We start from the raw sequence: 57,671 nt of genomic DNA, 5'->3' as shown, positions 1-57,671 counted from the left end.
GTCCACAACCCGCAGGGCGAGGTGACCATCGGCATCGTCGGCAAGTACATCGACCTGCCGGATGCGTACCTCTCCGTCGCGGAAGCCATCCGCGCTGGCGGTTTCGGCGCCAACGTGCGTGCCAACGTTAAGTGGATCGCTTCCGACGAGTGCGAAACCGAGAAGGGCGCGGCCGAGGCTCTGAAGGATGTCGACGGTGTGGTCATCCCCGGTGGCTTCGGCAACCGCGGCATCGAGGGCAAGATCGGCGCCATCACCTACGCACGTAAGAACAAGCTGCCGCTGTTGGGCATTTGCTTGGGCCTGCAGTGCATCGTGATCGAGGCCGCGCGCACCGCGGGGCTCACCGATGCTTCCTCTACCGAGTTTGACGCCAACGCCTCCACCCCTGTGATCTCCACCATGGAGGAGCAGAAGGCAGCTGTCTCGGGCGAGGCAGACTTGGGCGGAACCATGCGTCTGGGCGCCTACCCGGCGCGTCTGGCCGAAGGCTCCCTAGTCGCTGAGATGTACGGCGCCACCGACGTCTCGGAGCGTCACCGTCACCGCTATGAGGTGAACAACGCATACCGTGAGCAGATCACCGAAGGTTCCGGCCTGCAGTTCTCCGGCACCTCCCCGGACGGCACCCTGGTGGAGTTCGTGGAGTACCCGAAGGACGTGCACCCGTACTTCGTGGCTACCCAGGCTCACCCGGAGTACAAGTCCCGCCCGACCCGCTCCCACCCGCTGTTCCAGGGGCTGGTGGATGCTGCGCTGCAGCGCCAGGCTGAGCGCTCCTAATCCAGCGCTCCTACACTAGGGAGTCATGAGCAAAGACAGCACCCCGTACCGCGTTGTAGATAGCGAATTGCTGCTGGATGCGCCGATCATCGGCGTGCGGCGCGATACCATCACCACCGCCACCGGCGAGGCGAAGCGCGAGATCGTGGAGCACTTCTCCGCCGTTGCAGTCGCCGCCGTGCGCGATAACCACGTGATGATGATCCGTCAGTACCGCCATGGTGTGGGTCGCCACCTGTGGGAGATCCCCGCCGGCCTACTGGATCTGGTGGGGGAGGATCCCTTGGAAGCCGCCCGCCGTGAGCTGGCCGAGGAAGCTGGTCTGCGCGCCCACAACTGGCACCTGCTGGGGGATGTCGTGACCTCCCCGGGCTTCAGCGAAGAAATGTGCCGCATCTACCTGGCCGAAGACTTGGACGATGACCTCAGCGGCTTCGACCTGCCGGAGGCCGAGTTCGAGGAGGCGGAGATTGAAACCCGCTGGGTGCCTATCCCCGAAGCCATTGAGTGGGTGCAGACGGGCAAGGTGGAAAACTCCATCGCCACTATCGCCCTGCTGCACCTGGCCGCCGGTACCCGCCGGGACGTTTCAGAGCCTTTCAACTATCACTCCGGCCTCGCCGATCGCCGCTCCGCCAGCGCGGAAGCCAAGCCCGGCACGGACATGAAGTTCATCCGTTGAGTGCAGAAGCCAACCGCAAGCTCGTCACCGCCTATATCCGGCACCTAAAGACCGAGCGCGATGTCTCCGTCCACACCCTGTCGAACTACCAGCGCGACCTCGACCGCTACCTGGAGTGGCTAGGCTCCAAGGCGCTGCAGGAAGTCACCGCCACAGACATCGAGGATCACCTGGTCTACCTCCGCAAGGATCTGAACCTCGCGGCGTCCTCCGCCGCCCGCGGGCTGGCGGCCATCCGCGGCTTGCACTCCTTCGCCCACGCCGACGGCCGCCTGCCCTTCGACGTTGCGGCGGATGTACCCACGCCCTCGCTGGGCGGTTCCATCCCGAAGGCCCTAAGCCTGGCACAGGTCGAGGCTTTGCTGAACGCGGTGCCGGCGGGCGACGGGGCGTCACTAATAAACATCCGCGACCGTGCGCTGCTCGAGATGCTCTACTCGACCGGCGCGCGCATCACCGAGCTACTAGACCTCGACGTCGACGACCTCGACCGGGAGCAGCGCGTGCTGCTGGTGCGTGGCAAGGGTGGCAAGGAGCGCATCGTGCCCCTCGGGCGCCCTGCGCTGGAGGCGGTGGAGCGCTACCTGGTGCGGGCGCGGCCGAGCCTGAACAAGAAGGGAAGCCCGGCGCTGTTCCTCAACAACCGCGGGGCGCGCCTGGGCCGCCAATCGGGCTTCAAGATCGTCTCGCAGGCCGCGGAGGCAGCGGGGCTGGAGCATGTCTCGCCGCACAGCCTGCGCCACAGTTTCGCCACGCACCTGTTGGAGGGCGGCGCGGATATTCGTGTGGTGCAAGAACTTCTCGGGCACGCTAGCGTGGCTACCACGCAGATTTACACCAAGGTCAGCCCTGAGCACTTGAGGGAAATTTGGGCCTCATCTCACCCCCGTACCTAGTGCGCCTGATAATCTCTAGGGTGTAATTAAAGGCTATTTGTCACAATCAAGGGAAAGGGCTTGACGGGATCGCCGATGTCACGTTCACAGTCACACGCGGATGCGTTGTTTGATAAGCCCGATCAGCGCATCGGCCTGACCGGACGACCGATCAAGGAGCTGCCGGACCCCGAGCCGTTGGACCGCCACGGCCCGGCCTCCATCATCGCGATGTGCAACCAGAAGGGCGGGGTGGGCAAGACCACCTCGACTATCAACATCGGTGCCTCGCTGGCCGCGTTCGGCCGCAAGGTGCTCCTGGTGGACTTGGACCCGCAGGGTGCTCTGTCCGCCGGTCTGGGCATTAGCCACGACGAGTTGGACGTTACGGTCTACAACCTGTTGGTCGATTCTTCGGCCTCTATTCTTGACGCCATCCACTCCAGTCCCGTCGACGGTCTGGACGTCGTTCCGGCGAATATCGACCTGTCGGCTGCGGAGATCCAGTTGGTCAACGAGGTCGGCCGCGAGCAAGCCCTTGCCCGTGCGCTGCGGCCTGTGATGCGCGACTACGACTTCATCATCGTCGACTGCCAGCCGTCCTTGGGCCTGCTGACGGTCAACGCGCTGAGCTGTGCGGATTCGGTGATCATTCCGGTGGAGTCCGAGTACTTCTCCCTGCGCGGCCTGGCACTGCTGATGGACACGGTGGACAAGGTTCGCGACCGCCTGAACTTCAAGCTCGAAGTGCTGGGCATCCTGGTGACGATGTTCGACCGCCGCACCCTGCACGCCCGCGAGGTGATGGAGCGGCTGGTGGAGGCGTTCGGGGACAAGGTCTTCGACTCCGTCATCACGCGCACCGTGCGCTTCCCGGAGACCTCCGTGGCCGGCGAGCCGATCAACACCTGGGCGCCGAGCTCGTCCGGCGCGGTGCAGTATTCGAACCTGGCGAAGGAAGTCATTGAGCGCGTCGCTCAGCAAATCTAGCCAGCCCGTGCAGGAGGCAGCGCAGCCGGAGCAGGCCGAGCAGCCGGAGATCACCGGCTTCCGGGTGGCGCTGGCTAACTTCGACGGCCCCTTCGACCTGCTGCTGCAGCTGATTCATTCCCACAAGCTGGACATCACCGAGGTCGCCCTGGCACAGGTCACCGACGAGTTCATCGCCTACACCAAGAACTTAAGCTCCAGCGCCGAGGACCTGGACGAGGTAACCGAGTTCCTGGTGGTCGCCTCCACGCTGCTGGACCTCAAAGCAGCCCGCCTGGTGCCGCGCGGCGAAGTGGATAGCGAGGAGGACCTCGCGCTACTGGAAACCCGCGACCTGCTGTTCGCCCGCCTGTTGCAGTACCGCGCCTACAAGCAGGTGGCCGACCTGTTCGCCGACTGGCAGCGCGACGCCGCCCGCGCCTACCCGGCGACCCTGTCCCTGGAGGAGCACCACGCAAACCTGCTGCCAGAGGTGAAGATCGGCAAGACCGCCGACGAGTTCGCCGAGCTGGCCGCCGCCGTGTTCCGCCCGAAGCCCGACCACGTGGAGACCGGACACATCCACCAGGTCGCGGTCTCCGTTCCAGAACAGGCCGGGCGGATCCTCAACACCCTCAAGGTCGCCGGCGAGAACACCTGGGTGACCTTCGGCGCGCTCATCGCCGACGCGGAGCTGAACATGATCGTCGTCGGGCGCTTCCTGGCACTGTTGGAGCTGTACAAGGCCCGCGCCATCGGCATCGAACAGCCCGAGCCGCTGCAGGACATGTCGGTGGCCTGGACCGGGCTGGATGTCGACCCGGCGGTGGTGGCGGCCAGCAACTGGGAGTAGGCGTCACAAAGAAAGAACAGAAAGGCACACACCATGAGCGATCCAAACCCCAACCCCGCGCCGCTGCCGCAGGTGTCGGTGCTGCGCAGCCGCGTGGAATCGCTGCTGCTGGTAAGCGACGAGGCAGTGACGCCCACAGAGCTCGCCCGCGTGCTTTCCAACGAGGAGAACGCGGTGCCAGAGGCCGAGGTGGCGCGCACCCTCCACGAGATCGCGGCGGAGTACGAAGCTCGCGGAAACGGCTTTGAGCTGCGTGAACATGAGGGGGCCTTCCGGCTGTACACACGGCGCGCGAACTCGGACGTAGTGGAGGCGAAGCTGCTGGACGGCACGCAACAGCGCCTGAGCCGCGCGGCCCTGGAGACCCTGGCTGTGGTGGCCTATCGGCAGCCCGTCACCCGCAGCCAGGTGGCGGCGGTGCGCGGCGTGAACTGCGACGGCGTGATGCGTACGCTTTCCCTGCGCGGGCTGATCGCCGAGACGGGGGAGCAGGGTGGCGCGCACCTGTACTCCACTACCGAGCTTTTCCTGGAGCAGATCGGCATTGAATCGCTGGAGCAACTGCCGGATCTGGCGCCGCTGCTGCCGGAAGTAGACAGCATCGACAGCCTGGACAATATCGACAATTAAGCAGGTTGAGGGGTATAGTTCGGGCTGATAATTCAAGATTTTAGTTCGAAGGGCTAGAAACACCGTGGACACACCCGCTCGCCGAGACGGCACACCGGAGACCGCTCCGAAAGACATCTACCTATCCCAGGCCAAGCCCGCCAAGCGCCAGCACGTGACGGCGCAGGAGGCAGAGGCCGCCCTCAACAAACCAGATTCGGAGAAGGCCCAGGTGCGCCTGCAGAAGGTGCTGGCCTCTGCGGGTGTGGCAAGCCGCCGCATGAGCGAGAAGCTCATCGCCGCCGGTCGCGTGGAAGTAAACGGCGAAGTCGTGGTGAAGATGGGCACCCGCATCGACCCGAGCGTGGACATCGTGCGCGTGGACGGCGAGCGCGTGCAGGTCAACGAAGAGATGGTCTACTTTGCATTGAACAAGCCCCGCGGTGTGCACTCCACGATGAGCGACGACCTGGGCCGTCCGTGCGTTGGCGACCTGGTGGGTACGCGCCTGAAGGAAGGCCAGGGGCTGTTCCACGTCGGCCGCCTGGATGCCCAGACCGAGGGACTGCTGCTGCTCACCAACGACGGCGAGCTGGCCAACCGCCTGATGCACCCCAAGTACGAGGTGAAGAAGACCTACATGGCCACCGTGCTGGGCGAGGCGAGCCGCAAGCTGATCCGCGAGCTGAAGGACGGCGTGGAGCTGGACGATGGCATTGCACGCGCCGACAGCGTGCAGATCGTGGACGTGTGGCAGGGCAAGTCGCTGATCAAGGTGGAGCTGCATGAGGGACGCAAGCACATCGTGCGCCGCATGCTGAAGGAGGCCGGCTTCCCGGTCCAGGCGCTGGTGCGCACCAAGATCCACACCGTGCAGCTGGGCGAGCAGAAGCCGGGAACGATCCGCGCGCTGAACCAGGCGGAATTGCAGAGCATGTACAAGAAGGTCGGGCTGTAGTTAGCCAGCAGCTAGAACAGCCGACAGAAACACACAATTAATTAGGGGAACGACCTTTCTATGACGAACGCACCTTTCTACGAGCCCGGCTCCGCGCTGGATCAGCTCGCCAGCGCAAAGAACATTGAGGACGGCGGCCTGATCGTCGCCGTCGACGGCCCGAGCGGCACCGGCAAGTCCACCGTCTGCCGCCGCCTGGCTACCGCCGCGGACGCGAAATACCTGGATACCGGCGCTATGTACCGGGTGGCCACGCTGCATGTTCTGCGCCAGGGAATCGACCCTTCCGAGGAGTCCGCGCGCGAAGCGATCATCGCCGCCACCGCCGACTTGCCGCTGGAGATCAACGAGGATCCCACCTCCACCGAGGTGCTGCTGGACGGCACCGACGTTTCCGGCGAGATCCGCGGCCCCGAGGTTACCGCGCATGTCTCCGCCGTCGCCGCCATCCCGGAGGTGCGCGAGAACCTGGTGGCCCTGCAGCGCTCTTTGGCTTTCGCCGCCGGTCGCTGCGTGGTCGAGGGCCGCGACATCGGAACTGTGGTTCTTTCGGACGCCCCAGTGAAGATCTTCATGACGGCCTCCGCCGAGGTGCGGGCTCAGCGCCGATACGATCAGGACCTGGAAGCTGGCCGAGACGCGGACTACGAGGCTGTACTCGCGGATGTGCAGCGCCGTGATGAGGCCGACTCCTCCCGCAAGACCTCTCCGCTCCGCCCGGCAGAGGATGCCGTGATTGTAGACACCGGCGAGATGGACATCGACGAGGTGCTGGAGAAGTTGGCGCAGCTGACCCTGGCAAGCGCTAAGCCGGACAGCCTGGATTCCCCGGCGGAGCTGATCTTCCGCACCGCCGATGGCGAGGTGCTGGGGGAGTCCGACTTCTCCGCCGCCGAGTTCTCCGAGTATGACGATGACGAGTTTGACGAGGGCAACGAGTCTGGCCCCGAGGAGTTCTTCATCACCGGCCCGGACGACTTCACCCTCGAGGGCGGCGGCGACATGCCGGAATCCGACGAGGACTGGGAAGCCCTGGAGGAGGCCTTCGGCGTGCTCGGCGACGAGGAGGCCGAGCAGGAGGCCCTGTGCACCGTTGCCATCGTCGGCCGCCCGAACGTGGGCAAGTCCACCCTGGTGAACCGCTTCATCGGCCGCCGCGAGGCTGTGGTGGAGGACTTCCCGGGCGTCACCCGCGACCGTATCTCCTATCTGGGCGAGTGGTCCGGCCGCCGCTTCTGGGTGCAGGATACGGGCGGCTGGGACCCGGATGCGAAGGGCATCCACGCCGCCATCGCCCGCCAGGCGGAGACTGCCATGGAGACTGCCGATGTGATCGTCTTCGTGGTCGACTCGAAGGTCGGCATTACCTCCACCGACGAGGTCATCGCCCGCAAGCTGCAGCGCAGTAAGGTGCCCGTGATCGTGGTGGCCAACAAGTGCGATGCGGATGCGCAGCTGGGCGACGTCGCCGAGTTCTGGGCGCTGGGCCTGGATAACCCGTACCCGGTGTCCGCGCAGCATGGCAAGGGCGCGGCGGACGTCATGGACGAGGTCCTGCGGGTCTTCCCGGAGCACCCGCGCGAGCTCTCCGTCGTTTCTGGCCCGCGCCGCGTGGCCCTGGTCGGTCGCCCGAACGTGGGCAAGTCCTCTCTGCTGAACAAGATCACGGGCGAGGAGCGCTCCGTGGTCAACAACGTTGCAGGCACCACTGTCGACCCGGTCGACTCCATCGTGGAGCTGGAGGAAAAGACCTGGAAGTTCGTCGATACCGCCGGCATCCGCAAGAAGACGAAGCACGCGCGCGGCCACGAGTTCTACGCCTCGCTGCGCACCCGCTCCGCGATCGACGCGGCGGAGGTCGTTGTTTTTCTTGTTGACGCCAGCGAGCCCATCGCCGAGCAGGATCAGCGAGTGCTTCGCATGATCCTCGACTCGGGGCGTGCCCTGGTGGTGGCCTACAACAAGTGGGACCTGGTGGACGAGGACCGCCGCGAGCTGCTGGAGCGGGAGATCGAGCTGCAGCTTTCCCACGTCCCGTGGGCTCGCCGCGTGAACATCTCCGCCAAGACCGGCCGCGCGTTGCAGAAGCTGGAGCCCGCGATGATCGAGGCTTTGGAGAGCTGGGATCAGCGAATCTCCACCGGCCAGCTGAACACCTGGCTGCGCGCGGTGATTGCGGAGACCCCGCCGCCGATGCGTGGCGGCCGCCTGCCGCGCGTGCTGTTTGCCACCCAGGCATCCACCAAGCCGCCGGTGATTGTGCTGTTCACCACCGGCTTCCTGGAGCACGGCTACCGCCGCTTCCTGGAGCGCAAGCTGCGCGAGGCCTTCGGCTTCGAGGGCTCGCCGGTGCGCATCGCGGTGCGTGTGCGCGAGAAGAAGCGTAAGAAGTAGGCGCAAAAAAGGCTCTAGCGCAGCACCAGGATCCAAATGGCGATGTGGTGCAGCAGCGCCGCCAGGATCGTGGCGGCGTGGAAAACCTCGTGGAATCCGAACCACCGCGGGGAGGGGTCCGGCCACTGCTTGGCGTAGATCACTGCGCCGAGGGAGTAGATGATCCCGCCCAGCAGCATCAGCAGGCTCACGGCCAGACCCAGCTGCTGGTAGTAGCCCACGGCGCCGATGGCGGCCAGCCATCCGAGGGTGAGGTACGTGGTGGCATCCAGCCACCGCGGGTGACCAATCCACACCAAATTCAGTACCACTGCCGCGGTGGCGGCCAGCCAGCACACGGCCAAGATCCACAGCCCGCCGGTGTTAAACCAACCCCAGCCGGTGAACCATCGCGCGCCGAAAGCGCCGACCGTCACCGGCCCGTAGGTTCCGGCGATGAAGACCGCGATCATGGCGTGGTCAGCACGCCGCCAGCTATTCACCGCGCCCTCGGAGCGCCACGGCACGCGGTGGTACAGCGCGCTGACGGTGAGCATCCCGGCCAGGCACAGTGCGTACAGCGCCGTGGCCATGGTCATCCAAGACAGGTGAAACTTGGAGGCCGCAACGATGGTCAGTGCCGTGCCCATGCCGCCGAAATACCATGCGGCGGCGGTGTGCAACCGCCCCCGCATATATGGGCGTGGCCCGCGGTCGAATACGGGTCGAGGGGGCTTCTTCGTCAGCACTTGAGTTTTATGCACGAAAGAAAGTCTACGCGCATACGCGTTTAGAACAGCCCCGAAATAACCCCCTGCGCGTCAACATCGATGCGCTCGGCCGCGGGCTTCTTCGGCAGACCCGGCAGGGTCATCACGTCGCCAGTGAGTGCCACGACGAAACCGGCGCCGATGCGCGGCACCAACTCGCGGACGTGCAGGGTGTGGCCGCTCGGTGCGCCCAGCGCGGTGGGGTCATCGCTGAAGGAGTACTGCGTCTTCGATACGCACACCGGCAGCTTGTCCCAGCCGTTGTCCTTCAGAAACGCCAGGTCCTTTACGGCCTGCGGGCCGAACTGCACGTCCGCCGCGCCGTAGATCTCCGTGGCAAGTGTGCGCAGGGTGGCTTCCACGCCATCGACCGGCTGATAGATCTGGTGGCTGGAGCTGGGGGCGTCCTCACCAGAAACACCATCGACGACCTCCAGCACGGCAGTGGCCAGATCGGCCGCGCCAGCACCGCCCTCGGCCCACACGTTGCACTCCACCACGCGCACACCGAACTGCTCGCCCCAATCGGCGACCTGAGCGCGCTCCGTGGCGGTATCAGAGCTAAACAGGTTCAGCGCCACCACGGGTTCCACGCCGAACTTGCGGATGTTGCTGACGTGGCGCTCCAGGTTGGCCAGACCGGCCTTCAGCACGGAATCGCCGTTGTGCTTCAGCGAGCGGATAGTGGCAACCACGACCGTTGCGGCGACGTCGAGGCCACCGGCACGGGACTTGATGTTGAAGAACTTCTCCGCACCCAGGTCGCTGCCGAATCCGGCCTCGGTCAGTACAACCTCCGACAGGTCCAGCGCCGTGGTGGTTGCGATCAGCGAGTTGCAGCCGTGCGCGATGTTGGCGAAAGGCCCGCCGTGCACCAGTGCGGGAGTGCCACCCAGGGTCTGCACCAGGTTCGGGTTGATCGCGTCGCGCAGCAGGGCGGTGATAGCGTCCGCACACTTCAGATCTCCCGCGGTGACGGGCTGGCGGTTGTAAGTCTGGCCCACCACGATGCGCCCGATGCGCTTCTTCAGGTCCTCCAGGTCGGTGGCCAGGCACAGGATCGCCATGATCTCGCTGGCCGCCGTGATGTCGAACCCGCCCTCGCGCGGAGTGCCCTGGCCCGGCCCGCCGAGGCCGGTGACCACGTGGCGCAGCGAGCGGTCGTTGACGTCCAGGCAGCGCCGCCACGTCACGCGCCGCGGGTCGATGCCCAGGGCATTGCCGTGCTGTACATGGTTGTCGACAATGGCCGCCAGGGTATTGGTTGCGGCGGTAATAGCGTGCATGTCGCCGGTGAAGTGCAGGTTGATGTCCTCCATCGGCACGATCTGCGCATAACCGCCGCCGGCCGCACCTCCCTTGATGCCCATGACTGGCCCCTGGGAGGGTTCGCGGATCGCCACCATCGTCTGGCGCCCGGCCGCCCGCACCGCATCCGCAAGGCCGATCAGCACGGTGGACTTGCCTTCACCCGCGGGGGTCGGGCTCATTGCGGTCACGAGCACGAGCTTGCCCTTCTTATTGACGCCCTCACGCTCCGCCCGCAGAGCGGGAACGTCGATCTTGGCCTTTGTCCGGCCGTAGGGGATCAGGGCGGCCTCCGGGATGCCGGCGCGTTCCGCGATCGTGGTGATGGGCTCCAGGGTGTGGGCCTGAGCAATTTCGACGTCGCTGGGTTGGGGATTGCTGGTTGCAGAAGAGTTAGTCATATTCCCAGAATAAACGCCTACCCCTAATCGCCCCCGTAATAGCGGGTGTAAGGCTGGGGGCAACTAGACTTCAGGGGGTAAGAGGGTAACCCCCCGAATATTCGCAAAACGATTACTTCCAGTGAGGTAGTGAGGTATAGATGACCGACAACGCACACACCAAGAGCGCTCTGCACAGCGATTGGAACGAGCGGCTGGCCGTGGCGCAGGAGATGCTGCCGCTGATCAGCCGCCTGCACCGCGATAAGAACGTGGTGACTTCCATCTTCGGCCGGTTGCTTGTCAACGTCACCGATATTGACATCATCAAGTCCCACCGCTACGCCCGCCGTGTGGTGGAAAAGGAATTGCCGCTGGAGCAGACCCTGCCGGTTCTGCGCGAGCTGGTGGAGATGAACCTGGGCACTGCCTCCATCGACATTGGATCCCTGGCCAGCCGCTACAACAAGGACTCTGAGGGGCTGACCCTGCGCGAATACCTGGAGCGCGAGCTGGCGGAGGTCATCGGCGGCCCGGAGCAGGTCGAGCCCCGCGACATCGTCCTCTATGGCTTCGGCCGCATCGGCCGCCTGCTGGCCCGCATCCTGGTTGCCCGCGAGGCCACCTATGGCGGTGCGCGCCTGCGTGCCGTCGTCGTCCGCTCCAAGGGTGAGGGCGACCTGATCAAGCGTGCTTCTCTGCTGCGCCGCGATTCCGTTCACGGAGCCTTCGACGGCACTATCACCACGGATGAGGAAAACAACACGATCTGGGCCAACGGCACCCCGATCCGCATTATCTACGCCAACAACCCGGCGGAGATCGACTACACCGAGTACGGCATCAACGACGCAATCGTGGTGGACAACACTGGCGTGTGGCGCGACCGTGATGGCCTGTCTCAGCACCTGGAGGCCAAGGGTGTCTCCAAGGTTCTGCTGACTGCCCCGGGCAAGGGCGACATCAAGAACATCGTCTACGGCATCAACCACGGCGACATCACTGAGGATGATCGCATTCTGTCTGCGGCGTCCTGTACTACCAACGGCATCACCCCGGTGCTGAAGGTCATCAACGACCGCTACGGCGTGGAACACGGCCACGTGGAGACCGTGCACTCCTTCACCAACGACCAGAACCTGATCGACAACTTCCACAAGGGTGACCGCCGTGGCCGCGCCGCGGGCCTGAACATGGTGCTCACCGCCACGGGCGCGGCAAAGGCCGTGGCCAAGGCCCTGCCGGAGTTCGCTGGCAAGCTGACGGGCAATGCCATCCGCGTGCCCACCCCGGACGTCTCCATGGCGGTGCTGAACCTGACCCTGAACCAGGAAGTCGAGGCCGACGAGGTGAACAACTTCCTGCGCCGCGTGTCTCTGCACTCCACGCTGCGCCAGCAGATCGACTTCATTAAGTCCCCGGAGGTCGTCTCCACCGACTTCGTCGGCACCACCCACGCGGGCATCGTCGACGGCCTGGCAACCATTGCGAACGGCAACCACCTGGTGCTGTACGTCTGGTACGACAACGAGTTCGGCTACTCGAACCAGGTGATCCGCATTGTCGAGGAGATCGCCGGCGTGCGCCCGCGCGTGCTGCCGCAGCGTGCCGCAGCGCTGGACCTGTAGAAGACACCAGCACTAGCACCAGTGCTGGTGCTGGGTTAAAGCAGCATCAGCAGTAGCATCTGGCAGCCGATGATCTTGCCGATCATCGCTGCCGGATAGACGGTGGCGTAGCCGCGCATGGGCAGCTCCGTATCCGCCTGATCGTTGAGGTAACTAATCACCGCGGGGTTGGTGGATAAGCCCGCGGCCATGCCCATCGCCTCGTCCCACTTCAGGCGGAGGAGCCACATCCCGCCCAGGCCACAGACGATGGCCGAGGTCACGGTGATGATGAAGCCCAGAGCGATGTAGTTCAGTGAAGTGATGTCCGTCAGTGCGTCGCGGAAGCCCGTGCCCGCGATGGTGCCCACGCCCGCCAAGAAGATGGCCAGACCCAGACTGCTGAGGGCCTTGTTGGCGTGGTAGGGGATTTGCCAGCCTATGGGGCCGGTGCGGGCGAGCGCTCCGAAGATGAGGCCCATGACGATGGGGCCACCACCGAAGCCCAGGTTGAGCGTGGTGCCACCGGGCAGGGGGATGGGGATCGCACCGATGAGCAGACCGATGGCCAGGCCTAGGGTAAAGGGCAGCAGGTTCACGTCCGCCAGGGAGCGTTCGGAATCGCCCAGGAATTGGGAGACCTCGTCGATGCGGTGCTTCGGGGTGACTACTCGCACGCGGTCGGAATAGTGCAGCACGTCGTCTGGGCCGGGAACTAGGTCTTCGTCGCCGCGGCGGATGCGGGCGATGATGAAGCCGTGGCTGATCGGGTCGATGTCCTTGATGCTGCGCCCGGCGATGCTGGGGTTAGAGACGGTGATGCGGCGGTAGCCGATGTAGGAGCTATCCACGTCGATGTCGATCTGCTCGCCCAGCGCGGCCGTGGCCTTGTCCAGGGAGTCCGGTGTGCCGGTGATCACCACGATCATGCCAGGGTAGACTTCCGCGTCCGGGTAGGCCAGCTTATGATCCTTTTCCTGGACGTCTTCGGTGGCGTGGTGTGGGCGGACCAGGCGGGTGACGATGATTTTTGAATCCGCGATGGTGCGCAGGTCTCGTACGCAGCCTTCGATGCCCTCGCGCAGGCGCACGCCGCGGTGCTCCAGTGGCGCGTGCAGCACGCCCTCGTCGATCGCGTCCTGGCGATGGTTCACCTTCAAGAGCTTGGTTCCAATGGCGGCCACGGCGATGGCGCCGAGCACGCCGCCGGGATAGGCCAGGGAGTAGCCGACGACGGGATCGGCGGCCAGCTCTGGGTGGGTGCCTTCCAGCATGTCCACGACGGCCGCCATACCTGGCGTGGAAGTCAGTGCGGCCGCGAAGGAGCCGGTGGCCGTGGCGGCCTCCACGCCGAAGATCGGCACCAGCAGCCACGTCATGCCCATCAGGCCGACGAGCAGCACCACGACGAAGAGGATCATGCGCCAGCCGCGCTCGCGGAAGTCGGCGAAGAAGGCGTGTCCAGCCGTCAGGCCGATGGCGTAGACGAAGATGGCCAGGCCGAATTGGAAGATGATCGGGGGCAGCTGGATGTTGGGATCCGCCGTGGAAAAGGCAATGGCGACGAAGAGAATCGCCGCGGTGCCGAGCGACATGCCGCCGAGGCGTATCTTGCCGATGGCGAAACCGAGGGCGAGGATAATGACTAGGGCGATCAGCGGATTTTCAGCAAGGAATGCCAGCATGATCTTGATCCTATAAAGAAATCCCCGCCCACACGAGGTGAGCGGGGACCCAAGAGAAACCTCAGATTAGGACTTTCTGAGTGGCCGGACCTTACTTGCCGGAGATCAGGCCAGCCAGGCCAGCGAGTGCGCCGCCGATCAGGCTAACGAGACCCTGGAAGAAGTTTGCAATCAGTTCAATCATGGGAGTGATCCTTTCAGTGTGTAGTGGCGGGCGCTAGGGATTTTGTGAGTTTGTTAGCGCCTTCACACTAACAATCGTTTGTCATCTCTAAGCGTTACGCCCTAGATACAATTTTCTCGGAAAAATTGTGAAAGGCGTTCTTTTCGCAGGTGAGAGTCAGAGAAAAATTTTCCCTACGCTGGGGTACATGGCACGAAACACTCTCTCGGATCTTTTCTCCCGTACCAAGAATCTCGACGGCGCGGGCTACGGCGCCTACAAGAAGCTGAAGGGCGCCTATAGCGAACCGGGGCTAACGGTTTCCATCGACCGCGTGCAGGCCGATCCTTACGCCAGCCCCTCCAAGGTGCGGCTCATCCTGCCCATGCAGGCCGCGGGCATCCCGCAGTATCTCGTTGACGATGCCACCGGCAGGGTAGCGGTATCCGACTTCCTGGCCCGGCGGATCCAGGCCGATCCCAACCGCCCGCGCAACGTCCACATCGGCGACATCGGGCAGCAGGTCCTTGAACGTACTCACGTGCTGGTCACCCCTGATCGCGTGGAGGCCCGACTACTCGTCGGCCTCCCCGCCAAAGGCCGCCGGATTCTGGGCCGCCAGGCCGCACACCTGCTGGCCGATGACCTGCCGCACATCGCCGACGACTGCCTGCGGCACGATCGCTTCGAGCCTGCAGACGTTCAAGCTCTCGAGGATCACGTGGCACTTCTGCGCGACCAGGAAGCCCTTCGCGCCCAGCTGACACCCCGCAAACTCGTCGCCTTCGTCGGCAACGGCGCGATCCTCCCGCGCGCTGCGGGGGATAGCGACCGCCCACTTGCCGCCAACCAGGCCACGGCCTTCGAATCCCCGGAGTCGCTTTCCCAAACCTTCGAGCTCCCCAGCGGCCGCACGGTCACGGGGATGGGCATACCGGAGGGCCTCACCGTCATCGTCGGCGGCGGCTACCACGGCAAGTCAACGCTGCTGCGCGCCCTGGAGCGCGGCGTCTACCCGCACGTCGCCGGCGATGGCCGCGAGTGGGTGATCTCCCGCGCCGACGTCGCCAGCGTTCGCGCCGAGGATGGCCGCCCCATTACCGGCGACGACATTTCGCCGTTCATCACCAACCTGCCCACTGGCGCCGACACACGCCACTTCACCACCACGAACGCCTCGGGCTCCACCTCCCAGGCCGCCAATGTCGTCGAAGCGCATGCTGCCGGCGCCTCCACGCTGCTCATCGATGAGGACACCTCTGCCACCAACTTCATGATCCGCGACCGCCTCATGCAGCGCCTCGTACCGAACAACAAGGAGCCCATCACCCCGTTTGTGCAGCGCGTTCGTTCTTTATATGACGCCACCTCGGTCTCGACTGTCCTGATCGCTGGTGGCTCGGGTGCCTATCTGCGGCTGGCCGATACGGTCATTGCGATGGATGCCTACCGTCCCAGCGAGGTGACCGCACGCGCTCACGACATTGCACGAGAGGGGGAGGCTCCGGAAAAGACGGAAGAAGCGGAAGACACAGGGGAGTTCCGCCACGCCACTGCTCGACGCATCCTCGCGTGCGGAACCCTATCTTCCCGCAAGCCGCCGAAACCGCGCGGACTGTCCACTATCAGCGTGGATCGTTCGGACATTGACCTGAGCGCCGTCGGGCAGCTTGTTGCGCCATCTCAGACGGCAGCGATCGCGGCGGCTCTGGCGTGGCTGTCTAAGAACGCCGATGGCCAGACCCCGCTGGTGGACCTGGTTGCTCGTCTGGAGCAGCAGATTACCGAGAAGGGCCTGGCCGTGCTGGCGCCGGGGCGTGATCATCCCGGACACCTGAGTCGCCCGCGCGGGGCGGAAATCCTGGCTGCGGCAAACCGCTACCGGGAGCTCAAGCTCGCCTAGAGGACTTGGAGCTTGTTCTCCTTGAGAACCTCCATGCCGCGGGTCGGATAGTCGGTGATCAGACCGTCGACCTTCGCGTCGATCACGGCCTGCATGTCGGGCTTCTCATTGACCGTCCACGGCAGAACCTGCAGGCCGGCCTCGTGGGCGGAGGCCACGTTCTCCGGTGTGGCCAGCTTGTATTCCGGGGAGAGGATCTCCGCGCCCAGCTGGGTCGCGGCCTTGTTTACGTCGCCGCCAACCTGGTCGTAGTCCACATCACCGGTCCACTTGGAGCCGGAGGCCCACGTCTTGGCGCTGTAGAGAAGTGCCAGAGAGATATCCGGCTGCGCCTCGCGTACTAGCGGCAGCGAGCGCCAGTCGAAGGACTGGATGGTGGTGCGGGAGGTGGCCTTGTTAGCGCGCACGACCGGCAGGATCGCGTCGACGAATTCCTGTGGCTCGGCGGACTTCTCGGGTTCTTCTGCCTCGATCTTGGTTTCGATGTTGAAACGCATCTGCGGGTCCGCAGCGGCGATGTCGAACACATCTTGCAGTTGCAGCAGCTTGTTTTCTTCCTCGGCCTTCGCATCCGGGAAGTCCTTCAGCACCTTGTTGCAGTTCAGGGTCTGCAGCTGCTTCCAGTTCAGCTCATGGATGAGCTTGCCTACGTAGGGGAACTCTGGGTCGTTTTCGGTGGCGGGCTTGGTGTCGGTGCACTTCTCGGCCTGGATTACCGGGTCGTGCCAAACAACTGGGGTGCCGTCCTCGGCCATCACGATGTCCAGTTCCAGGGTGGATACGCCCATCTTCACGGACTCTTCGAATGCCTTGCGGGATTGCTCGGTGTGCTCGCCGCGGCCACCACGGTGGGACTGCAAGTCGAAGCCCTCTGGCTCTTTTGGCTGGGGCTGGGAGGAGCCTGCGATGGAGGAGCCGAAGTTAAAGGACGATCCGGCGATGGAGCCCTGCGCAGCAGCGGCGGCGCCGGCGGAGCCGAGGGAAACGATGGCGGCCACTGCTGCGGCAGCGGTCTTGCGCCAGGTGAGGGATGTCTTCATGTATTCCTAACTGCGAGTCGTGAGTGCTGCGGTGGAGTCGTGAAGTAGCGCACACAAACTTAACAGTGCTTTGGTTACTCGGCAGCGCGAGCTAAATCCACCCATTCGTCTTCGCCACGTGCGCCGCCTCGTAGCGATTCCCCGCGCCCGTCTTTGTCATGATGCTCGAGATGTGGTTACGCACAGTCCCAGGAGATAGATGCAACGCCTTGGCGATGGAAGGGGAGCTCTTGCCCTCGAAAAGCTGCTGGCACACCTCGGTTTCCCTCTCGCTAAGGGGATTATCGGGCGTCAATAGGCTTTCCTGAGCGAGCGTCGGGTCGATAACGCGCAGCCCGGCATGGACCCGCCGGATCGCATCGGCGAGCTCCTCGGGAGGCGTGTCCTTAACGATGAACCCGTCTACGCCCACTTCCATCGCACGTTTGACGTACCCGGCCTTGCCGAATGTCGTCACGATCAGGCAGCGGCACCGATTATTGGCTAGCTCCTTCGCGGCATCGATGCCGTTCAACCCCGGCATCTCGATGTCCAGCAGAGCCACGTCGATGGGCTGCTGCTGCGCGAGAGCCACGGCCTCGGTCCCGGTCGCGCATTCGGCAACGACTTCGATGTCCGGCTCCGCGTTGAGCAGCGCGATCAGTGCCCCGCGCACCAGCGATTGATCCTCGGCGAGTAGTACTCGAATGGTCATCGGGTGGCCTCCTTCGCCACTGCGCCGTCGTCGATCAGTTCGCCGTCGCCTTCCATGGCGATCAACACGGTACTCAGGCCCCGTTCGCGGCGGACGATCAGCTGACCGCCGGCGTCCTCGACCCTCTCGCGCAGGCCTGCCAGACCACCGCTGCCCTGGGTGGCCTCGCCGTTAAATCCGCAGCCGTCATCGGTGACCTGCAGCTTGTCGGCGGTGACGCTCACCCAGCACGCGCTCGCCCCGGAGTGTCGCACCACGTTCGTCGTCAGCTCACGTAGGCCCCAGGAAAAGACTGTGTCGTGCGCGCCCGGTGCCTTCAGGAGGTCGGGTAGATGCGCAGTGACGCCCTTAGTTTCCAAAGCCCGGCGCACCGCCTGCAGCTCACCGGCGAAGGTGGGTGTGCGCATTCGGGTAACCGTCGAGCGCACCTCCGCCAAGGCTAGGCGGGAGAGGTCGCTGATCTCCTTGAGCTCCTGTTTGGCCTGCTCGGGGTTGTTGTCCATTGCCCGCCTGGCGACCTCGGACTTCAGGTTGATCACCGTCAGCGAGTGGCCCAGCAGATCGTGCACATCCGTGGCAATGTCTTCCCGCTGCTGCGCCAGGTCCAGCTCGTGCCGCAGCTTGTGGCGGGATTCTTCATGCTGTGCATGGGCTCCCAGAAGTACCAATACAAGGGGGATTCCCAGCAAGATGAAGATCGTCCAGCTGAGGTCGTTCGGCGCCCAGATCCAGACCATGACTACCCCAACCGCCCCCGTGGCTAACACGATGGGGAGCGACTGCCTGAATGCGAGCGTAAACCCAAGTGTTGTTGCCAGGTAAGGGGCGAAGGCGACCGCACCGACTTGATACGCAGGCACACTGGCTAGTGCAATAGCTAATAAGGCACACCACCGAAGCAGCGCCCAATGTAGAGGGTTCCACCCGCGCGGATAGTAGGAAAGCGAGCCGAAAGTCCAGAAGTAGATCGTGCAAAAGGCCAGAACGCAGACGGCTATCCAGGCTTTGCTAGCGGTACTGAATCCCTCATTAGTGAAGGCCTGGAGCAGAGTCGGCCCTAGAAATACCAGCCATATCGAGGCTGCCAGTGCATCGTTCAGCCGGAACCCGTCGAAAGGGCGCATTAGCTGCGCTCCTTGTCGCGCTTGCCCATGAGCAAGCAGACTCCCACGAAGATCGCCGTCCATACCGCGATGCTAACCCAGGCGTACCACATCGGGTCGTTGATGAATCCGTGGTCGAGCAGTTGAGCGCCTTCGGCCAGCGGCCAGCGAACTAGCATCATCGCGCCGTACATGGGAGTGAAACGGCCCACCTGCAGAAGCGATCCGCTGAGTGGCATAAAAACGTTTCCGGCGAAGGCCAGGATCACGATGGATGCAGTGGCGATGGCCACTGTGTTCTCCTTCGGAATAGTCAGCGTCCACGCCAAGCCGTAGAAGCCAAAGGGGATAGAACACAGCACACAGGCAATGAAGCTCAACGCCCACTGGTCGGCCTGCATGTGGGCCCGGGTTAGCCCGCCGACTATAAACACGGCCACGATCGGCAGCACCGCACGCACGGCGATGCTCAGGCCATTGGCGAAGGCTAGCTGCCACGGGCGCAGGGGAGTAAGGGCCAGCTGCCTGCCCCAACCACTGCGGTTATCTGTCACGGAAGTACCCGCTGCGCCGACCGCACCTACTACGCCGGCGTAGAAGGCCATGCCCAGCATGACGAACGCGGAGACATTACCGCCATTCATTTCCTGATCGCCGTACTCCTGCATTGCACCGAAGATCAGATAGAAGAAGATTGGCAGACCGACGCTGAAGAACAAGGTGGTCATGTCCCGGCGCAGGCGTAGCAGCTCGTGACCGGCGAATTTTAGGGTGGTGCTCATTGTTCTAGGCCTCCTGGTTGTCGTTCGTCAGCGCGAGGAAAGTGTCCTCTAGGCTGTGGCTAGTGATGTCGAGATCGCGGGCGTCAGTTTCCGTCAACAGGTACCGGGCAAGCGCGTCAGAGTCGTTGGTCGTCATCCGCAGGCGACGGCCGTTTACTTCGCTCTTTATGACGCCCCTAAGGCCCGACAGCTCAGGGAATCCACCCGGGAACTCGGCGCTAACCACGCGGTTGGAGCTAAGGTTTCGCAGCTCGTCGGTGGTGCCATCGGCGATGATCTCGCCCTTATTCATCAGCACGATGCGCTGTGCGAAGTTGTCCGCTTCCTCTAGGTAGTGGGTGGCAAAGATGATCGTGCGGCCCAGCTGCGCCTGGTGCTTCATGGAGTCCCAGAAGCGGTGGCGTGCGCCGGCGTCCATACCAGCGGTGGGCTCATCGAGGATGAGGATGTCCGGGTTGCCGAGGATGGCCAGGGCGAAGCGAAGGCGCTGCTGCTCGCCGCCGGAGCACTTGCCTACGCGGCGCTTGTAGATGGGCTCCAGGTTGGCCTGCTCGATAACCTCGTCGAGGGGCAGGTGCTCCGGGAACGCGGCGGCAATCATCTCCACCGTGTCTTTCACGGTCAGCTCGTGGAGCAGGCCACCGGTCTGCATCAGTGCGCTGATGTTTTGGTTGTATACGGCCTGCTTGGGGGATTGGCCCATAACTTTCACTGTGCCGGCGGTCGGGGAAGTGAGCCCTAGGATCAGGTCCACGAGGGTGGTCTTGCCCGCGCCGTTGGTGCCGAGCAGTGCGATGATCTCGCCCGGGCGAACACTTAAGCTCACGTCCTTCAGCGCGTGCACCGGTTTGTTGGATCGTGGGTTGAAGGTCTTGCTGATTCCGCTTACTTCTATGGCGTGTGCGAGTTGTATTGTGCTCATGGTTTTCACGTTATTTCAGCGAAGTAGGGACCGCGCATACCGTTCATCACGAATTGAGCCATGACGTTTGTCATGGGCTGTCATAAGCTCTGCAAAATTTTTTTCCTTGCTTGGTCGTGGTAACCAAAAAGCAACGATTTGCGTTTTAAAGTAAACGAGATGAGTTTTATAGCGTCCACCAGTTCGCGCGGCGCCTCCAAGAGGCTGCCGGGCGCTTTTGGTGCGTTCGTGGCTTTCGCTCTTCTCGCTGCGTATGCGGTGTACCGGCTTACTTTGCCAGAGGTTCGTGCTTACTGGTTCACGAACCTCTTTAAGTGGCCGACGGATTTCAAGGTCTATTACAACGCGGCGGTGGCACTGAACAGTGGCCAGGAGCTGTATTCTCAGCCTTTCGTCGGGGGCCTTCCATTTACGTATCCGCCCTTTTCTGGCGTGATTTTTAGGTTGCTGCCGCTTGCACCGTTTGAGGTTGCGGCGAGTATCTGGCTAGGCCTCACTGCCTTGGTGCTGTTTGCTGTGATTATCGGGGTTTTCCGCGAGCGCGGTTATGCCTGGTCCCCGGGGCTGGTCCTCGTTTCCCTGGCGGCGCTAGTCGCTTCCATCCACCTGGCCCCGATTTTCGGCACCTTCTTCTGGGGCCAGATCAACATCTTCCTCATGGGTCTAATTGCCCTGGATTTCCTGCGCAGGCGCACCGGCAACAAGGGCGGCGGCATCTTCAGCGGCCTGGCCGCCGGCATTAAGCTCACCCCGGTCTTCTTCTACCTGCCGCTGTTGCTGGGCAGGCGCTGGCGCGCGATGGTTTACATGACCCTCACGATCCTCGCGACCATCGTCATCGGCTTCCTTTTCGTCCCGGACGCCAAGTCTTTCTGGCAGACCAAAATCTTCGAAACGCAGCGCATCGGCGGCGAGGACAATCCCGGCGCGCAGTCCCTCGGCGCAGTCTTGCACCGCCTCGGTTACGACAACACGGTGCTGTGGCTCGTCTGCGTTGTCGCCATCGTGGCGCTGTACAGCATCGTGGTCCTGGGCTGCTACCGTCGCGGTAACTACTCGATGATTATGGCCCTTGGCGGAGTTGTTGCCTGCATCATCTCGCCGTTTAGCTGGTATCACCACTGGGTGTTCTTGGTGCCGCTCTTTGTCGTTTTTCTGGACGCCGGGTTCCAGCTGATACAGGCGGTCTCAGACAAGGTGAAGGGAGTGCTGGGCTGGATTGTCGAGCAGCTGCTGAGCTTCGCAGTAGTGGCAGTTTTGACGGTGGTATTCCTGCCTTTTGTCAGCAACGCCACTTCTCGCAGGTTCGGCTTCTTCGGCCAGGGCGTGGCTCACGATAACCCGCTGTGGCAGGGCGCCTTCACCTTCCTGGGCGTGGCCTTCGTCGTGGTGGCTGCGGCGTACTATGCGGTCCGGTATTTCACGGACCGCCGTGCTACTGGGACCGAGCACGACGCTGCTGATTCTCTGTAAAGGTGCGTTCGGCGAGGGATTCGCCGGCACCGTCCTGCAGGTGGACAACAACGTTGATCCCAAGTTCTTCGAGTTCCTCGACATCCTCGCGGTACATGGCCACTGAACTGATGGTGCATTCCTCCGGATTGATGTTGGAGGCAAAAATCTCCTTTACTGCGTCTACGTTGGCGTGCTGGGCGGGCATGGCAAGCATGATCATGTCGATTTGATGACTGTCCTTTACTCGCTCCCAGAAGTCGATATCTGTGGCGTCGCCCTCCACAACGTTGTAACCGCGCTCCTGCAGGTGGCGCACTCGGGCGGGGTCGTGCTCCACGCCCAAGACCTTCGTGCCGTAGACCTCGGTGAGTTCGTTGTAGCAAGACACCCCCAGGCGGCCCACGCCGAGAACCAGGGCGTGGGCATCGCCGAGTTTGATGGGGCGATCCTCTGGGTGGATCTTGTGCGGCGGGCGCGTCGGGAGGCGCTTTGCCAGGCGTGTTGCCCGCGAGACACTCTGCGGGTTCAGAATTGCGGAAATGACGAAGCTGAGGGATACCGCGAGGACGAGAGAAAGCAGCCAGCGCTGGTTGAGCCAACCATCATTCACGCCGAGCGCAGCGATAATGAGCGCGAACTCAGAGTAGTTCGCCAATAGTAGGGAAGCGAGAACGGAAGTGCGATTGCGCAGTCCGAGTCCCCACAAGATCGCCCAGTAGGCGATGCCTTGGACGGGCAGCAGAATGAGCAACAGGGCAGCGTCGGCGAGGTTCTGCAGGTTTGGTAGACCCAGGAAGCCGATGTTGACGAAGAAGCCAACCAGTAGCAGCTCCTTGAGGGTGAACAGGGAATGGCTGAGTTGTTCTGCGCCGGGGGAGCGGGAGAGAACAATGCCCATGATGAGGGCTCCGAGGCTGCCGGAGAGCCCCACCCACTCGAAGAGCGCGTAACCCGGCAGCAGGGCCATAACGATGCCGAACAGGGCACCGAGTTCACCGTGGCCGAGCTTGTACCAGCGGCGGGTGGTCAATGCCAGCAGCGGGACGATGGCGACTAGCAACAGAGAAGCCAGGCGTGGCGGTTCGCCCCGAAGGATGCTCATGAACGCGACGGCCAGAATGTCCTGCATGATCAGTACGCCGATGCAGATATTGCCGTAGAGGGCTTGCTCGTCGCCGCGGTCCTGCAGAATCTTGATGACGACGATGGTGCTGGAGAAGCTCAAGACCAGCGCGATGTTTACAGCCACGGAGAAATCGGTGGGGCCGAAGGCGCCAAGCGCGCCGAGGGCGGTGATGAAGCCCGCGCCAATCAGCGTCATCACAAGAACATGGGCACTAGCGGTGAGCCAGACTGCCTTATCCATCAACGCTCGAAGATCCAGACGCAGGCCGATGGCGAAGAGCATGAGGGTCACACCGATATCGGCGAAAAGGTCCAGGGAATCAACGTGTTCCACACCGGCTGCGTGGAGAGCGAAGCCGGCGGCGAGGAAGCCAATGAGGGGTGGGAGCCGCACGGCCCAAGCGAGGAGGCCGCATACGAAGACCACACCGAGGTAAATCAGCAAGAGTTCCATGGATTGTAGTCTGCCTCACAGGGGCTGGTAACTCGCCAATGGAGGCGATTTCTACCCCCAGTGGGGCAGATAGTATTGAAGGCACACGACCTGCGGCGGTTTTCAGGACAGGAGGTGCGCTGTGAAGCCGATTAGCTATACCGAGTATGAATCACTGCGGGAAACTGCTTACCTTCTGCGCTCTCCCGAGAACGCTCGCCGCCTCCTCGGTTCCATCGAGAACCTGGAGCGGGGGCGCGGCGCCTACCACGACCTCATTGAGGACTAATGATTCTCGTTTGGGATGAGTCTGCCTGGGAGGACTACTTGTGGTGGCAGACGGCGGATCGCCGCACCCCAAAGAGAATTAATCGGTTGATTAAGGACATCGCCCGTAACGGAAACCAGGGCATCGGCAAACCTGAAGCCCTGGAGACTGTAAGGTTGGGCCGCTTCGCAGCAGATTCCTGACAAGATTGGATAACGTGGGTGCATGAAAATAGTTGACGAATAGGAGTATGGAGTGGCAGGCGAAAACAGAGAGCTCGATGCCAAGGAGATCAGCGTTGGGCGGCTGCTGCACGACGGAGACTACGAGTTCGTTATCCCCGAATACCAGCGACCATATGCCTGGGGCACCGAGGAGTCTCTACATCTGCTGGCTGACCTGGTTGGGGCGCTGGAACGTGACACTGATGAGCCGTACTTCCTGGGCTCTATTGTTTTGGTTAAAGCCCCGAATGCTGTCCGCGCTGAGGTCATCGACGGCCAGCAACGCCTGACCACTCTTACTCTTTTGCTCGCGATTCTGCGCGACTTGGCTACTGATGCGGGGTTGCGTGAAGCGATTCACAAGCTCATCGAGAAGCCCGCAGTGGAGTGGGACGATATTCCCGCGCGCCCACGCCTGGCACTGCGCCCGCGAGACAATCAGTTTTTCTTGGAGCACGTACAGAAAGAAGGCAGCACCCTCGGGCTGATTGAGTTAAGCGATAACATCCCGGAAACCGATGCGCAGCGAGGTCTGCGAGATAACGCCAAGGCTCTGCACGAGGAATTGCAACAGCTGCCCGCTGAAACTCGTAAGGATCTCTTTCGCCTTATTGCACAGCGCGCCTTCCTCGTGACGGTTTCGACGCCCGATCTCAACAGCGCATATCGAATTTTCTCGGTCATGAATGCCCGTGGCTTGCCGTTGTCCCCGCAGGATATTTTTAAGTCGCAGGTCATCGGTGCCATCCCAGAGGACCAGAAGCAGCACTTTGCGGACAGGTGGGAGCATTTTGAGGAAGAGCTGAGCCGCGATGAATTCGGTGACCTCTTTCTTTACATCCGCGCCATTAAGGCCCGCACTCGTAGTGTTAAGAGCTTGCTCCATGAGTTCCGTGAACAGGTTCTGGAAGAATACATGCCGAACAACGGCAGCGGATTCATTCGAGAGGTTCTGGAGCCCTATGCAAAGGCCGATATCCGGCTGCTCTCCCAGGATTTCCAAGGCCCCGGCCCATACTGGGATCAGGTCAATAGTTGGCTGAAGCGCTTGGCGCAGCTCGATAACGATGACTGGCGCCCTCCGGCACTGTGGGCGCTTACCGAGCACGGCGAAGACCCGGAATTTCTGGTCGCATTCTTCGCAAAGCTGGAACGACTGGCCGCCAGCATGCTCGTTCGCCGTGTCTATGCCACTCCTCGTCAGCAGCGCTACATGGAACTGCTCAAGCAGCTTGACGAAGGTTACGGAATTGACGCTCCAGGCTTCCACCTTTCCGATTCTGAACGAGCAGACACGTTGGAGCGTCTGGACGGTGAGATCTACTTGTCGACTCGCGTGCGTAAGTACGTCTTGCTGCGTTTGGACTCTGTTCTGGCAGCTGACCCCGGTGCCTCCTACGATCACAGGATCATCACCGTTGAGCACGTATTACCTCAGAACCCTTCGCCGGGTAGCCAGTGGAACCAGGACTTCAACGAGGAAGAGGCAGCACAGTGGACCCATCGTCTTGGAAACCTGTTGCTTTTGAACCGTCGGACAAACTCCCGCGCCCGCAACTATGACTTCGACGTCAAGAAGGAAAAGTACTTCAATTCGGGCAAGGGGGTAGCGGTCTTCGCCTTGACCACCCAGGTGCTCGGCGAGCAGGTTTGGACCCCGGAAGTCGTGGAGCGGCGCCAGCGCGACCTTGTGGATGTCCTGGCAAAGGAATGGCAGCTCTAGGGCTCCAACGCCTGTTTCAGGTCACCCGTAAGCTCGGCTGGTTTAGAACGGGTAGTCCGTGGCGTCGGGCGTCAAGAAAAGAACGCCAACGACCGTGCCCTCTCGACTGACGGCGATCCGAGACATCAGTTCGCCGGCTTCGTGGTTGAGCGTCGAGACGACGACCGATGTGCCTGTGCTTTTTGTGGAGAGTGCTTCTGACGCCGGGGCCGCGTTGCGGGCGCCCTTGATGGGGACGATCGTCTGGTCGGTGATCTCCTGGAGCTCGCCGAAGTCGGTCAGGATTGAAGTCCACACGTCCACGATGACGGACCAGGGGAGGTCCTCGCGGACGTGCGGATCGAGCATTTCAACGGTTTCTGCTTCTTCGCCCTTGGAAATGTGGCGAATGAGCGCGTCGGAAATCTCAGGGAGCTTGTCGGTTGATACTGGGGACATGGTTTCTCCTGTAAAGGGGTTTCGCACCGCACCGAATCGTTTGAAGGCTGCCTGGCGGGAAACATTAAGCGCTTGCCCAATGTCCGCCCATGAATGTCCCGCGTTCCTTGCTTGCGTGACGGCATCCTCCAATTCGTGTTCGGCGAGGCTGACTGCTTGCAGTGTGTGTCGGATATTTGTCAATGGATCCATGCCCGCAAGTCAACCATAGGTTGACGGTGGTGTCAACTAGTGGTTGACGATGGGGTGGGAGGCTGCTCTTAAACCTTGAAGTAGTGAAGTGGGGTAGGTGCAGCACGTTAGAGAGTGGGGGCGGTGGCTAAGGGTGGTCTATAAGGCAAGACAGCAAGGCTTGAAAGATTGAAGTTGTTCGATATTTCGTTCGAGGGTGTCAGCCCGGTGTCTATCGGGGTGATGCACTAGAAGGCGAGACAGCGCGTGCGTGTCTCGAGAACGATTTTGGACAGTGCGTTTACCGTAGGGGCACTGAGACTTTCGGCCCAAGGAGGCATGCCCGGATGAGTACAGCGGAACTCAATCAGTCCGCCGTTTGGAACACAGCGGGGTTGCGTCCCTTAGTGTGGTGTAACGCTGGCTGATGGTGGGGCCCGGAAAGTAGTGGGCGGCCACCGCCAGTTAGCCTTTCGACTCAAGTACCACATCTCACCGAAAGGCACGGAAAGTGTGGGTGATGCTGCGCCGGCTCTATCCGAACGAGCCGATCGCCAGGTGCACGGTCGAACGCCGTATACGCGCCCTGGGGCTGGCCGGGGTGTCCAATGCCCGGTCGACGACCACGACACGGCAGCCCAAGACCGCTTCGTATCCGGGGGACCTCGTCAAGCGGGATTTCACCGCAGACACTCCTGATACTCGCTGGGTTGCCGATATCACCTATGTGCCGACATGGAGTGGTTTCGTCTATGCCGCTTTCGTCATGGATCTGTTTTCCCGAATGATTGTTGGGTGGCGAGTCGATACGACTTTGCGGACCGATTTGGCGCTGGATGCTCTGGAGCACGCGTTATGGGAAAGGAAGCGAAAGAACAGGAACATCGACCAGTTAATTCATCATTCTGACAAGGGAAGCCAGTATGTTTCCATTGCTTATACAGAGCGTCTGCGTGAAGCTGGAATAGAAGCCTTGGTCGGTTCGACTGGAGATTCTTATGATAATGCCGCAGCAGAAGCGCTGAATAAACTATATAAGAAAGAGGTGGTGTGGCGCGAGGGGCCGTGGGCCGGTCGTGATGCTCTGGAATTCGCGACTTTGGAATGGGTGCATTGGTATAACCACATCCGCCCGCATTCGCGCTGCGGAGACCTCGCTCCAGCGCAGTTCGAGGAACACTACTACACTGAAACCAGTCGGCCAGTGGTGGCTGGCGTACCGCTATGAACTCTCCACCAAACTCGGAGCGATCCAGACCGAACACCATCCGTACCGCACGGGCACGAGACGACGCTGGATACTTCTGGGGCATATCCCAATCGTCTCAATAGAAGACCGGAACGAAACCCAGTGCGGTTCAGGTCCCTTCCAACGTGGACCCGTTGTACCAGGCGATCTGCGTGGGACTGATACGAATGGATTGGTTCCATCCAGCTAATCCCACCTGGGTGGCGTTCGTTGCGAGCTTGTCCGCCGTAATCGACCTCGCCCCGATACGCGAGGCACTAAGCACACCAGTGGTGATCTTGCCAGCGTCCAGCGCACCGATCTTCGCCGAGGTGATTGCCGCATCCGCGATCATTCCGGTCTGGATGAACCCGATCGCGATTGTCCCCGTGCTCTTTCGGCGGGAATTGCTGATGATCCTGTTTGTCTGGTTCTAGATAGTGTCTACCCACGCTCACTACGCTAGTCGCTTCACTCTATATGTTTCGAGTTGCCGGAATAGGTGTGGACACGTGGGTATAGAGGCGGCCTTTAGGCGGAGATGCTCCATCCTGCAGCCTGTGACCTGCGTTCCCAGAACCTGCGGTAGTCGCCGCCTGCGGCGTAGAGCTCCTCATGGGTGCCAATCTCGGAAATAGTGCCCTCATCGGAGAGCACCACAATCTGGTCGGCGCCGCGGACGGTGTCGAGTTTGTGTGCAACCACGATGAACGTCGAGTGCTGGCGCAGTGCCTCCATGGAGGCGAGAATATTGGCTTCGTTTTCGGCGTCGAGGGCCGAGGTCGCCTCGTCGAAAAGCACGATGGGGGCGTCTTTGAGGAGAGCTCGCGCGATAGAGACGCGCTGGCGCTCGCCACCGGAGAGCAGCCCGCCGGACTCGCCGACGTCGGCATCCCAGCCGAGCCGATCCGCAATTTCTGTCACGCCGGCGAGGTCCGCGACGCGCAGCACCTCCTCGCGCGTCGCCGTGGGCTTGCCGACGACAACGTTGTTGTACAGCGTGTCGTCGAAGAGATAGACGTCTTGGAACACCATGGACAGGCGGGACATGAGTTCTTCGGTGCCCATCTCGCGGATATCGACACCATCGACCCGAATTGTGCCGGAATCGACGTCGAAGAACCGTGAAATGAGCCGCGAAATGGTCGTCTTACCGGAGCCGGAAGGGCCCACAATCGCCGTGACCGTGTGTGGGGCGACGCTGAAGGAAACGTCGGAAAGCACTGGGGTATGGTCGCCGGAGTCGGTGTGGTAGCCGAAGGATACGTGATCCAACTCGACGGATCCGGAATTGTCGCCAGTTTGTGGGTTAGCAGGCTCCGGCAGCGATGCCGCGGTGGTGATTGTCGAGATTTCGTCGAGCGTCAGGCGGCCGCCATCCAGGCCGACGAAAGCTTCGCCCAAATTGTCGAGTATTTTCGAAAAACGTAAGGCGATGCCAACAATCGCCAAAGCCACCAGCGGATGCAGACTCTGATCCGCGGCAAGCCATGCTGTCAGCACGATGATGGCGACGACGAAGATCTGGGTGCTCAGGCCAGTGAGGACCAGCGCACCTGTCGCTACCCACAGTTCCCTGCGCCGTGCCCGGAAGTCGGCGTCGAGGGCGTCGGCAAGCGGTTCAAATTCCTTGTTGCGGCCAGCCGCGCGGAGCGTGGACTGGTTGCGGGCGTATTCGAGGATACGAGAGGACAGTTCTTTGCTCGCCGGCAGTGCCCGGTTGGCAGCCGATTTTTTGAGCGCATTAGCACCGGTCATCACGGCGATGACGATGGGTCCGAGGACGATGAAGATGAGCCCTAACCAGGGGTTCCAGAAGAATGCACCGATGGTGAGAGTCACTAGAACAGCTAATTCGCGAACGAGGATGCCCAATTGATGGGCGAATAGCTCGGTCGCCTGCATGAACTTGTCGGATACCAGGCTGGAGAGCCCTCCGGTACGCGAAGGGCGGAACCAGCCAAGGGGGAGCGTGGCCAGCTTATCGCCCACAATCTGGTGAGCGCTGCGCAGGAAGTCCAGAGCAACCGAGTAGCCCAGCAGGGTTGTCACGTAGCGGAGCCCAAAGCCAACAAGGGTAAGGACAAGCAGTATGATTAGCGGAACCGTGGGTACCTTGGCCTCGGAGAGCTGCTGCGTAATCGGCAATAGGGTCAGGATTGCCAGCCCGTCGGTGACGCCGACCGCAGCCATGAGGCTTAAGTGTTTTTTGGAGTTGGCCGCTCCGGTCTCGGTTTGTATCGCGTTCAAGTTTTTTAGCATGGTGGACACCGATGACATTAGTTCGTGTTTCCTTCCTGCTGGGACTGCCCGGCCTGCTGAAGCTTCTGGGCGTGCCCCGGCGCGAGCTCAATAATCTGGTCGGCACCCGCGATGGCCTCGGGTTTGTGGGCGATGACCAGCACGGTTTTGCCTTTCACTAGTTCATTGAGCGCTGCCTGAATCTCGGCTTCCGCGTCTGGGTCAACGGCTGTGGTGGCCTCGTCGAGGATGAGGATGGGGGCGTTGGTGAGAATTGCCCGGGCAATGGCGATGCGCTGGGCTTGGCCGCCCGAGACGTTGATGCCCTCGCCCATGACGGTGTCCAGCCCGTTTGGCAGTTGTTCGATAAATTCCGCGATATGTGCCTGACGCGCCGCCTGCCACACGGCATCGTCGTCGGCATCTGACTTGGCCAGGCGGATATTGTCGCGAATGCTCATGCGGAGCAGCTGCGTGTCCTGGATAACAAATGAAACAGTGCGGTAGAGGTGGGGGAAGCTAAACTCGCGAATATCAACACCGTCGAAGGTGATTCGTCCTTCCTCCGGGTCTTGGAAGCGCGCTAGCATCATCGCCAGGGTGGATTTTCCGCTTCCTGACGGCCCGACCAGGGCCGTGACCGTCCCGGGCCGCAGCGTGGCGGAGAAATTCTGAATCAGTGGGGCATCGTTGTAGGAGAATGTGACGTTGTCGAATGCGACGTCGACGGCGTCGCCGCTACCCCAGTCGTGCTTGTCGAGGTTACCTTCGGCAATGGGCGGCACATCGAGGACTCCTTTGAGGTGCAGCGCCACATTGCCCGCTAGCTGGTAGGACCACGTCATCATGCCGACCTGTTGGATTGTCGCAGGCAAGATCAGTGCGACCAGTGTGGTGGCCAGGATTTCGGCGGCCGAGGCGTCGGTGAAGAGGACACCACCGCCGATATTGACCAGGAGAATCAGCGGGATCCCGACGACGGATTCGCTCAGCGCACCGATTCTCAGCAACGGGCCTACCCATGCGTAGTAGAAGTCGGCGAAGTTTTCCGCGGCGGTAATGTAGCGACTATGGGCCTTGCCCGTGGTGCCAAACGCTTTGACGACGCTGATCCCCTCAGCGAATTCGACCACGCTGGAGGAGACTTCACCGAGGTAGGTGTCCATCTCGGCGGTCTTTGCTCCCATGTCTTTCATGGAGAGCATCTGGAGGGCAAAGTAGATGGGTATGGTCGCGATACTCAGCAGGCCGAGCCTCCAGTCAACAATGAAGCTAAAAATCAGCAGTCCCAGCGGGACGCCGATCGCCATAATCATGTCCACCGGCGCATGTGCCACCAGCGTGTGCAGCGTCCGGGTGTCGTCTTCTACTGCCTTACGGATTCGCCCGGAGCTGTTGCGCCCGAACCAGGATAGAGGCACCCGGGAGATAGTGTCGACGATCCTCAGTCTGGTCACGTGCACCAAGCGCAGATCCGCCAGGTGCGTGACTAGCAACGCCAGGAAGTAGAGGCCCGCCTGCCACAAAAATGCTGTGACAAGCCAAAAAATGATGTTCTTGACTCGTTCAGAGTCCACCGTGGCGGATTCCTGGTAGGCCGTGAGCAAGACGTCGCCAAGCCTGACCAGGGCGATGTACGGTGCTACGGCAAGCACGCAGGAGCCTAGCGCGAGGAGCTGCGCTAGGCGAATGCGCCATTGCACTGGCTGTAATAGCTCCTGCAAGGCCTTTTGCCCTGCCTTTCGCTTCTCGACGCCAGTGTTGCCGGATGTCGACGGTTCCGGATGCGTAGTAGATTCTTCTGAATTCATAGCAGTCCTCAGTGAAATTCAAGTGCGGTGCCCTAGTTGGAACAACCGCGATTGTTCAAACGATGCGGCGCGTCCGGAGCCAGCCCGCGGCGAGTGGCGCCGGTCGTGGAGGCCGCTCCTGTGGGGGGGGCAGGGCTAGGTGTAACGCCAGGTTGCGATGAAGTCACGATATCTCCTTGCTGGAATGAAGACTTCGCATGAATAGCGTATATGGTTAGGCTACCCTAAAATCATAGAAGCCTGCAAGCCTGTGGCCTGGCCCCCTTTTGTAGGTCCAGTCATTGTGAGAGTTGTCGTGGTGCTCGAGGCTTCGGGCAGGGAGACTGGTCAGATCATGACAAACAGCAGGAAGCGTCACACGCCGGAGCAGGTGGTTCGTAAGCTCGGGCAGGCTGGCAGGCTGCTCGCTGATGGCGCCGATGTCGCGGCGGTATGTCGCGAGCTCGGCGTGTGCGAGCAGACGTACTACCGGTGGCGGAACCAGTACGGTGGGTTGAAAGCCGACGACGCGAAACGACTCGAGGAACTCGAGAAGCAGAACGCCACGCTGAAGCGGCTGCTGGCCGAGGCGGAGTTGGAGAAGGCCGCGCTGAAGGAGTTGGCGGAGGGAAACTTTTAGGCCCGGGCAGACGCCGCGCCGCTGCCGCTCACCTGATCCGGACACTGCGGGTGAGTGAGCGGATGGCGTGTCGTCTGGCCGGGCTGTCGCGCTCGGCCTACCGGCGCCCCCTGTACCGGGAAACGGCCGCGGATCCGGACCGGGCATTACGCGACTGGCTCTGGGCGTACGCGAAGAAGTACCCAAGATGGAGATACCGCAGGGCGTATCACGACGCCCTGCGCAGAGGGCTGGATGGTCAACCACAAGAAGATCCAGCGGCTGTGGCGCGAGGAGGGCCTCCGTGTGCGGCAACGTCGCCGCCGCAAATGTGTGGGTGTCTCCACCGCCGGCGCGCCCTCCGACTCGGCGCCGAACCTGGTGTGGACGGTCGACTTCCAATTCGACAGCGACGAACGCGGCCGGCCGATCAAGATCTGCTCTATCGTGGACGAGCACACTCGCGAATGCATCGCAGGCCTGGTCGACCGTTCGATCACCGCCACGAAGCTCACCTGCCACCTCGAAGCGCTCGTCGCTGTCCGCGGCGCCCCAGCGACGCTGCGCTGCAACAACGGGCCCGAACTGATCAGTGAGGCCATGGCGCACTGGGCCGGCACCCGCACCGGCTTGAGCTACATCCCGCCCGGGTCACCGTGGCGCAACGGCTACATCGAGTCGTTCAACAGCAGGATCCGAGACGAGTGCCTCAACATCAACACCTTCTACTCGCTGCTCCACGCCCGCGTGGTGATCAGCGACTGGAAAACCGAGTACAACCACGACCGCAGGCACTCATCGCTGGGCTATCTCACACCGGCCGACTACGCTCGGCAGTGCACCCATCAAATGGAAACCGACGACTCGCACAACGTCCGGACCTAACCGAGGGGGCAGGTCAGGTGGAAAGTGACCTTGTTGTCACAAAAGTAAGAGGGAATGACGAGGACACCAAACTATTTGTGTGTGAGGGTGAGCCGTGTCAGACACCATGCTTTACGACGGCCCGCCGCCGCCCTGTTCGCCTACTCGTAGGGCCACGGCCACGAGTCGGTCGGCACCGGTACCAGCGACGCCACTCTTTCGCGGAACTCGGCAAGGATGGGGTGCGCGGCCGGATCCGGTCCGAGTTCGAACCGCTTCGATTCCCGCGCCCGCCACGCGTCGGCGATGCGGAGGAAGGGCGCCACGTCGACGCCGAGATCCACCGCCTCCCTGGCGTCCTCCCCGTCTGCGCCGAAGTACACGACGGGCGCTGCCGGGTCGTCGGTGCGCACCGCCCACGCATCGCCGCCGTGTCCCCACGCGAACAGCCGATGAGTGGCTCCACCGGTGACCCGACCCGCAAATGAGCTCTGGCTCCACTGGTTCCAGGCGGCGACGTCAATGTTCACCGCGGTTGCCAGCTGGTGGCCGTGGAGCGCGAGTAACGCATCGGCCGTCTCCTGCCCGAGCACCTTGCGCACCGACAACCCGAGCACCAGCGAGACTGATTCCACCCGGTTCTTCCGCAGGAGGTCACGGTCGGCGACGACGTCGGACAGCGCCTTCACACCGGATGGACCATCGACGACGAGGAAAACGTCGTGCGCCAGATAGTGGTTGATCGCTTCGACGCACGTCGCCACATCCGTGGGCGCTCCCTGCAGCCGCAGACTGTACACGACATCCTCGAGGTGCTCCCCCATGGCGAGGAATTCAAGGCCTGCGGCGGTGGCTGCCTCGGGAAGAAGTTCCCGGCCATCGTCGCCGACCTTGGGGCACTCATCGATGAGGTAGGTGCCGTCCGCTCGAAGACCTCCCTCGGACGAAGGGCCGTAAAGACAAAACTCCCGCGTCCCAAAAACAACGCCCCGTGAATCGACGTCCACCGAATCAACGTCTCGGGGCTCGTCGCCCGGCGTCGGCGCGTGCAGCAGCGCTTCGACGATGCTCGCCATCGAATAAACGTGCCCCAGTTTCATCACGCCCTCAGCTTACCGGTATCGCGGCGATGACCTTCACCTCACCAGAACCGCACTGGCAATCGTGATGGCGATGGCGTGATCGCTGTCGTGGCGGCTGATGCTGACGTGGAAGTCGACGGCGGAGGCCCCGTGGGCACGCTCCTGCGGGGAGGTGGTGGGCGTCGCAAAGCAATAAACCACCGCGATCCGGCATGGATGTCATGTGCAGGCCTCTCGATACATTTCAGTCTGTGGAAGGTGCTACGTAGGCATCTTCACTACTGCGCGCGAAATCCCGACTGGTTCACCCCTCTACGGACGCCAGCCGGAGTAGCGGCGTGCCGGACACTTAGCGGCTCAGCAAGCTAATCTCCAAACGGTAGCACTGGGACGAATTCCCAGTTCATAGCCGGTAATGACGCTATCCGATAGCGCCACTCCGCACTGGGGTCTTGTATCCATCGTGACCGGTTGTGCGACCCGACAGCAGGCACCGGTGGCGGGCTGCTCGTTGCCGCGCGTGCCCTCAAGGAGCTCAACCCAGACATCGAGGTAGTTCTGGCTGGCCAAGAACTTATGTCCACTGGTTACGCCATCGGTAAGGCCGATCTGCTGATCCAGGGTGGTGAGCCGGATGCCATCCGCCACGGCGATACGTTGCTCACCGACCTCTACGAGGGCGAGCAGTTCGAGTACATCCTCTCCAACCCTCCGTTCGGCATGGACTGGGAGGTGCAGCAGCAGTCGGTGAAGGAGCAGGCCAAGGTGCCGGGTTCCCGGTTCAGCCACGGCCTGCCGGGCAAGGACGATGGCCAAATGCTTTTCCTGGCCCATGTCGCTTCGAAGCTCATGCCCGCAGGCCCCAATGGTGCGGGCGGTCGTGGGGCGGTGGTGTCCAATGGCTCGCCGCTGTTTACCGGTGCGCCGGGATCGGGGCCGGATAAGATCCGCGCCTGGCTGCTGGAAAGCGACCTGGTGGACGCGATCATCCAGCTGCCGACGAATATGTTCTACGGCACGGGGATCTCTACCTATGTGTGGATCTTGGACACGAACAAGGAGGAGCACCGTAAGGGCTTCGTCCAGCTGATCGATGCCTCCGAGTGCTGGTCGGTGCCGGATAAGGGGCTGGGGGAGAAGCGCCGGGAGATGAAGGAGCCCGACCGTAAGCGCGTGCTCGAAGAGTACGCCGCCTTCGAGGACACCGAGATCTCGAAGGTGCTCACCCCAGCGGACCTGGGCTTCCGCGACATGAAGGTCACCAAGCAGAAGCGCCTGCGTGTGGCAGTCACCCTTGAGGCCGTGGCACGGGTGCTAGAGCACAAATACACCGTGTCTGAGCAAGCGAACGTGGCTGACATGAGGTTCAACGACCTGCCGGAGGCTTTGAAGGCTGCGGCCAAGAAGCGTGGCGTGAAGATACTAGCCGGCATAATCGACGTGGTGCTTGAGGCCGTGGGAGTATCGGACGAAAAGTCCAAGGGCTACGACTTCCGCTCCCTGGTCGCCTTCGCCGACGTCGAGCGCGCCTTCAAGGACGACGAGCAGGACTACCGCGTCATCATCGTCGCGAACAAGTTCCAGACCGGCTTTAACGAGCCCCGACTGTGCGCGATGTACGTCGATAAGCAACTCTGCGGCGTCACCACCGTGCAGACGCTGTCACGGCTCAACCGCATCCACGAGAACAAGCCCACCCCGATGGTGGTGGACTTCGCCAACGACCCAGACATGATCGTTAAGGACTTCAAGCGTTACTACGTCGGCGCCTCGATCGATACCGATATTGACCCGAATGCGCTGCACACTCTCGGCGAGGAGCTCGACACCTCCGGGTTCTATACCCCGGAGGAAATGGAACAAGTCGCCCAGGTTTACATGGCTGGCTCTGATTCGGAGGCTTTGCGCGGTGCCGTCGCACCGATCATCCAGCGCTGGCAAGTTCGACGCGATTCCGGCAAGGATGGGCGTTCCGCGGCGTGCGACTTCAAATCCAATGCGGAGAAGTACCGCCACGCCTACGAATTCCTCTCCCAGATCGTCGCATACGCCGACGCAGAAGTCTCCAAGCGCGCCATGCTCGCCGCCGTCCTGGAACGCAACCTCCACCTCTCGGAGCGCGACGAGGATGAGGATTTCATCACCGGGCTATCGCTGGCGGGCGTTGCGATCATTCAGAACGAAACCGAGGTCGACCGTTCGTTGAGCGACGGAGGGGGAGAACCCCTGAAGATGCCTAAGTTCGACGTCACTTTGGGTGGGGACAGCACGCCGCTGCGCACTGCGTTCGACGAGGCCGTCGAAAAGGTCAACGACATCTTCTCGATGGCTGGTGTGGACGTCACCTCCGGTCAGACGGCGCAGATGATCGTTGCCGCCTGGGGCACGCTTTCCAAGCAGCCGGAAGCCCGCAAGCTGGGCCGAACCAATAACAAGGATCAGTTGAAGCGCTCTAAGAGATTCCAAGGAGAGGCAACAAAGGCAATCTTCTCTGGAATCGCTGAGCGTAAGCAGCGCGACGCGTTACTCTCTAGCGACCGAGACGTGTTGCACGGCGTGATTGGAGTCCTGGCAGAGCTGATGGCTGCTGCCAAGGAGATGGGGAAGTTGGACGAATAGTCCTTAGTGCCGAAATTTGTCGGACTGACAGGATTTGAACCTGCGACCCCTACACCCCCAGTGTAGTGCGCTACCAAGCTGCGCCACAGTCCGCCGAAGCCCTGCAAAAAGGGCAACGGCGATAGGTTACCCCACTCCCATCGCCGTTAGGAAATCCCCTGCTTAGACCGGCTGCACGGCCTTATCGCTGACGATGATGCCGTCCGAATCGCAGTAAATGTACTCGCCGGGGATAAAGTCCACGCCGCCGAAGCTCACCGTCACGTCGCGCTCGCCCTCGCCGGTCTTCGTGGACTTGCGCGGGTTGGTGCCCAGCGCCTTGCAGCCGAATTCCATCTGGCCAATCACCTTGGAATCGCGGATCGGCCCGTTAATCACCACGCCGGCCCAGCCGTGGTCCTTGCCCAGGCCTGCAATGATGTCGCCCACCAGCGCAGTGTGCATCGACGCATCGCCGTCGATCACCAGCACGCCACCCGGGTTTTCCTCCTGCAGCACGCTCTTCAGCAGCGCATTGTCCTGGAAGCATTTCACCGTGGTGATTTTCCCGCAGAACTCCACCACGCCGCCCAGGTCGCGGAACTGCGTATCGCAGCTGCGCACGTCGCTGCCAATGATGTCCACCAAGTCGGCGGTCGGAATAAAAGTCAGTTTCTCTTCAGCCATGCCACCTACTTTAGGCGCAAGCCCTCCCACGCCGCGATCAATTCGCCCACACGCTGCCCGGATCCCCTTTGCTGCAGCAGGTGATCCATCCCCTCCAGGCTCACCCAGTCTGCGCGAGGCAGCGCCGCCCGCATCGCATGCGCCTCCGCCACGGGAACCACCAGGTCATCGGGGGAGTGCAGCACCAGAGACGTGGCGTCACCAGAAGAAACGGCGGCCACAGTGTCGGCCGAATCGGCCGCGGCGAGCTCATCCAGCAGCGCCTGTCCCAAAGAAAGCTCCCGCTGGCGCTCAAACATCTGCATAATCTCCGGCGCGCGCTTCGCGGTTTCCTGCAGCTCAAAAGGAGTGCCGACGGTCACGATGCTTTCCACCGAGGCAACGTCTGCCGCCGCGCGCTGCACCGCCGTACCTCCCAGCGAATGTCCCACCAACAGCTCCGCCCCGCCGAACCACTCGGCGGCAGCGCGCACGTCGGAAACATTCGTCGCCAGCGTGGTCTCCTCGAACTCGCCACCCGAGTCGCCCAGCCCGGCAAAATCGAATCGCAGGCTCGCATAGCCCGCCCGTGCCAGAGCCTTGGAAATGCGCGTCACCCCAATCGCCCCGCGCGTACACGTAAAGCAGTGCGCGACGACCGCCCGCCGGGGCGCATCCTCCAACTTCACATCCCGCGGCATATCCACCGTTCCCGCCAACTGCCAGCCACTTTCCGTGGGAATGGTCACGTGAACGGAGCGTATCGTGCGGGTCATGGATCGCCTCTCGCCTCAAGTCGATTAACGTGGTCTACATATTCTTACACCTCAAACTCGAAGGGCACATTCATGGCATTTGACTGGTTCTGGAAGGCGATGGGATCTTCCCCGAAGAAGAATCAGAAGAAAAGCCGGGCCGTGGTCGCTCAGGCCGACTCATCGCGCTACTCGGGGCTAAGCGATGCGGAGCTTCGTGACGCCGCCTCGGACGTCGTCACCGAACAATCCACTAGCGAGGATGGCCACCACTTCGGTGGGCAGGTAGACGACGCTCCCGCGCTGCTGGCAATCCTGCGCGAAGCGGCAAGCCGCACCCTGAACATGGAGCCTTTCGACGTGCAGATGCAGGGCACCTACCGCCTTTTGCACGGCGATGTGGTGGAGATGGCCACCGGTGAGGGCAAGACCCTAGCCGGCGCGATGGCCGCCGTCGGCTTCGCCTTGCAGGGCAAGCGCGTTCACGTCATCACGGTCAACAGCTACCTGGCTGGGCGCGATAACGACTGGATGGGTCCGATGTTCGACTTCTTCGGGCTGACCCACGGCGCGATCCACGAGGACCTCACCGCGGACCAGCGCCGCGACATTTACTCCCGCGACGTCATTTTCGGCGCCATCAACGAGCTCGGCTTCGACGTCCTGCGTGACCAGCTGATCACCCGCCGCGCCGACCAGGTGCGCACCCCGGCGGACGTGGCCGTGATCGATGAGGCCGATTCGGTGATGGTCGACGAAGCCCTGGTGCCGCTGGTGCTCGCCGGTTCTGAGCCCGGCCCGGCGCCCGCCGGCCGCATTACCGACCTGGTCAAGCGTATGGAGGAGGACAAGCACTTCCACGTCTCCGAGGACCACCGCAACGTCTTCCTCACCGACGAGGGCGCGGCATTCGTGGAGAAGCAACTGGGCGTGGAGTCCCTCTACGAGGACGAGGGCGAGCTGCTGGTGCAGGTGAACGTCGCCCTGCACGCCGAGCACCTGCTGATCCGCGACGTCCACTACATCGTGCGCGACGGCAAGGTTGCTCTGATTGACGGCTCCCGCGGCCGCGTGGCCGAGCTGCAGCGTTGGCCCGACGGCCTGCAGGCCGCAGTGGAGGCCAAGGAGGGGCTGGACGTCACCGACGGCGGGCGCATCCTCGACCAGATCACCATCCAGGCGCTGGTCGGCATGTACCCCGAGGTCTGCGGCATGACCGGTACGGCCCTGGCAGCCGGCGATCAGCTGCGACAGTTCTACAACCTACAGGTCTCCGTCATCGAGCCGAACGTGCCGAACATCCGCTTCGACGAAGCCGACCGGGTGTATGTCTCCGCCGCCGAGCGCAACGACGCGGTGGTCAAGCACATCGTCGAGGTGCAGAAGACCGGCCAGCCGCAGCTGGTGGGCACCCAGGACGTCGCGGAATCCGAGGAACTGGCAGAGGCTCTGCTCTCCGCGGGCGTGGAATGCTCCGTGCTGAACGCGAAGAACCACGAGGCCGAGGCGGCCGTCGTCGCCGAGGCCGGCCGCCCGGGCCGCGTGACCGTCTCCACGCAGATGGCCGGCCGCGGTACGGACATCAAGCTAGGCGGCACCGACGAGGCCGAACACGACGAGGTCGTGGAGACCGGCGGCCTGCACGTCGTGGGCGTGGGCCGCTTCCGCTCCCAGCGATTGGATAACCAGCTGCGCGGCCGCGCGGGCCGTCAGGGCGATCCAGGTAGCTCCCTGTTCTTCGTCTCCCTGGAAGACGACGTGGTCGCCGTGGGCGGCGCAGGGGAGGAGCTGCAAGCCCAGCCCAAGGACGACGGCCTGCTGCCGCAGAAGAAGGTCCAGCAGTTCGTGGACCACTGCCAGCGCGTGACCGAGGGCCAGATGCTGGACATCCACGCCACCACCTGGAAGTACAACAAGATGATCAAGGACCAGCGCGACATCGTCAACGATCGCCGCGACACTCTGCTGGATACCTCCGCGGCCTGGGACGACCTGAGCTACCACAACGTCGACCGCGCCGCGGAGCTGAAGAAGCAGGGGATTAGCGAGGAAGTGCTGGAGCAGGCCGCCCGCGAAATCATGCTGTTCCACCTGGATAACGAGTGGTCGGAGCACCTGGCTTACCTGGATGACGTGCGCGAGTCCATCCACCTGCGCGCCATTGCCCGCGAATCGCCGATCGACGAGTTCCACCGCATGTCCATCGCCGCCTTCGGCGAGCTGGCCGAGCGTGCCGTCAACAAGGCCCGCGAGACGTTTGACGAGGTAGAGATCACTTCCGAGGGCGCCCAGCTGGGCGAGCTGGGCCTGCACAAGCCCAGCGCTACGTGGACTTACATGGTGAACGACAACCCGCTATCCTCCTCCGGGGGATCTGTGATGGGGTCTATCGTTCAGATGTTCCGCTAGCTGCTTTAGGGTATTGTTAGACGTATTGTTATAGCCGAACCGATTAGTTCGAATGAGAGGACTTGAAAGCCATGAGCGATAACACCGGAGTGCCTGAGGCATCTGTCGAGACCACGTCAGTCTTTCGTGCAGACCTTCTAAAGGAGATGGAGTCCGGCTCGCAGCACGATGCCTCTCCCGCCGGTGTGGAGGGCCTTCCTGAGGGCTCTGCGCTGCTGGTTGTGAAGCGCGGCCCGAACGCCGGCTCCCGCTTCCTGCTGGACCAGGACACGACCGCCGCTGGCCGCCACCCGGACAGCGACATCTTCCTGGATGACGTCACCGTTTCCCGCCGCCACGCTGAGTTCCGCCGCAATGGCGACCAGTACGAGGTTGTGGACGTCGGATCCCTGAACGGCACCTACGTGAACCGCGAGCCGAAGAACTCCTCCGTTCTGTCCAATGGCGACGAGATCCAGATCGGCAAGTTCCGCCTGGTGTTCCTGAACGGTTCGAAGGAAGCCTAAGGAAAAGTGAGCGCACAGAGAAGCCACGCTAGCGCTCCTGCACCTGCCTCCTCACCAGCCGGAAGGGTTCTTCCCACTTCGTCCATTGGCGATGTGCTGAAGCAGCTGAAGCCGGACTTCCCGGACGTCACCGTCTCGAAGATCCGCTTCCTGGAATCCGAAGGTCTGGTTAGCCCGCGCCGTTCGCAGAGCGGTTACCGGCGCTTTTCCCCGGAGGATATTTCCAGGCTGCGCTACATTTTGACCCTCCAGAGGGATAACTACCTGCCGCTGAAGGTTATCCGCGAACGTCTGGAGGCCATGGATTCCGGCAAGGTCACCCCCGTGACCGCCGCCCGCAAGTCCGCCCCCGGTGCGATCTCCCCGGAGCAGATGCGGGCCACGCAGTCCCGCCGCCTGACCCGCGCGGACGTTACGGCGCGCGCCAACGTGCAGGATTCTTTCACCGGATCCCTGATCCGCATGGGGCTGATCTCCGCCGACTCGGCCGGTTTCTTCTCGGTCGATGACGTCGAGATCGTGCAGATCGCGCAGAACCTGACCGACCACGGCCTGGATAACCGCCACCTGAAGGCGCTGTTGACCATCGCGAACCGCCAGTTCGACATGGTTTCCCGCATCGCCGACCCGCTGGCTCACGGCCGCGACGAGAACGCCCAGCAGCGCTCCGCCGAGACCGCCCGCGAGATGTCCGCGCTGATCATTTCGCTCAACACCGCGCTGGTGAAGGGCAACCTTGGCTAAAGGCACCGAAGTCGTCTTCCTCGGCCGCGCTGTCGGTAGCTCTCTCGGTTGCGGCGCGCCCGTGCCCGACTGTCTTATTTTTATGACGCCCCAGCGCACCCACATCCTGCCGATCTGGGTGGAGCCAACGTTGGATCTGGGCGGGCGCCCCACGGATGCCGAGGTGCTGGCGAACATCCTGAAGCACGACGAGGCGCGCGACCCGTGGTTTGCCCGCATCGTCACCAACTCTCGCGGCCAGATGACCGCCGGTTTGGTGCTGGAGGAAGGGGAGTCCGAGCGTTTCATCGACATTCGCCCCTCCATCCTGGAACCCTTGTGGCACGCGGGCGTGATCTTCGATGTGCGCGTGGAGCCCGGAGTGGAAAGCGCGCTCATCCGCGTAAACCCGGCCTGGGTCGACGAGCTCGAGGCGAAGCTCAAGCAGGTGGACGAAGACGGCGACCAGGTGGACTTCCTGCTGGATTGGAACCCGGAGGACATGGGCTTCACCGCCAGCGACAACGCGGATTCCGACTTCCAACAAATGTGGGAGGGCCTGGGACTGTCGAGCGATCTCGACGACTGGCTCAAGGAATGACACGCCTGTTGTTACACGTGTGATTTTTGTGACTCGTGTTAAAGTAATGTTCGGCTAGCGGTTGACTGTGCCGCAAACCGGTCTAATCTTTAGAAGAGAATTGAAATTACACCAGGAGTGTTTCATGCAGGATGCCCTTTTCGACGTCCATGGCCCCGACGACGAGGTCGGCTACCGCGTGCCGATCGCCTGCCAAGTCGCCGGCATTACCTACCGTCAGCTGGACTACTGGGCCCGCACCAAGCTGGTTCAGCCCAGCATCCGTAATGCCGCCGGCTCCGGCTCCCAGCGCCTGTACTCCTTCCGCGACATCCTGGTGCTGAAGATCGTGAAAGGCCTGCTGGATACCGGCATTTCCCTGCAGAACATCCGCAAGGCCGTGGAAAAGCTGGAGAACCTGGGCGTCGACGACCTCGCCGGCATCACCCTCGTCTCCGACGGCCACACCGTCTACGAGTGCCGCTCCTCCGAGGAAGTCATCGATCTCCTCAACGGCGGCCAGGGCGTATTCGGCATTGCCGTTCCGGGCCTGATGAAGGAACTGACCGGCACCATCACCGCCTTCCCCTCCGAGAAGGTCGTGCAGGACGCTGCCATCGACGAGCTGGCCGAGCGCCGCCGTCGCCGTATGGCCTAAAGCTGCCTCAGAAAAGCTCCCCGCGCCCGCTGGTTCAGCTCCGGCAGGGGACCATCCTGAAGCTGCGGGGCCAACACTCCACCATTCTCTTCTGCGACCTCCACCTTGGAGACCGCCAGCGCCTCATCGGCCATCTGCCGATCCGCTGGCTTCCACAGCTCTGCGCCCGGCTGGCCGCCCTCACCCCACGCCTTGTAAGCCTTAATCGCCTCCGCGTCCGGCTTACGCACAACCTCCGCCTTTAGGCAGTGGTCCAGCTCCACCTCGTTCGCATCGTTGAACTCCTGCACTGCATCCTTCAACTCCGCCTCATTCGCAGCCCACACCTGAACCACGAATTCCCCCTGCGGGCATTCCGGCGCGGCCAAGTCGTCCTGGTTATTCCGCGCCAGCGCCACCCACCCGGCCACTAGGAGCGCCACCACGATCACGGCCGCGAGCGCTGCCCAGACCCATCCGGCAACCCGATAGTTCTGCTTTCCGCTTGCGTGACGTGCCACGATTCTTCTTCCTCCCAGTAGTTTTCTACCCAGTGTAGGCCAGTAGCCGCTTGCGCAGCCCCTGTCCGCGCTCCATCAGCCCCTTTTGCCGGGCCACGTACTCCGCCCGTCCCGCCGGGGTCTCGATCCGCACCGGCTCGAAACCCCATTCGCGCAGGTCATAGGGCGAAGCCTCCATGTCCAGCCGGCGCACGTCGCACGCCAGCTCGAAGCAGTCCAGCCACAGCTCGCCGGGGATCAGCGGCCCCAGCTTCGTGGCCCACTTGTATAGATCCATGGTGGCGTGTAGGCACCCCGGCTGCTCCAGCTGGGGCTGCGAGTCGCGTGTTGGGGTGTGGGCATTGCGGGGCGCGGCGGCGTCCGTAAAAAAGCGATAAGCGTCAAAGTGCGTGCACTTCAACTGCGACGCTTCCACCACCTCGTCGGTACCGGCCGCGCCCAGCCGCAAAGGCTCGGGGTGGCGGGGCGCATCCTTGTAGACCATCGCCCACTCGTGCAACCCAAAGCAGCCGAGCACGGGCGGATGCCGGTACGTGGCGTCCAACAGCCGAGCGATATAGCGCACCGTCTTGCCTCGCGCGGCCATAAACCGTTCCGCATCGAGGGTCCACACGTCGCCGCGGCGCACGTAGTGGTCCTTGTACTGCGGCAGGTCGCCGTCGCCATCCCACACCACACCCTTATTGACGCCCGGATGCCAGTGGCTCAGCTTCCCAGGGGTAGTGGGGTAGTAGGTGAACATGAAATCCCACACCGGGTGCCTTTCACCCTCCGCGCGGCGCCTGCGGTGCCCCTCGGTGAGGCGCTGCACGCGCTCCCGGTGGGCGGCTTGCCTATCGCGCCAGTTGTGCAGTACCTCAGTCATGGGTCCAGTCGCGGACGGTGCCGACGAGCTCCTCGATGATGTCCTCCAGCGTGATCATGCCGATGATCTGCCCATCCGCATCCACCACGGCGGCGATGTGGCTGGAGGTACGGCGCATGTTGCGCATCGCTACGTCTAAGCTGGAACCCGTCTTGACCTCCAGCAGCGGGCGGATGTCCGTGGTATCCAGCTGGCCGTCGGGCTCCACCAGGTTGTCCAGCACATCCTTGACGTGGACGTACCCGATCCACTTGCCCTTGGTATCGGTGACGGGGAAGCGGGAGTAGCCCGTCTCCTGCACCGCCTTCTCCACGGCCGCTACCTTCATCCGTGGGCCATCCTGTCGGATGCAGTGCACGTCGGCCGCGGGGATCAGCACCTCGTCCAGCGTGCGGCGCGAGGAGCTCAAAGCCTTGTCCAGACGGTTGGCCTCCTCCGGGGCGATCAGCCCTTCGGAGCGGGAATCCTGGATCATGCTGGCCAGCTCGGCAGGGGAGACGGTGGAATCCAGCTCGTCCTTCTGCTCCACGCCCATCAGCTTGAGCGTGTGGCGCGCGATCCAGTTCAGCAGCTGCATGATCGGGTTCGTGATCTTTACGAACAACAGGTGCAGTGGCACCACGAACGTCGCCACGGTTTCCGGGCCGGCCAGGGCGATGTTCTTCGGCACCATCTCACCCAGGATGATGTGCAGCATCGTCACTACCAGCAGGGCAATCGCAAAGCTCACCGGGTGCAGCATCTCCGGTGGCAGCCCCAGTGCCTCGAACGGCGCCTCGATGAGGTGCGCAATCGCGGGCTCGCCGACCTTACCCAGCAGCAGCGAGGCGATCGTAATGCCGAACTGCGCGCCCGCCAGCATGATCGACAGGTGCTCGCTGGCGTAAAGCACCCGCTTGGCGCGCTTGTTGCCCGCGGCGATCATGGAATCCAGGCGATCCCTGCGCGAGGAAATCAGCGCGAACTCCACCGCCACGAAGAAGGCGTTGAGCGCCAGCAGGAAGACGGCAAAGACGATGGCCCAAATGTCACTCATTATTTTGCCTCCTCCTTGGTCAGCGGTTGCAGCAGCACCTTGTCCACGCGCCGGTTATCCATCTCCTTGACGGTGGCCCGCCAGCGTCCGGACATGCCCGTTTCGAAGCTCTCCATCATCTCGTTGTCGCCGACGGGCAGCAACACCTCGTCCCCCTCGGCGGGGATGCGCCCCAGCGTGGCCATGATCAACCCGCCGAGCGTATCGTAGTCGCCCTCTGGCGCGGTGTAGCCCACGGCGTCCGGCAGCTCGTCGGTGCGCACCAGGCCGGAAACCTCCCAGTGGGTGCCCGTCTTGCGGACTTCCTTGTCCTCTTCCACGTCGTCGTGCTCGTCCCACACCTCGCCGAGGATCTCCTCGACCACGTCCTCGATCGTCACGATTCCGGCGGTGCCGCCGTACTCGTCCACGACCATCACCAGCTGCGAGCCCGCGGCCCGCACCTGATTCAGCACGTCATCGCCGCTCAAAGAATCCGGCACGGAGGGGACGTTCTTCATCAGCTTGTTCAAAGTGGTGGTGGGGCGCGAGTCGTGGGGGATGGTCAGTGCATCCTTCACGTGCACCACGCCCACGGTCTCGTCCAGGTCCCCACGGGTCACGGGGAAGCGCGAGTGCCCGGTTTCCAGCGCCAGCTCGATCAGATCCTGCGCGGTCTCCTCGACAGTCAGAGATTCGACGGTCGACCGGGGTGTCATCACATCCTCCGCTGAGGCGTCACTAAACCGCAGCGACAGATCCAGAATCCGCGCCTTAGACTCGGTGAACCCACCGCTGCCCGTCGAGTTTCTCACCAGCGCCGAGAGCTCCTCGGCCGATCGTGCGGACGCCAACTCGTCCGCCGGCTCAATGCCCAACTTCCGCACAACCGCGTTGGCCATGGAGTTCATCCCGTTGATGAACCACTTCAGCACCACGTTGAAGGTCCACGCCGGGCGGATCGTAGCGCGGGCCACCTCGATGGGGTGGGTGATTGCCAGGTTCTTCGGCACCAGCTCGCCGAACACCATCGACAGCACCGTCGCCACAATCAGCGACAGCACCAGGGCGATCGGCATGGCGGCGGCCTCGCTTAACCCCGCAGCTTCCAGCACCGGGTCGAAGAACTTCGCCAGGATCGGCTCCGCCAGATAACCCGTGGCCAGGGTGGTGATCGTAATGCCCAGCTGCGCGCCGGAAAGCAGAAAGGAGAGCTGCCCGTGCGCCTTTTGCACCAGCTTCGCCGTGCCGTCGCCCTTGGTGCGGGCGTGCTCGTCAATGGTGGAGCGTTCCAGCCCCGTCATCGCGAATTCCACAGCCACGAACAGGCCGGTAGCGGCCGTTAGCAGCACAAACAGGACTAGCCCGACTAGGGAAAGAACTATGTCCACTTGAGTATTCCGACTCCTAAATCTTTTTCAGCTCGGCGACCAATTTGGCGCCCGGCAGCACGGTTGGGTGCACCCCGGCCTTGGCCATCATTTTCTCGGTGTCAGCTTGCTGGTCCGCGAAGGACAGCGTCACCACTGTGCCGCTTGCTCCGGCGCGGGCGGTGCGCCCGGCCCGGTGGACATACGCCTTGTGCTCGGCCGGAGGGTCGATGTGCACGACCAGCTCCACGTCCTTCACGTCGATCCCGCGGGCGGCAATGTCGGTGGCCACCAGCACGGTATTCTTGCCTTCGGTAAAGCCATCCAACGCCGCTTGGCGGGTGTTCTGCCCCTTATTACCGTGAATCCCCACGGCGGGCACTCCCGCGCGCACCAGCTTCTTTACCTGCCGGTCCACGGCGTACTTGGTGCGCATGAACATTACAGTACGCTTCCGCAGCTTTCCAATGGCCACGACCAGCTCGTTGCGCTCCTCGCGGCTTTCCACCACGCCCAGCAGGTGGCGCATCGTGTCTACGCTGGCGGTGGCCTCGCCGGTGGAGTGCGTCACGGGTTCGCGCATGTACTTATCCACCAGCACCTGTACGTCGCCGTCCAGCGTGGCGGAAAACAGCAGGTGCTGCGCCTGCTTCGGCATGCGATCCAGCAGTTTGGTCACCTGTGGCAAGAAGCCCATGTCGGCCATCTGGTCGGCCTCGTCGATGGCTACGACCTTCACGTCGGAAAAGTCCAGCATGCCTTGACCCAGCAAATCCAGGGCGCGTCCCGGCGTGGCCACCAGAATGTCCACGGGCCGGGCCAGCGCCGTAATGTTCCGCTGAATCTTCACCCCGCCGACGACCTCAAGCAGTCGCTGACCGGCCGCGTTCGCAATCGGATCCAGCCGCGAGCGCACCTGTGTCGCCAGCTCTCTGGTCGGTACCAGCACCACGCCACGCGGCTTTTTTGGTTTTGACGCCCCCCGCCTCAGCAACTGAATCATCGGCAGCCCGAACGTGAATGTCTTGCCGGAACCTGTCGGTCCGCGGCCGAGAACATCCCGCCCCTCGACGGCCGCGGGGATGGCGGCCGCTTGAATGGGGAAGGGTTTGGTTATTCCCTCGGCGGAAAGCTCCTTGGTGATGCAGTCATCCAACCCGAGCTTTCCGAACTCTGATCGGGACAATTACGCTTCAACCTCGCTACGGTCCCCGGACCAGAGGGTGTGGAAGGAGCCCTCGCGGTCGGTGCGGCGGTAGGTGTGGGCGCCGAAGTAGTCGCGCTGGCCCTGAATCAGAGCCGCCGGCAGGCGCTCGGCGCGCAGCGAGTCGTAGTAGGACAGGGAAGAGGCGAACACCGGCACCGGCTGGCCCAGCTGGGTAGCCAGGATGACCACGCGGCGCCAGGAGTCGATTAGGCCGCCCAGCTCACCCTTGAAGTACGGGTCCAGTAGCAGGGAGGGCAGCTCCGCGTTCGCGTCGTAGGCCTCGCGGATGCGGTTCAGGAACTTCGCGCGGATGATGCAGCCGCCACGCCAGATGGTGGCCAGGTCGCGGGGGTCCACGCCCCACTTGTGTTCCTCGGAGCCAGCCTTGATCTCGTCGAAGCCCTGCGCGTATGCCACCAGCTTGGAGGCGTAGAGCGCGCGGCGGACATCCTCGATGAACTCTTCCTTCGGCACGTCCAGGGTGGACAGCTCGCCGCTAGGCAGGTTGCCGATGGTGGCGTCGCGCTGCTCGCGGGCGCCCGACAGCGCGCGGGCGAACACGGCCTCGCCGATGCCGGTGGTCGGAATGCCCAGGTCCAGGGCCGCCTTCACGGTCCAGCGGCCGGTGCCTTTCTGGCCCGCGGAGTCCACGATGACGTCGATCAGCGGCTTACCGGTCTTCTCGTCGGTCTGAGAGAGTACCTCGGCGGTGATCTCGATCAGGTAGGAATCCAGGTCGCCCTCGTTCCACGTCTTGAACACCTCTGCGATCTCCGCCGGCTCCATGCCCGCGCCGTAGCGCAGCAGCTGGTAGGCCTCGCCGATGACCTGCATGTCGGCGTACTCGATGCCGTTGTGCACCATCTTCACGAAGTGTCCCGCGCCGTCGGGGCCGATGTGCGTCACACACGGGGTGCCGTCGACCTTCGCCGCCACGGATTCCAGCAGCGGCCCCAGGGCCTCCCAGGATTCCGCCGGGCCACCGGGCATAATCGCCGGGCCGTTCAGCGCGCCTTCCTCACCGCCGGAGATGCCGGCGCCGACAAAGTTCAGGCCGCGCTCGGACATCTCGGCCTCGCGGCGGATCGTGTCGGTGTACAGGGCATTACCGCCGTCGATGATGATGTCGCCTTCGTCCATTTCCGCGGCGAGCTGGGAAATAACGGCGTCAGTACCAGCACCTGCCTGCACCATGATCAGGGCGCGACGGGGCCGCTCCAGCGACTTAACGAAATCGGCGATCGTCTCCGAGGGAACGAAGTTGCCGGTCTCGCCGAAGTCCTCCATGAACTTGTCGGTCTTCGCGGTGGTGCGGTTGTAGACGGCCACGGTGTGACCGTTGTTGGCAAAGTTCCGGGCGATGTTGGAGCCCATCACGGCCAGTCCAACAACACCAATCTGGGCGGTTCCTTCAGCAGTAGTCATGGTTTTACATCTTACAGGGCGATGGGTTGGTTAGGCTTAGGCGCATGTCCAATATTTTCATTGAACTAAGTCGTGTTGCCACCGAGCGCGAACTCACCGAGCAGGAGATCGCCACCCTCAACGAACTACTGGCCAAGCACCCCACTCTCGACCGCACCCTCGGCGTGCAGTACCGCGCCGTCGGCCCGGACAAGATGCAGCTGGCACTCGAGATCACCGAGGATCACCTACAGCCCTGGGGCGTGACCAACGGCGGCGTGTACGCCAGCCTGGGGGAGACCGCCGGCTCCATGGCCAGCTTCGTCGCCGCGGGCGCCGGTCCGGCAGTCGTGGGCACCTCCAACCAGACGCACTTCCTGCGCCCGTCCGTCAAGGGCGACGTCATCGTCTCCACCGTCCAGGCGGAGCATGTCGGGCGCACCACGCACCTGTTCCGCGTGGAGCACAAGAACGAAAAAACCGGCAAGACCTGCGCCTTGACCTTCCTCAAGACGCAGGTAGTGCCGGATATGCCGAAGGCCTAGTCGGATACTGCGCGGGTGTCGCGACCCTCGCCGAAGCGCAGGTTGTCGCGAACCTCGATGGAGCGGATGCCTTCCTTGTCCTCCAGGTCGCGCAGCTTGCGGATCGCGTTGCGCGCGTGCAGCTGCTGGCGGGTGGCCACCAGCTGCCAGCGGCGGCGGGACACGGAGTTCAGGCCCCAGCTGAAGGCCGCGACCGCACGGTTGCGGAAGCCCACCATGTACAGCAGGTGCAGCACCAGCCACATGACCCAGCCGAAGAAGCCGGAGACCTCGGCCTTGTTCATCTTCACGACCGCGTTGAAGCGGGAGACGATGGCCATGGAGCCCTTGTCGAAGTAGCTAAACGGAACGCGGCCTTCGGGGGCGGTGCCGTTGTTGACCTCATCCAGGATGGTGCTTGCCGCGTACTGGCCGCCCTGCATCGCCACCTGAGCCACGCCCGGCAGACGGTCCTTGCTCATCATGTCGCCCACGATGAAGATGTTGCGGTGCTCGCCCAGGGTCAGGTCGTCGTTCACCGGCACGCGACCCGCGCGGTCGACCTCGATGCCAGCCTGCTCTGCCACGTGCTTGCCCAGCGGAGAAGCGGCCACACCAGCGGACCAGATCTTGGCGTAGGAGGGCACGAAGTGCTCCTCCTCGGTCTTCATGTCCTTGTAGCGCACGCCCTCCTTGGACACGTCGGTGACCAGGGAGTTGAGGATGACCTCCACGCCCAGGTCCTCCAGGCGGCGGGCAGCCTTGCGGCCCAGGCGCTTGCCGAACGGCGCCAGCACCTGCGAGCCACCGTCGATCAGCAGGATGCGGGTGTCCTCAGTGTCGATCTCGCGGAACTCGTCGCGCAGGGTGCGGTGGGACATCTCGGCCAGCTGGCCGGCCAGCTCCACGCCGGTCGGGCCGGCGCCGACGACCACGAAGGTCAGCAGGCGCTCGCGGGCCTCCGGGTCGGTGGTGATCTCGGCGCGCTCGAAGGCGCCGGTCACACGGGCGCGGATCTCCAGCGCGTCGTCGACGGTCTTCATACCCGGCGCGAACTCTGCGAACTGTTCGTTGCCGAAGTAGGACTGGCCGGCGCCGGCCGCCAGGATCAGCGAGTCGTACTTCAGTACGGCATCGGTGCCGCCCAGGTCGGCGGTGACGGTCTGCTCGTTGATGTCCACGTTGCGGACCTCGCCCTTGACCACGCGGACGTTGTCCTGGTCCGCCAGGATCTGGCGGATGGACGGGGCGATCTCGCCCTCGGAGAGGATGCCGGTCGCAACCTGGTAAAGCAGCGGCTGGAACAGGTGGTGGTTCGTCCGGTCGACGATTGTGACCTGGACGTTCTCGTTTTTAAACTTCTTCGCCGCAAACAGTCCGCCGAAGCCCGCGCCGATGATTACGACGTGGTGGCGGTTTGATGTGCTGGTCATCTAGTTGCTTCTCCTCAATGATGGTTGTAATCCGGCACCATCTTAATTGTTTCAGGCGTGCGCTTCACACCGAGATCCCCCGGATCTGAAAAATTCGGGCGCTTTCGGTTGCGCCTAGGAAGCCAAAAGTTGTTTTCCTAGTAACTTCGGGGGGAGTTACAGCGCAAAAGGAAGGCATGATGACGTCTCCGTACATCGACGAGGAACGCTGGCCGCGCCTGGTTGCCGCCCCGCAATCTCGTTTTATGGGCCGCCGGGCCGAGGCCGTCACCACGCGCATGGAAGCGCTACTTTCTTCTCACGGAATTGCTTTGGACGCCGGCTCGGTGCCGCACATGGTCGTTCGGGACGGCCAGGTGATCGATCGGGTGGTCGCCGAGGGCTGGTTGGGCTTGGCGGAAGGCTACATGGCCGGGGAGTGGTCCGCCGAACCGCTCCCGGAGGTTCTTGGAGCCTTGATGGATCAGCCCTTCGAGGGGAAGTTCGGGGAGTTCTTCGCCCGCCGGACTCCGAAGCGCCGCGGTCCGGCTCCGGGGGAGCTGCCGGAGGCCCTCGTGGAGCTCTACGCCGGCGCCACCCGCGCCACGGGCGCCGCCCAGTTCAGTAGCGCCTCCCGCACGAGCGCGCACGAGGACGGCATCGACTTCACCTGGTTCGGCGAGCCGGACCCAGTGGAGCGCCTTGACCTGGACGACGCGCAGCGCCGCCGCATCACCACCATGCTCGACGAGGCCGAGGTCGGACCCGGCGACCGCGTGCTGGAGATGCCCTCCTCCGGCGGCCAGCTGGCAGTGCAGGCCGCCAAGCGCGGCGCCCGTGTGGACGTTCTGACCAGCGACGAGGACCACGCGGACGCCGTACGCGCCCGCGTCCACACCGCCGGGGTCGGGGGAGCAGTGAACGTGGAGGTCATCGCCGGGCCGGTGCCCTCCCCGCGCCAGTGGTCCGGCCGCTACGAGGCCATCTTCTCCGTCGAGCGCATGGAGACCCTGGGGCTCGGGGGTTTGAGCCACTACCTCAAGGCCGTCGACCGCATGCTCTCCGACGACGGGCTGGCCGTGATCCAGTCGATCATCGCCACCGACGAGATGCGTGAGACCGCCCGCGAATCCCTGGACGTCATGCGTGCCTACGTCTGGCCCGCCCTGGAGTACCCCACCGTCCAGCAGGTCCGCGAGGCCGCGGCCGAGCACACCCAGCTCACCGTCGTCGCGGAGAACAACCTCAGCGCCCACCTGCGCGCAACGTTGCCACTGTGGCGTGCGAACTTCCTCTCCCGCGAGCGCCAGGCCGCGGCCGCCGGCTTTGACCCGGTGTTCCGCCACCTCTGGGATTACCAGCTGGCCCTACACGAGGCGCTTGCCGCCGCCGAGGACATCGGGTGCGTCCAATTCGTCCTCGCCCCGAAGTAGTTTTGCGATTTCCCCACGGGGCTCGCCGGATAGTTTTAGCGTAATAATAACTATTCGCGTATAACTCCCGAGAGGAACTCTTTCCGTGACTACTCCCACGAACCCCGATGTCATCATCGTTGGCGCCGGCCTGGCCGGCCTCGTCGCCGCCTACGAGGCGCAGAAGTCGGGTCTGAAGGTCCTGATCCTGGACCAGGAAAACCGCAACAACCTTGGCGGACAGGCATTCTGGTCGCTCGGTGGCCTGTTCTACGTGGGAAGCCCCGAGCAGAAGCTGATGGGGGTCAAAGACTCCGAGGAGCTCGCCTGGCGCGACTGGGAGAACTCCGCGCAGTTCGACGATTCCCAGAACGACTACTGGCCGCGCCGCTGGGGCCGCGAGTACGTCCGCTTCGCAGCCACTGAAAAGCGCGACTACCTCAAGGCCCTCGGCCTCAACGTGCTGCCCACCGTCGGCTGGGCCGAGCGCGGTTCCGGAGACGCCAGCGGCCACGGCAACTCTGTGCCCCGCTTCCACCTAACCTGGGGCACTGGCCCGGAGGTCGTGCGCGTCTTCCGCGAGCCCATCGAGGCCGCGGAGGCGGAAGGCAAGGTCGAGTTCCGCTTCCGCCACCAGGTCGACGAGCTGATCGTAGAAAATGACGCCGTCGTCGGCGTGCGCGGCAGCGTGCTGGAACCGAGCGATCTGGACCGCGGCGTGGCGTCATCTAGAAAGACCGTAGGGGAGTTCGAGCTGCGCGCGCGTGCCGTCGTCGTGACTTCCGGCGGCATCGGCGGCAACCTCGACCTGGTGCGTCGCGCGTGGCCGACCGACCAGTGGGGCCCGGTGCCGAACGACATGGTCACCGGCGTGCCCGCCCACGTCGATGGCCGCATGATCCAGATCTCCGAAACCGCCGGCGCGAACCTGGTGAACACCGACCGCATGTGGGCCTACACCGAGGGCATGAAGAACTGGAACTCCATTTGGCCCGGCGACGGTATCCGCATCATCCCTGGCCCGTCCTCCCTGTGGCTCGACGCGACCGGCAAGCGTTTCCCCAGCAACATCATCCCAGGTGGCGACACGATTGCCACCATGAAGCACCTCGGCACCACGGGCCACAGCTACTCCTGGTTCATCCTGAACAAGACGATTGCCGACAAGGAGTTCATCTTCTCCGGCTCCGAGCAGAACCCGGATCTGACTATCAAGAAGGTCAAGAACCTGCTCTCCAAGGTCGGCCCCGGCACGCACCCCGCCGTGAAGGCATTCATGGACCACGGCGAGGACTGGGTGGTCGCCGACGACCTGGGCTCCCTGGTCGAGGGCATGAACGCCATCGCCGACGACGATGCCCCCGCCCTCGACGTCCACGACCTGCGTCGCATCATCGAGGACCGCGATTCGCAGGTGGACAACAACTTCAGCAAGGACGCGCAGATCAACTACATCCGCACCGCCCGCGGATACCTGGGCGACAAGATCGTCCGCTGCGCTGCCCCGCACCGCCTGCTCGACGAGTCGAAGGGGCCGCTGATCGCCGTCAAGCTGCACGTTCTGACCCGCAAAACCCTCGGCGGCATCGAGACCGACCTTTCCGGCCGCTGCCTGCGCACCGACGGCTCGGTCCTGCCCGGCCTCTACGCCGCCGGCGAGGTTGCCGGCTTCGGCGGTGGCGGCATGCACGGCAAGAACGCCCTCGAGGGCACCTTCCTCGGCGGCTGCATCCACTCCGGCAAGCGCGTCGGCGAGAACCTGAAGGCGACTATTGCTCAGCTCTAACGAATGGCGCGCCGAGGCACTTGAGTGCGGCGCCGTGCCGCTCATTGAGAAGGCCCTCCGCCGTATCCGCGCTCAGGACCGGCACTTCAATGCCATCTCGGTTCTCCTGGACGACGAGGCTTTGGAAGCCGCCGCCGAGCTCGACTCCAGTACCGACCCTGGCCCACTGCACGGTGTACCGGTGCTCATCAAAGAGGAAGTCGACGTTCGCGGAGTGCCCACAACCTACGGCACTAATGCGAACCCCACGCCCGCCGCCACCGACGACGAAATCGTTCGTCGCTTGCGTAACGCGGGCGCGATCATTCTGGGCAAAACCACTATGCCTGCCTTTGGCGCGTTCCCCTTCACCGAGTCCGAGGCCCGCGGTATCACCCGCAACCCGCACAATACGAGCTACACTCCGGGCGGTTCCTCCGGAGGCTCCGCCGTCGCCGTTGCCGCTGGTTGGGTGCCTTTCGCCGTCGGCGGCGATGGTGGCGGGTCCATCCGGATTCCCTCCGCGCACTGTGGCCTCTATGGACTAAAGCCCGCTCGCGGCACACTGCCGGGGGAGGACCTGTGGTGCCGTCTCGGTACCGCCGGTCCCATCGCCCGTTCTGCACGCGACTGCGCCCTTCTTTTTGACGCCCTATCTGACTCCGTCGCTACCGAAACCGAGGGGGCGTCAATAAGAATCGGCGTGAGCTTGCAACCCTCAACGCCGCTAACCCCACCGCATCGTGACCATGTCCGTGCTGTGCACGCGATAGCTGAGCGGCTGCGCGGAATGGGCCACGAGGTGCGCGACTACAGGCTGCGGCATAAGGATCCGACGGCGGCGTTCGTCACTCAGTTTTTCGCAGGGATTCGCAAGGAGATTGCAAAGCTGGAGTATCCCGACCGCATCGAAAGGCGCCACAAGGTCACCCGCGCGGCAGGTGTGTGGGCCCAAGGTCCGGTGCTGCGCTGGGCCGAAGGATTCTCAGATCGGCTGGGGGAGCAGCTGGATCGAGTGTTCGACGACATTGACGTGCTGCTGACCCCGACTGTCGCTTCCCGCCCGGCGCGCGCCGGTGTGCTGTCGGGCAAGGGCATGCTGGCTGCACAGATCGCTAGTCTGCCATCGGTGGCTTACACTGCTCTGTGGAATGTTTCCGGACACCCCGCGATGAGTATTCCCGCAGGTAGAGGAAGCGATGGCCTGCCCGTCGGCGTGCAATTGGTGGCTCGCGACGAGCGCCTTCTGCTGGATCTAGCTAGCGCTTCATCATCCGCGCCATAATCTCCGTCATGGCGCGACGTGGCATGCGCTGCGACACGCTCATTAGCACCTTGTTGAAGGTGCCTGAGACCACAGACGGCGGCGGGGACTTGCGTAGCAAGGATTCGATTCCATCGGCCACAACGTCGTGGCTGCTCATGCGCTTCAGGCCTCCGTCGGCGCGGTCGCTGCCCGCCACCCGGAAGAACTCGGTCTCCGTCGGCCCGGGGCACAGCGCCATGATCCGCACGCCGGAGCCCTTCCGCTCGGCGTACAGACCCTCCGTAAACGACAGAACAAACGACTTCGTCGCGCCGTAAACGACCATGCCGGGGGAGGGCTGGAACCCCGCGATAGACGCCACATTCAGAATGAATCCATTCCCGCGCTCCTCGAACCGCGGCAGGAACATGTGCGTCAGCTCCACCAGCGCGTGCACGTTAACCGCGATCTCCGCGCGAAGGCGGTCGGTCGGGACGTCGGTAAAGGACTCGTAGTTGGCGAAGCCCGCGTTGTTGATCAGCGAGGTCACCGTAATCCCGCGCGTCGAAAGCTCCCACGAGATCTCGCCGGCCACGCCGTGCTCGGATAGGTCTTTGGCTATTACCTCGACCTTTACTTTATGACGCCTCTTAATCTCCGCCGCAATCTTATTCAGCCGATCCTGGCGGCGCGCGACCAGTACGAGGTTTGCGCCCTTGGCTGCCAGTTGGGTGGCGAACTCCTTGCCGAGGCCCGAGCTGGCGCCTGTGATGAGGACGGTTTCTTGGGAGAGATCCAAAGTGCTCATGGTGTCATTTTTACACGAAATCTGGGGCTTGGGTGGAGAATGAACATTAGGTCAAACGTTCTAGTAGAGATTGAGTCTTTGCATTTAAATAGCCAAAAACCTTGACTGTGGTCGATTGTATGTTCTAAACTGGTGTCAGTTCACGAAGGGGATCGTATGAACACCACAACACTCACCACAAACACCACCGAACCGCCGCCCGATACCGCAGAGCCTTACTACCGGCTTGCGCGTTCCAACGACCCGTTAACGGCGACGTCCCGTGCCCTCAATCTGACCCACCTCGCCATGGTCGAGCAGTCTACTCCGGCACCGGACGACCTCGTTCCCGATCATGTCTCCAAGCTCGCGGTGCGCTTCGGCATCAGCAAGGTAGTGGCGGCCAACTATGCCGACGCTGGGCTGATGCTCCAAGCCTTCCCACAACTCCACCAGCTGTTCCGCAGCGGAGCTTTCACTATTCGTCATATCCAGCAGGTCACCGAGGCTGTCGAGGCCGTAGCCCCGGACAAGCGCGCCGAGGTGGAACAGGAGATTCTGAAGGCCCTTAAGCCCACCGTGCCGAACCAGCAGGTTCCCACCCCACGGGCGGCCTACAACAAGGTCAAGGCGATTGTGGGGGATCGGGACAAGCTAGCGGTTCCGCTGGACGACACTCCGCCCATGGACACGAATTCGCCCGAATTGGTGATCGACCGCAGCCAGTACGAGACCACCGCGTTCACCCTCACAGTGCCGCGCCTGCGCGGCGTGGAGCTGCACAAGGCGGTGAAGGCGGCCTCCCTGAAGCGCGGATGCTCCATGGGGGAGGCTTTCCTGGTGATGCTCGAGCAGAACATCACCACCGACGTCACCTTGAACCTGTACAAGGCCGTCGGCCCGCAGCCCCGCGGAGTCTTCGCCGAGGATCACTGGCTGTCCGAGGCCGCTAGTTGCGAGTGGCTCGCGAAAGTCACCCACCTGGCTGCCCCCGGTTACACCGCGACGGAGGGGTACCAGCCGACGGAGTTGCTGCGGGCGTCAGTAATAGGGCGCGATGGGCACTGCCGTTTTCCGGGCTGCGATGCGCCGGGGTACACATGCGACATCGACCATGTGCACCGCCACGCCGACGGTGGGCCGACCTCG

50 protein-coding genes, 1 tRNA gene and 1 pseudogene (1 of these 52 running past the window's edge) are annotated in these 57,671 nt (G+C 63.1%); 28 read left to right on the top strand and 24 right to left on the bottom strand.

The genetic code is table 11. The annotated features are described in order from the left end of the window. From QKE30_RS07535 to der, 8 genes are all read left to right on the top strand, one after another. Window positions 1-783, top strand: partial view of a CTP synthase gene (locus QKE30_RS07535; protein ID WP_347934513.1) — the 3' end only. Its footprint begins 885 nt before the window's first position; the window shows 783 of its 1,668 coding nt (coding positions 886-1,668); its start codon lies beyond the left edge, outside the window; it ends in the stop codon at window positions 781-783. 25 nt (window positions 784-808) lie between these two features. Then, window positions 809-1,465, top strand: coding sequence for an NUDIX hydrolase (locus tag QKE30_RS07530; protein ID WP_347934512.1), 657 nt, complete (start codon window positions 809-811; stop codon window positions 1,463-1,465). After that, window positions 1,462-2,361 carry a site-specific tyrosine recombinase XerD gene (locus QKE30_RS07525; RefSeq protein WP_049050054.1) on the top strand — a complete coding sequence of 300 codons (900 nt, stop codon included), beginning with the start codon at window positions 1,462-1,464 and terminating at the stop codon, window positions 2,359-2,361. Before QKE30_RS07530 ends, QKE30_RS07525 begins: the two co-directional genes overlap by 4 nt. A gap of 75 nt (window positions 2,362-2,436) precedes the next feature. Then, window positions 2,437-3,330 carry a ParA family protein gene (locus tag QKE30_RS07520; protein WP_005294544.1) on the top strand — a complete coding sequence of 298 codons (894 nt, stop codon included), beginning with the start codon at window positions 2,437-2,439 and terminating at the stop codon, window positions 3,328-3,330. Window positions 3,331-3,337: 7 nt separating this feature from the next. Beyond that, window positions 3,338-4,162 carry a ScpA family protein gene (locus QKE30_RS07515; RefSeq protein WP_049050070.1) on the top strand — a complete coding sequence of 275 codons (825 nt, stop codon included), beginning with the start codon at window positions 3,338-3,340 and terminating at the stop codon, window positions 4,160-4,162. Between the two features lie 33 nt (window positions 4,163-4,195). Beyond that, a complete protein-coding gene (gene scpB, locus QKE30_RS07510; protein ID WP_035004082.1) occupies window positions 4,196-4,792 on the top strand; it encodes an SMC-Scp complex subunit ScpB in 597 nt (198 codons plus the stop codon). A gap of 64 nt (window positions 4,793-4,856) precedes the next feature. Further along, a complete protein-coding gene (locus QKE30_RS07505) occupies window positions 4,857-5,729 on the top strand; it encodes a pseudouridine synthase (RefSeq protein ID WP_035004079.1) in 873 nt (290 codons plus the stop codon). Window positions 5,730-5,789: 60 nt separating this feature from the next. Next, complete coding sequence (gene der / locus QKE30_RS07500) at window positions 5,790-8,123, top strand: bifunctional cytidylate kinase/GTPase Der (protein ID WP_347934511.1); 2,334 nt, start codon at window positions 5,790-5,792, stop codon at window positions 8,121-8,123. 14 nt (window positions 8,124-8,137) lie between these two features. On the opposite strand, the gene QKE30_RS07495 is transcribed toward der, so the two are convergent. Then, entirely contained in the window at window positions 8,138-8,797 is a 660-nt protein-coding gene (locus QKE30_RS07495; protein WP_347934521.1) for a hemolysin III family protein, read from the bottom strand. A 95-nt stretch (window positions 8,798-8,892) separates the two neighbouring features. Next, the gene (locus QKE30_RS07490) at window positions 8,893-10,581 is read right to left on the bottom strand and encodes a formate--tetrahydrofolate ligase (protein ID WP_347934510.1); all 1,689 of its coding nucleotides are present in this window, start codon (window positions 10,579-10,581) and stop codon (window positions 8,893-8,895) included. A gap of 140 nt (window positions 10,582-10,721) precedes the next feature. Between QKE30_RS07490 and QKE30_RS07485 the strand changes: the two genes are divergently transcribed. Beyond that, window positions 10,722-12,188 (top strand): glyceraldehyde-3-phosphate dehydrogenase, encoded by a 1,467-nt coding sequence (locus QKE30_RS07485; RefSeq protein WP_049050048.1) that lies wholly within the window; start codon window positions 10,722-10,724, stop codon window positions 12,186-12,188. A 35-nt stretch (window positions 12,189-12,223) separates the two neighbouring features. Here QKE30_RS07485 and QKE30_RS07480 read toward each other — a convergent pair whose 3' ends face one another. Beyond that, window positions 12,224-13,852 carry an aspartate:alanine exchanger family transporter gene (locus QKE30_RS07480; protein WP_239316162.1) on the bottom strand — a complete coding sequence of 543 codons (1,629 nt, stop codon included), beginning with the start codon at window positions 13,850-13,852 and terminating at the stop codon, window positions 12,224-12,226. A 371-nt stretch (window positions 13,853-14,223) separates the two neighbouring features. Between QKE30_RS07480 and QKE30_RS07475 the strand changes: the two genes are divergently transcribed. Continuing rightward, window positions 14,224-15,918 (top strand): ABC-ATPase domain-containing protein, encoded by a 1,695-nt coding sequence (locus tag QKE30_RS07475; protein ID WP_347934509.1) that lies wholly within the window; start codon window positions 14,224-14,226, stop codon window positions 15,916-15,918. Here QKE30_RS07475 and QKE30_RS07470 read toward each other — a convergent pair. The 5 genes from QKE30_RS07470 to QKE30_RS07450 all read right to left on the bottom strand — a co-directional run bounded on the left by QKE30_RS07470 (window position 15,915) and on the right by QKE30_RS07450 (window position 20,459). After that, on the bottom strand, window positions 15,915-16,958 hold the full coding sequence (locus QKE30_RS07470) for a glycerophosphodiester phosphodiesterase family protein (protein ID WP_347934508.1): 1,044 nt from the start codon (window positions 16,956-16,958) through the stop codon (window positions 15,915-15,917). The genes QKE30_RS07475 and QKE30_RS07470 overlap by 4 nt on opposite strands. A 91-nt stretch (window positions 16,959-17,049) precedes the next feature. Beyond that, window positions 17,050-17,652 carry a response regulator transcription factor gene (locus QKE30_RS07465; protein WP_347934507.1) on the bottom strand — a complete coding sequence of 201 codons (603 nt, stop codon included), beginning with the start codon at window positions 17,650-17,652 and terminating at the stop codon, window positions 17,050-17,052. Further along, the gene (locus QKE30_RS07460; protein WP_347934506.1) at window positions 17,649-18,389 is read right to left on the bottom strand and encodes a sensor histidine kinase; all 741 of its coding nucleotides are present in this window, start codon (window positions 18,387-18,389) and stop codon (window positions 17,649-17,651) included. The genes QKE30_RS07465 and QKE30_RS07460 overlap by 4 nt, the downstream gene beginning before the upstream one ends. A 386-nt stretch (window positions 18,390-18,775) precedes the next feature. Then, the gene (locus tag QKE30_RS07455; RefSeq protein ID WP_347934505.1) at window positions 18,776-19,537 is read right to left on the bottom strand and encodes an ABC transporter permease; all 762 of its coding nucleotides are present in this window, start codon (window positions 19,535-19,537) and stop codon (window positions 18,776-18,778) included. A gap of 4 nt (window positions 19,538-19,541) precedes the next feature. After that, window positions 19,542-20,459, bottom strand: a complete 918-nt coding sequence (locus QKE30_RS07450; protein ID WP_347934504.1) for an ABC transporter ATP-binding protein — start codon at window positions 20,457-20,459, stop codon at window positions 19,542-19,544. A gap of 159 nt (window positions 20,460-20,618) precedes the next feature. Between QKE30_RS07450 and QKE30_RS07445 the strand changes: the two genes are divergently transcribed. Then, on the top strand, window positions 20,619-21,932 hold the full coding sequence (locus QKE30_RS07445) for a glycosyltransferase family 87 protein (protein ID WP_347934503.1): 1,314 nt from the start codon (window positions 20,619-20,621) through the stop codon (window positions 21,930-21,932). Here the strand turns inward: QKE30_RS07445 and QKE30_RS07440 are convergent. Continuing rightward, window positions 21,895-23,493: a cation:proton antiporter family protein gene (locus QKE30_RS07440; RefSeq protein WP_347934502.1), complete on the bottom strand. Its 1,599-nt coding sequence runs from the start codon at window positions 23,491-23,493 to the stop codon at window positions 21,895-21,897. The two genes, QKE30_RS07445 and QKE30_RS07440, sit on opposite strands and share 38 nt — an antisense overlap. A gap of 121 nt (window positions 23,494-23,614) precedes the next feature. Here QKE30_RS07440 and QKE30_RS07435 point away from each other — a divergent pair, with 121 nt between their 5' ends. From QKE30_RS07435 to QKE30_RS07425, 3 genes are read left to right on the top strand one after another with little or no spacing between them, the layout of a single operon-like run. Then, entirely contained in the window at window positions 23,615-23,761 is a 147-nt protein-coding gene (locus QKE30_RS07435; protein WP_347934501.1) for a hypothetical protein, read from the top strand. Next, a complete protein-coding gene (locus tag QKE30_RS07430; RefSeq protein WP_011273484.1) occupies window positions 23,761-23,943 on the top strand; it encodes a type II toxin-antitoxin system YoeB family toxin in 183 nt (60 codons plus the stop codon). The genes QKE30_RS07435 and QKE30_RS07430 overlap by 1 nt, the downstream gene beginning before the upstream one ends. A 52-nt stretch (window positions 23,944-23,995) precedes the next feature. Then, window positions 23,996-25,687, top strand: coding sequence for a DUF262 domain-containing protein (locus QKE30_RS07425; protein WP_347934500.1), 1,692 nt, complete (start codon window positions 23,996-23,998; stop codon window positions 25,685-25,687). A gap of 42 nt (window positions 25,688-25,729) precedes the next feature. Here QKE30_RS07425 and QKE30_RS07420 read toward each other — a convergent pair whose 3' ends face one another. Then, entirely contained in the window at window positions 25,730-26,125 is a 396-nt protein-coding gene (locus tag QKE30_RS07420; RefSeq protein ID WP_049050036.1) for a hypothetical protein, read from the bottom strand. 682 nt (window positions 26,126-26,807) lie between these two features. Between QKE30_RS07420 and QKE30_RS07415 the strand changes: the two genes are divergently transcribed. After that, entirely contained in the window at window positions 26,808-27,524 is a 717-nt protein-coding gene (locus tag QKE30_RS07415) for an IS3 family transposase (protein WP_049050034.1), read from the top strand. A 188-nt stretch (window positions 27,525-27,712) separates the two neighbouring features. Continuing rightward, window positions 27,713-27,961 carry a hypothetical protein gene (locus QKE30_RS07410; RefSeq protein WP_193393350.1) on the top strand — a complete coding sequence of 83 codons (249 nt, stop codon included), beginning with the start codon at window positions 27,713-27,715 and terminating at the stop codon, window positions 27,959-27,961. A 94-nt stretch (window positions 27,962-28,055) separates the two neighbouring features. Here QKE30_RS07410 and QKE30_RS07405 read toward each other — a convergent pair whose 3' ends face one another. Together QKE30_RS07405 and QKE30_RS07400 are read right to left on the bottom strand one after the other, a co-directional pair. After that, window positions 28,056-29,774: an ABC transporter ATP-binding protein gene (locus QKE30_RS07405; protein WP_241476833.1), complete on the bottom strand. Its 1,719-nt coding sequence runs from the start codon at window positions 29,772-29,774 to the stop codon at window positions 28,056-28,058. Window positions 29,775-29,803: 29 nt separating this feature from the next. Then, window positions 29,804-31,576, bottom strand: coding sequence for an ABC transporter ATP-binding protein (locus QKE30_RS07400; protein WP_347934499.1), 1,773 nt, complete (start codon window positions 31,574-31,576; stop codon window positions 29,804-29,806). Window positions 31,577-31,910: 334 nt separating this feature from the next. On the opposite strand from QKE30_RS07400, the pseudogene QKE30_RS07395 reads away from it, so the two are divergent. Further along, window positions 31,911-33,059: pseudogene (locus QKE30_RS07395) on the top strand (IS3 family transposase). Window positions 33,060-33,199: 140 nt separating this feature from the next. Here the strand turns inward: QKE30_RS07395 and QKE30_RS07390 are convergent. Beyond that, window positions 33,200-34,114, bottom strand: a complete 915-nt coding sequence (locus tag QKE30_RS07390) for a hypothetical protein (RefSeq protein ID WP_049050030.1) — start codon at window positions 34,112-34,114, stop codon at window positions 33,200-33,202. Window positions 34,115-34,591: 477 nt separating this feature from the next. Between QKE30_RS07390 and QKE30_RS07385 the strand changes: the two genes are divergently transcribed. Beyond that, window positions 34,592-36,739 carry an N-6 DNA methylase gene (locus tag QKE30_RS07385; protein WP_347934498.1) on the top strand — a complete coding sequence of 716 codons (2,148 nt, stop codon included), beginning with the start codon at window positions 34,592-34,594 and terminating at the stop codon, window positions 36,737-36,739. A 19-nt stretch (window positions 36,740-36,758) separates the two neighbouring features. Here the strand turns inward: QKE30_RS07385 and QKE30_RS07380 are convergent. The 3 genes from QKE30_RS07380 to QKE30_RS07370 form a co-directional block, all read right to left on the bottom strand. After that, window positions 36,759-36,832: transfer RNA gene (locus tag QKE30_RS07380), tRNA-Pro, on the bottom strand. Window positions 36,833-36,901: 69 nt separating this feature from the next. After that, window positions 36,902-37,405 carry a ribonuclease E activity regulator RraA gene (rraA, locus tag QKE30_RS07375; protein WP_049050018.1) on the bottom strand — a complete coding sequence of 168 codons (504 nt, stop codon included), beginning with the start codon at window positions 37,403-37,405 and terminating at the stop codon, window positions 36,902-36,904. Between the two features lie 5 nt (window positions 37,406-37,410). Beyond that, on the bottom strand, window positions 37,411-38,160 hold the full coding sequence (locus QKE30_RS07370) for an alpha/beta hydrolase (protein WP_347934497.1): 750 nt from the start codon (window positions 38,158-38,160) through the stop codon (window positions 37,411-37,413). A gap of 72 nt (window positions 38,161-38,232) precedes the next feature. On the opposite strand from QKE30_RS07370, the gene secA2 reads away from it, so the two are divergent. From secA2 to QKE30_RS07345, 5 genes are all read left to right on the top strand, one after another. Continuing rightward, entirely contained in the window at window positions 38,233-40,548 is a 2,316-nt protein-coding gene (secA2, locus tag QKE30_RS07365) for an accessory Sec system translocase SecA2 (protein WP_347934496.1), read from the top strand. A gap of 71 nt (window positions 40,549-40,619) precedes the next feature. Continuing rightward, entirely contained in the window at window positions 40,620-41,054 is a 435-nt protein-coding gene (odhI, locus tag QKE30_RS07360; protein ID WP_034987504.1) for an oxoglutarate dehydrogenase inhibitor Odhl, read from the top strand. 6 nt (window positions 41,055-41,060) lie between these two features. Continuing rightward, window positions 41,061-41,798 (top strand): MerR family transcriptional regulator, encoded by a 738-nt coding sequence (locus tag QKE30_RS07355; protein ID WP_035004027.1) that lies wholly within the window; start codon window positions 41,061-41,063, stop codon window positions 41,796-41,798. Then, a complete protein-coding gene (locus QKE30_RS07350) occupies window positions 41,791-42,378 on the top strand; it encodes a hypothetical protein (protein ID WP_049050013.1) in 588 nt (195 codons plus the stop codon). Before QKE30_RS07355 ends, QKE30_RS07350 begins: the two co-directional genes overlap by 8 nt. Window positions 42,379-42,502: 124 nt before the next feature. Further along, the gene (locus QKE30_RS07345) at window positions 42,503-43,015 is read left to right on the top strand and encodes a MerR family transcriptional regulator (protein WP_005294601.1); all 513 of its coding nucleotides are present in this window, start codon (window positions 42,503-42,505) and stop codon (window positions 43,013-43,015) included. Here the strand turns inward: QKE30_RS07345 and QKE30_RS07340 are convergent. From QKE30_RS07340 to gndA, 6 genes are read right to left on the bottom strand one after another with little or no spacing between them, the layout of a single operon-like run. Continuing rightward, window positions 43,012-43,515 carry a hypothetical protein gene (locus QKE30_RS07340; RefSeq protein WP_035004023.1) on the bottom strand — a complete coding sequence of 168 codons (504 nt, stop codon included), beginning with the start codon at window positions 43,513-43,515 and terminating at the stop codon, window positions 43,012-43,014. The genes QKE30_RS07345 and QKE30_RS07340 overlap by 4 nt on opposite strands. 25 nt (window positions 43,516-43,540) lie before the next feature. After that, a complete protein-coding gene (locus tag QKE30_RS07335) occupies window positions 43,541-44,380 on the bottom strand; it encodes a 3-methyladenine DNA glycosylase (protein WP_347934495.1) in 840 nt (279 codons plus the stop codon). Beyond that, the gene (locus QKE30_RS07330; protein WP_347934494.1) at window positions 44,373-45,416 is read right to left on the bottom strand and encodes a hemolysin family protein; all 1,044 of its coding nucleotides are present in this window, start codon (window positions 45,414-45,416) and stop codon (window positions 44,373-44,375) included. The genes QKE30_RS07335 and QKE30_RS07330 overlap by 8 nt, the downstream gene beginning before the upstream one ends. After that, the gene (locus QKE30_RS07325) at window positions 45,416-46,786 is read right to left on the bottom strand and encodes a hemolysin family protein (protein ID WP_347934493.1); all 1,371 of its coding nucleotides are present in this window, start codon (window positions 46,784-46,786) and stop codon (window positions 45,416-45,418) included. Before QKE30_RS07325 ends, QKE30_RS07330 begins: the two co-directional genes overlap by 1 nt. Before the next feature lie 16 nt (window positions 46,787-46,802). Next, complete coding sequence (locus tag QKE30_RS07320; RefSeq protein ID WP_049050006.1) at window positions 46,803-47,951, bottom strand: DEAD/DEAH box helicase; 1,149 nt, start codon at window positions 47,949-47,951, stop codon at window positions 46,803-46,805. Continuing rightward, a complete protein-coding gene (gene gndA / locus QKE30_RS07315; protein WP_049050005.1) occupies window positions 47,952-49,397 on the bottom strand; it encodes an NADP-dependent phosphogluconate dehydrogenase in 1,446 nt (481 codons plus the stop codon). Window positions 49,398-49,441: 44 nt separating this feature from the next. Here gndA and QKE30_RS07310 point away from each other — a divergent pair, with 44 nt between their 5' ends. Then, window positions 49,442-49,921 (top strand): PaaI family thioesterase, encoded by a 480-nt coding sequence (locus QKE30_RS07310; RefSeq protein ID WP_035004010.1) that lies wholly within the window; start codon window positions 49,442-49,444, stop codon window positions 49,919-49,921. Here QKE30_RS07310 and QKE30_RS07305 read toward each other — a convergent pair. Then, window positions 49,918-51,333 carry an NAD(P)/FAD-dependent oxidoreductase gene (locus tag QKE30_RS07305; RefSeq protein ID WP_035004008.1) on the bottom strand — a complete coding sequence of 472 codons (1,416 nt, stop codon included), beginning with the start codon at window positions 51,331-51,333 and terminating at the stop codon, window positions 49,918-49,920. The genes QKE30_RS07310 and QKE30_RS07305 overlap by 4 nt on opposite strands. Window positions 51,334-51,512: 179 nt before the next feature. Between QKE30_RS07305 and QKE30_RS07300 the strand changes: the two genes are divergently transcribed. The 3 genes from QKE30_RS07300 (at window position 51,513) to QKE30_RS07290 (ending at window position 55,774) form a co-directional block, all read left to right on the top strand. Beyond that, window positions 51,513-52,745, top strand: a complete 1,233-nt coding sequence (locus QKE30_RS07300) for a class I SAM-dependent methyltransferase (RefSeq protein ID WP_347934492.1) — start codon at window positions 51,513-51,515, stop codon at window positions 52,743-52,745. Window positions 52,746-52,830: 85 nt separating this feature from the next. Further along, window positions 52,831-54,510 carry an FAD-binding dehydrogenase gene (locus QKE30_RS07295; protein WP_347934491.1) on the top strand — a complete coding sequence of 560 codons (1,680 nt, stop codon included), beginning with the start codon at window positions 52,831-52,833 and terminating at the stop codon, window positions 54,508-54,510. Next, on the top strand, window positions 54,497-55,774 hold the full coding sequence (locus QKE30_RS07290) for an amidase family protein (RefSeq protein ID WP_347934490.1): 1,278 nt from the start codon (window positions 54,497-54,499) through the stop codon (window positions 55,772-55,774). Before QKE30_RS07295 ends, QKE30_RS07290 begins: the two co-directional genes overlap by 14 nt. Here the strand turns inward: QKE30_RS07290 and QKE30_RS07285 are convergent. Beyond that, on the bottom strand, window positions 55,749-56,543 hold the full coding sequence (locus QKE30_RS07285; RefSeq protein ID WP_347934489.1) for an SDR family oxidoreductase: 795 nt from the start codon (window positions 56,541-56,543) through the stop codon (window positions 55,749-55,751). The two genes, QKE30_RS07290 and QKE30_RS07285, sit on opposite strands and share 26 nt — an antisense overlap. Before the next feature lie 156 nt (window positions 56,544-56,699). On the opposite strand from QKE30_RS07285, the gene QKE30_RS07280 reads away from it, so the two are divergent. Next, window positions 56,700-57,671 (top strand): HNH endonuclease (locus QKE30_RS07280; RefSeq protein ID WP_347934488.1); only part of this gene is annotated, 972 nt, incomplete at its 3' end.

This window comes from Corynebacterium sp. c24Ua_83 (assembly GCF_039907245.1).
Classification (GTDB): Bacteria; Actinomycetota; Actinomycetes; order Mycobacteriales; family Mycobacteriaceae; genus Corynebacterium.
The sequence above is the reverse complement of the archived record's forward strand: the minus strand, read 5'-3'. Positions and strand labels throughout refer to the sequence as shown.

Coding starts and splice junctions, on each gene's coding strand:
- QKE30_RS07430 (WP_011273484.1), top strand. CDS start 23,761: ATGATTCTCGTTTGGGATGAGTCTGCCTGGGAGGACTACTTGTGGTGG.
- QKE30_RS07445 (WP_347934503.1), top strand. CDS start 20,619: ATGAGTTTTATAGCGTCCACCAGTTCGCGCGGCGCCTCCAAGAGGCTG.
- QKE30_RS07455 (WP_347934505.1), bottom strand. CDS start 19,537: ATGAGCACCACCCTAAAATTCGCCGGTCACGAGCTGCTACGCCTGCGC.
- QKE30_RS07370 (WP_347934497.1), bottom strand. CDS start 38,160: ATGACCCGCACGATACGCTCCGTTCACGTGACCATTCCCACGGAAAGT.
- QKE30_RS07495 (WP_347934521.1), bottom strand. CDS start 8,797: ATGCGGGGGCGGTTGCACACCGCCGCCGCATGGTATTTCGGCGGCATG.
- QKE30_RS07465 (WP_347934507.1), bottom strand. CDS start 17,652: ATGACCATTCGAGTACTACTCGCCGAGGATCAATCGCTGGTGCGCGGG.
- QKE30_RS07300 (WP_347934492.1), top strand. CDS start 51,513: ATGACGTCTCCGTACATCGACGAGGAACGCTGGCCGCGCCTGGTTGCC.
- QKE30_RS07470 (WP_347934508.1), bottom strand. CDS start 16,958: ATGAAGACATCCCTCACCTGGCGCAAGACCGCTGCCGCAGCAGTGGCC.
- secA2 (WP_347934496.1), top strand. CDS start 38,233: ATGGCATTTGACTGGTTCTGGAAGGCGATGGGATCTTCCCCGAAGAAG.
- QKE30_RS07310 (WP_035004010.1), top strand. CDS start 49,442: ATGTCCAATATTTTCATTGAACTAAGTCGTGTTGCCACCGAGCGCGAA.
- QKE30_RS07335 (WP_347934495.1), bottom strand. CDS start 44,380: ATGACTGAGGTACTGCACAACTGGCGCGATAGGCAAGCCGCCCACCGG.
- QKE30_RS07420 (WP_049050036.1), bottom strand. CDS start 26,125: ATGTCCCCAGTATCAACCGACAAGCTCCCTGAGATTTCCGACGCGCTC.
- rraA (WP_049050018.1), bottom strand. CDS start 37,405: ATGGCTGAAGAGAAACTGACTTTTATTCCGACCGCCGACTTGGTGGAC.
- QKE30_RS07530 (WP_347934512.1), top strand. CDS start 809: ATGAGCAAAGACAGCACCCCGTACCGCGTTGTAGATAGCGAATTGCTG.
- QKE30_RS07345 (WP_005294601.1), top strand. CDS start 42,503: ATGCAGGATGCCCTTTTCGACGTCCATGGCCCCGACGACGAGGTCGGC.
- QKE30_RS07410 (WP_193393350.1), top strand. CDS start 27,713: ATGGATTGGTTCCATCCAGCTAATCCCACCTGGGTGGCGTTCGTTGCG.
- QKE30_RS07440 (WP_347934502.1), bottom strand. CDS start 23,493: ATGGAACTCTTGCTGATTTACCTCGGTGTGGTCTTCGTATGCGGCCTC.
- QKE30_RS07480 (WP_239316162.1), bottom strand. CDS start 13,852: ATGCTGGCATTCCTTGCTGAAAATCCGCTGATCGCCCTAGTCATTATC.
- QKE30_RS07485 (WP_049050048.1), top strand. CDS start 10,722: ATGACCGACAACGCACACACCAAGAGCGCTCTGCACAGCGATTGGAAC.
- der (WP_347934511.1), top strand. CDS start 5,790: ATGACGAACGCACCTTTCTACGAGCCCGGCTCCGCGCTGGATCAGCTC.
- gndA (WP_049050005.1), bottom strand. CDS start 49,397: ATGACTACTGCTGAAGGAACCGCCCAGATTGGTGTTGTTGGACTGGCC.
- QKE30_RS07330 (WP_347934494.1), bottom strand. CDS start 45,416: ATGAGTGACATTTGGGCCATCGTCTTTGCCGTCTTCCTGCTGGCGCTC.
- odhI (WP_034987504.1), top strand. CDS start 40,620: ATGAGCGATAACACCGGAGTGCCTGAGGCATCTGTCGAGACCACGTCA.
- QKE30_RS07475 (WP_347934509.1), top strand. CDS start 14,224: ATGGCACGAAACACTCTCTCGGATCTTTTCTCCCGTACCAAGAATCTC.
- QKE30_RS07450 (WP_347934504.1), bottom strand. CDS start 20,459: ATGAGCACAATACAACTCGCACACGCCATAGAAGTAAGCGGAATCAGC.
- QKE30_RS07390 (WP_049050030.1), bottom strand. CDS start 34,114: ATGGCGAGCATCGTCGAAGCGCTGCTGCACGCGCCGACGCCGGGCGAC.
- QKE30_RS07400 (WP_347934499.1), bottom strand. CDS start 31,576: ATGAATTCAGAAGAATCTACTACGCATCCGGAACCGTCGACATCCGGC.
- QKE30_RS07460 (WP_347934506.1), bottom strand. CDS start 18,389: ATGGTCTGGATCTGGGCGCCGAACGACCTCAGCTGGACGATCTTCATC.
- QKE30_RS07490 (WP_347934510.1), bottom strand. CDS start 10,581: ATGACTAACTCTTCTGCAACCAGCAATCCCCAACCCAGCGACGTCGAA.
- QKE30_RS07285 (WP_347934489.1), bottom strand. CDS start 56,543: ATGAGCACTTTGGATCTCTCCCAAGAAACCGTCCTCATCACAGGCGCC.
- QKE30_RS07305 (WP_035004008.1), bottom strand. CDS start 51,333: ATGACCAGCACATCAAACCGCCACCACGTCGTAATCATCGGCGCGGGC.
- QKE30_RS07520 (WP_005294544.1), top strand. CDS start 2,437: ATGTCACGTTCACAGTCACACGCGGATGCGTTGTTTGATAAGCCCGAT.
- scpB (WP_035004082.1), top strand. CDS start 4,196: ATGAGCGATCCAAACCCCAACCCCGCGCCGCTGCCGCAGGTGTCGGTG.